Source organism: Pseudomonas sp. MOIL14HWK12:I2 (genome assembly GCF_000510745.1).
Classification (GTDB): domain Bacteria; phylum Pseudomonadota; class Gammaproteobacteria; order Pseudomonadales; family Pseudomonadaceae; genus Chryseomonas; species Chryseomonas oryzihabitans.
Window position 1 is genome coordinate 561914 of record NZ_AZOA01000003.1, and the last position, 56722, is coordinate 618635.

General features: G+C 68.0%; 48 protein-coding genes (2 of these 48 cut by a window edge). 27 read left to right on the forward strand and 21 right to left on the reverse strand.

Going from position 1 to position 56722, the window contains the following annotated elements; genetic code table 11:
• Positions 1-355, reverse strand: the 5' end (the start) of a protein-coding gene (locus PSK12I2_RS0102595; RefSeq protein WP_027597181.1) for an ABC transporter ATP-binding protein. It extends 1391 nt beyond the left edge of the window; the window shows 355 of its 1746 coding nt (coding positions 1-355); the start codon lies at positions 353-355; its stop codon lies off the left edge, out of view.
• Positions 352-2085 carry an ABC transporter ATP-binding protein gene (locus PSK12I2_RS0102600; protein ID WP_027597182.1) on the reverse strand — a complete coding sequence of 578 codons (1734 nt, stop codon included), beginning with the start codon at positions 2083-2085 and terminating at the stop codon, positions 352-354. The genes PSK12I2_RS0102595 and PSK12I2_RS0102600 overlap by 4 nt, the downstream gene beginning before the upstream one ends.
• 179 nt (positions 2086-2264) lie before the next feature.
• Between PSK12I2_RS0102600 and PSK12I2_RS0102605 the strand changes: the two genes are divergently transcribed.
• From PSK12I2_RS0102605 to PSK12I2_RS0102620, 4 genes are all read left to right on the forward strand, one after another.
• Entirely contained in the window at positions 2265-3062 is a 798-nt protein-coding gene (locus tag PSK12I2_RS0102605) for a hydroxymethylpyrimidine/phosphomethylpyrimidine kinase (protein ID WP_007159640.1), read from the forward strand.
• Positions 3059-3688, forward strand: coding sequence for a thiamine phosphate synthase (gene thiE / locus PSK12I2_RS0102610; protein ID WP_027597183.1), 630 nt, complete (start codon positions 3059-3061; stop codon positions 3686-3688). Before PSK12I2_RS0102605 ends, thiE begins: the two co-directional genes overlap by 4 nt.
• A 20-nt stretch (positions 3689-3708) precedes the next feature.
• Entirely contained in the window at positions 3709-4995 is a 1287-nt protein-coding gene (gene hemL, locus PSK12I2_RS0102615) for a glutamate-1-semialdehyde 2,1-aminomutase (protein ID WP_027597184.1), read from the forward strand.
• 197 nt (positions 4996-5192) lie between these two features.
• The gene (locus PSK12I2_RS0102620) at positions 5193-5738 is read left to right on the forward strand and encodes a tetratricopeptide repeat protein (protein WP_027597185.1); all 546 of its coding nucleotides are present in this window, start codon (positions 5193-5195) and stop codon (positions 5736-5738) included.
• A 12-nt stretch (positions 5739-5750) separates the two neighbouring features.
• Here the strand turns inward: PSK12I2_RS0102620 and PSK12I2_RS0102625 are convergent, their stop codons facing one another.
• Together PSK12I2_RS0102625 and PSK12I2_RS0102630 are read right to left on the reverse strand one after the other, a co-directional pair.
• Entirely contained in the window at positions 5751-6086 is a 336-nt protein-coding gene (locus PSK12I2_RS0102625) for a DUF1820 family protein (RefSeq protein WP_007159644.1), read from the reverse strand.
• A gap of 65 nt (positions 6087-6151) precedes the next feature.
• Positions 6152-7075 carry a LysR family transcriptional regulator gene (locus tag PSK12I2_RS0102630; RefSeq protein WP_027597186.1) on the reverse strand — a complete coding sequence of 308 codons (924 nt, stop codon included), beginning with the start codon at positions 7073-7075 and terminating at the stop codon, positions 6152-6154.
• A gap of 119 nt (positions 7076-7194) precedes the next feature.
• On the opposite strand from PSK12I2_RS0102630, the gene PSK12I2_RS0102635 reads away from it, so the two are divergent.
• From PSK12I2_RS0102635 to lnt, 6 genes are all read left to right on the forward strand, one after another.
• Complete coding sequence (locus PSK12I2_RS0102635) at positions 7195-7599, forward strand: RidA family protein (RefSeq protein ID WP_027597187.1); 405 nt, start codon at positions 7195-7197, stop codon at positions 7597-7599.
• A gap of 86 nt (positions 7600-7685) precedes the next feature.
• On the forward strand, positions 7686-9059 hold the full coding sequence (gene miaB / locus PSK12I2_RS23565) for a tRNA (N6-isopentenyl adenosine(37)-C2)-methylthiotransferase MiaB (protein WP_156930117.1): 1374 nt from the start codon (positions 7686-7688) through the stop codon (positions 9057-9059).
• A gap of 100 nt (positions 9060-9159) precedes the next feature.
• Positions 9160-10176 (forward strand): PhoH family protein, encoded by a 1017-nt coding sequence (locus PSK12I2_RS0102645; protein ID WP_027597188.1) that lies wholly within the window; start codon positions 9160-9162, stop codon positions 10174-10176.
• A complete protein-coding gene (gene ybeY / locus PSK12I2_RS0102650) occupies positions 10166-10621 on the forward strand; it encodes an rRNA maturation RNase YbeY (RefSeq protein WP_027597189.1) in 456 nt (151 codons plus the stop codon). Before PSK12I2_RS0102645 ends, ybeY begins: the two co-directional genes overlap by 11 nt.
• 7 nt (positions 10622-10628) lie before the next feature.
• Complete coding sequence (locus PSK12I2_RS0102655; protein ID WP_007159650.1) at positions 10629-11465, forward strand: HlyC/CorC family transporter; 837 nt, start codon at positions 10629-10631, stop codon at positions 11463-11465.
• Between the two features lie 292 nt (positions 11466-11757).
• Positions 11758-13305, forward strand: a complete 1548-nt coding sequence (gene lnt / locus PSK12I2_RS0102660; RefSeq protein WP_027597190.1) for an apolipoprotein N-acyltransferase — start codon at positions 11758-11760, stop codon at positions 13303-13305.
• 7 nt (positions 13306-13312) lie between these two features.
• Here lnt and PSK12I2_RS0102665 read toward each other — a convergent pair whose 3' ends face one another.
• Together PSK12I2_RS0102665 and PSK12I2_RS0102670 are read right to left on the reverse strand one after the other, a co-directional pair.
• A complete protein-coding gene (locus PSK12I2_RS0102665) occupies positions 13313-14074 on the reverse strand; it encodes a YdcF family protein (RefSeq protein WP_027597191.1) in 762 nt (253 codons plus the stop codon).
• Positions 14075-14115: 41 nt separating this feature from the next.
• Positions 14116-14439, reverse strand: coding sequence for a hypothetical protein (locus tag PSK12I2_RS0102670; RefSeq protein ID WP_256203933.1), 324 nt, complete (start codon positions 14437-14439; stop codon positions 14116-14118).
• Between the two features lie 177 nt (positions 14440-14616).
• Between PSK12I2_RS0102670 and leuS the strand changes: the two genes are divergently transcribed.
• From leuS to pgm, 6 genes are all read left to right on the forward strand, one after another.
• Positions 14617-17280, forward strand: coding sequence for a leucine--tRNA ligase (leuS, locus tag PSK12I2_RS0102675; RefSeq protein ID WP_027597193.1), 2664 nt, complete (start codon positions 14617-14619; stop codon positions 17278-17280).
• Positions 17281-17305: 25 nt separating this feature from the next.
• On the forward strand, positions 17306-17920 hold the full coding sequence (gene lptE / locus PSK12I2_RS0102680) for an LPS assembly lipoprotein LptE (protein WP_027597194.1): 615 nt from the start codon (positions 17306-17308) through the stop codon (positions 17918-17920).
• Between the two features lie 48 nt (positions 17921-17968).
• Positions 17969-19006 carry a DNA polymerase III subunit delta gene (gene holA, locus PSK12I2_RS0102685; RefSeq protein ID WP_027597195.1) on the forward strand — a complete coding sequence of 346 codons (1038 nt, stop codon included), beginning with the start codon at positions 17969-17971 and terminating at the stop codon, positions 19004-19006.
• Positions 19007-19094: 88 nt separating this feature from the next.
• Positions 19095-19256: an alternative ribosome rescue factor ArfA gene (gene arfA, locus PSK12I2_RS23570; protein ID WP_007159657.1), complete on the forward strand. Its 162-nt coding sequence runs from the start codon at positions 19095-19097 to the stop codon at positions 19254-19256.
• A 73-nt stretch (positions 19257-19329) separates the two neighbouring features.
• A complete protein-coding gene (locus tag PSK12I2_RS0102695; RefSeq protein ID WP_027597196.1) occupies positions 19330-20652 on the forward strand; it encodes a lytic murein transglycosylase in 1323 nt (440 codons plus the stop codon).
• 159 nt (positions 20653-20811) lie between these two features.
• Positions 20812-22476: a phosphoglucomutase (alpha-D-glucose-1,6-bisphosphate-dependent) gene (gene pgm / locus PSK12I2_RS0102700; RefSeq protein ID WP_027597197.1), complete on the forward strand. Its 1665-nt coding sequence runs from the start codon at positions 20812-20814 to the stop codon at positions 22474-22476.
• A gap of 134 nt (positions 22477-22610) precedes the next feature.
• On the opposite strand, the gene lipA is transcribed toward pgm, so the two are convergent.
• From lipA to PSK12I2_RS0102760, 12 genes are all read right to left on the reverse strand, one after another.
• Complete coding sequence (lipA, locus tag PSK12I2_RS0102705; RefSeq protein ID WP_017642509.1) at positions 22611-23609, reverse strand: lipoyl synthase; 999 nt, start codon at positions 23607-23609, stop codon at positions 22611-22613.
• 1 nt (position 23610) lies between these two features.
• Complete coding sequence (gene lipB / locus PSK12I2_RS0102710) at positions 23611-24267, reverse strand: lipoyl(octanoyl) transferase LipB (protein WP_007159661.1); 657 nt, start codon at positions 24265-24267, stop codon at positions 23611-23613.
• The gene (locus tag PSK12I2_RS0102715) at positions 24267-24542 is read right to left on the reverse strand and encodes a DUF493 domain-containing protein (RefSeq protein WP_007159662.1); all 276 of its coding nucleotides are present in this window, start codon (positions 24540-24542) and stop codon (positions 24267-24269) included. The genes lipB and PSK12I2_RS0102715 overlap by 1 nt, the downstream gene beginning before the upstream one ends.
• Positions 24543-24615: 73 nt before the next feature.
• A complete protein-coding gene (locus PSK12I2_RS0102720) occupies positions 24616-25776 on the reverse strand; it encodes a D-alanyl-D-alanine carboxypeptidase family protein (RefSeq protein WP_007159663.1) in 1161 nt (386 codons plus the stop codon).
• Between the two features lie 126 nt (positions 25777-25902).
• Positions 25903-26892 (reverse strand): septal ring lytic transglycosylase RlpA family protein, encoded by a 990-nt coding sequence (locus tag PSK12I2_RS0102725; RefSeq protein WP_037007194.1) that lies wholly within the window; start codon positions 26890-26892, stop codon positions 25903-25905.
• Complete coding sequence (gene mltB, locus PSK12I2_RS0102730; RefSeq protein WP_027597199.1) at positions 26892-27914, reverse strand: lytic murein transglycosylase B; 1023 nt, start codon at positions 27912-27914, stop codon at positions 26892-26894. The genes PSK12I2_RS0102725 and mltB overlap by 1 nt, the downstream gene beginning before the upstream one ends.
• 21 nt (positions 27915-27935) lie before the next feature.
• The gene (gene rodA / locus PSK12I2_RS0102735) at positions 27936-29039 is read right to left on the reverse strand and encodes a rod shape-determining protein RodA (RefSeq protein WP_085982634.1); all 1104 of its coding nucleotides are present in this window, start codon (positions 29037-29039) and stop codon (positions 27936-27938) included.
• A 44-nt stretch (positions 29040-29083) separates the two neighbouring features.
• Entirely contained in the window at positions 29084-30991 is a 1908-nt protein-coding gene (gene mrdA, locus PSK12I2_RS0102740; protein ID WP_027597201.1) for a penicillin-binding protein 2, read from the reverse strand.
• Positions 30992-31003: 12 nt separating this feature from the next.
• Positions 31004-31471 (reverse strand): 23S rRNA (pseudouridine(1915)-N(3))-methyltransferase RlmH, encoded by a 468-nt coding sequence (gene rlmH, locus PSK12I2_RS0102745; protein ID WP_007159668.1) that lies wholly within the window; start codon positions 31469-31471, stop codon positions 31004-31006.
• 5 nt (positions 31472-31476) lie between these two features.
• Entirely contained in the window at positions 31477-31827 is a 351-nt protein-coding gene (gene rsfS / locus PSK12I2_RS0102750; protein ID WP_007159669.1) for a ribosome silencing factor, read from the reverse strand.
• Between the two features lie 10 nt (positions 31828-31837).
• The gene (gene nadD, locus PSK12I2_RS0102755) at positions 31838-32500 is read right to left on the reverse strand and encodes a nicotinate-nucleotide adenylyltransferase (RefSeq protein ID WP_027597202.1); all 663 of its coding nucleotides are present in this window, start codon (positions 32498-32500) and stop codon (positions 31838-31840) included.
• Positions 32500-33759: a glutamate-5-semialdehyde dehydrogenase gene (locus PSK12I2_RS0102760; RefSeq protein WP_027597203.1), complete on the reverse strand. Its 1260-nt coding sequence runs from the start codon at positions 33757-33759 to the stop codon at positions 32500-32502. Before PSK12I2_RS0102760 ends, nadD begins: the two co-directional genes overlap by 1 nt.
• Before the next feature lie 252 nt (positions 33760-34011).
• Between PSK12I2_RS0102760 and PSK12I2_RS0102765 the strand changes: the two genes are divergently transcribed.
• From PSK12I2_RS0102765 to PSK12I2_RS0102815, 11 genes are all read left to right on the forward strand, one after another.
• Positions 34012-37029: a cellulose biosynthesis protein BcsC gene (locus PSK12I2_RS0102765; protein WP_027597204.1), complete on the forward strand. Its 3018-nt coding sequence runs from the start codon at positions 34012-34014 to the stop codon at positions 37027-37029.
• Between the two features lie 363 nt (positions 37030-37392).
• Complete coding sequence (locus tag PSK12I2_RS24335) at positions 37393-38448, forward strand: cellulose synthase operon protein YhjQ/BcsQ (RefSeq protein WP_051398661.1); 1056 nt, start codon at positions 37393-37395, stop codon at positions 38446-38448.
• Between the two features lie 2 nt (positions 38449-38450).
• Positions 38451-40649: a UDP-forming cellulose synthase catalytic subunit gene (bcsA, locus tag PSK12I2_RS23580; RefSeq protein WP_037007469.1), complete on the forward strand. Its 2199-nt coding sequence runs from the start codon at positions 38451-38453 to the stop codon at positions 40647-40649.
• Positions 40646-42874 (forward strand): cellulose biosynthesis cyclic di-GMP-binding regulatory protein BcsB, encoded by a 2229-nt coding sequence (gene bcsB / locus PSK12I2_RS0102780; RefSeq protein WP_077171793.1) that lies wholly within the window; start codon positions 40646-40648, stop codon positions 42872-42874. The genes bcsA and bcsB overlap by 4 nt, the downstream gene beginning before the upstream one ends.
• 3 nt (positions 42875-42877) lie before the next feature.
• Entirely contained in the window at positions 42878-46660 is a 3783-nt protein-coding gene (locus PSK12I2_RS0102785; RefSeq protein ID WP_051398662.1) for a cellulose biosynthesis protein BcsC, read from the forward strand.
• 14 nt (positions 46661-46674) lie between these two features.
• Positions 46675-47340, forward strand: coding sequence for a cell division protein FtsQ (locus PSK12I2_RS0102790; RefSeq protein WP_027597207.1), 666 nt, complete (start codon positions 46675-46677; stop codon positions 47338-47340).
• A complete protein-coding gene (locus PSK12I2_RS0102795; RefSeq protein ID WP_044342766.1) occupies positions 47337-47987 on the forward strand; it encodes an alginate O-acetyltransferase AlgF in 651 nt (216 codons plus the stop codon). Before PSK12I2_RS0102790 ends, PSK12I2_RS0102795 begins: the two co-directional genes overlap by 4 nt.
• Before the next feature lie 13 nt (positions 47988-48000).
• Positions 48001-49416: an MBOAT family protein gene (locus PSK12I2_RS0102800; RefSeq protein ID WP_027597209.1), complete on the forward strand. Its 1416-nt coding sequence runs from the start codon at positions 48001-48003 to the stop codon at positions 49414-49416.
• Between the two features lie 10 nt (positions 49417-49426).
• Positions 49427-50572 carry a cell division protein FtsQ gene (locus PSK12I2_RS0102805; protein WP_027597210.1) on the forward strand — a complete coding sequence of 382 codons (1146 nt, stop codon included), beginning with the start codon at positions 49427-49429 and terminating at the stop codon, positions 50570-50572.
• Between the two features lie 62 nt (positions 50573-50634).
• Positions 50635-51963 carry a bifunctional DedA family/phosphatase PAP2 family protein gene (locus tag PSK12I2_RS0102810; RefSeq protein WP_027597211.1) on the forward strand — a complete coding sequence of 443 codons (1329 nt, stop codon included), beginning with the start codon at positions 50635-50637 and terminating at the stop codon, positions 51961-51963.
• 97 nt (positions 51964-52060) lie between these two features.
• Complete coding sequence (locus PSK12I2_RS0102815; RefSeq protein ID WP_027597212.1) at positions 52061-54628, forward strand: ATP-binding protein; 2568 nt, start codon at positions 52061-52063, stop codon at positions 54626-54628.
• A gap of 30 nt (positions 54629-54658) precedes the next feature.
• Here PSK12I2_RS0102815 and bfr read toward each other — a convergent pair whose 3' ends face one another.
• The 3 genes from bfr to PSK12I2_RS0102830 all read right to left on the reverse strand — a co-directional run.
• Positions 54659-55156: a bacterioferritin gene (bfr, locus tag PSK12I2_RS0102820; RefSeq protein ID WP_007159675.1), complete on the reverse strand. Its 498-nt coding sequence runs from the start codon at positions 55154-55156 to the stop codon at positions 54659-54661.
• 120 nt (positions 55157-55276) lie between these two features.
• Positions 55277-56167, reverse strand: a complete 891-nt coding sequence (locus PSK12I2_RS0102825; protein WP_027597213.1) for a PA4780 family RIO1-like protein kinase — start codon at positions 56165-56167, stop codon at positions 55277-55279.
• A 150-nt stretch (positions 56168-56317) separates the two neighbouring features.
• On the reverse strand, positions 56318-56722 hold the 3' portion of the coding sequence (locus PSK12I2_RS0102830; RefSeq protein ID WP_027597214.1) for a biotin-dependent carboxyltransferase family protein. The gene runs 528 nt beyond the window's last position; only the last 405 of its 933 coding nucleotides appear in the window; its start codon lies off the right edge, out of view — the gene reads right to left on this strand; it ends in the stop codon at positions 56318-56320.

The following is a 56722-nucleotide window of genomic DNA, read 5'->3' on the forward strand; positions in this document are numbered from 1 at the left end:
CGCCGGTGGCGGTGCGGTCATGGAAGCTCTGCGGCAGGCTCAGCACGTGGCGGAACAGCCGGCGCCGCTGCAGGAGCACCACGTCCATGGCGATCTCGGCGAATCTCAGCGATTGCAGGTAGCGACCGTAGGCGGCCAGGCCCTGGGAGACCACATAGGCCGCCACCAGGCCCACCAGCGGCCAGAGCCGCAGGTCGTGGGGCACCAGGTAGTTGTCCAGGTAGTGCTTGGTCAGCCAGGGCCCCAGCACATCGAACAGGGTCGCCGTGACCAGGATCGCCAGGGTGCCGGCCAGCTTGCGCGGATTGGCCAGTACCGGCTTGAGCAGTAGCGAGAGGACGCGGGTCTTGGTCATTGGCTGGCCTCCTCCGCCTGCTGCAGCGTCCAGAGTCGGGCATAGAGCCCGCCCGCGGCGAGCAACTCGGCGTGCCGGCCCCGCTCCACCAGGCTGCCCTGGTCGAGCACTATGATCTCGTCGGCCTGCTGCACGGCGGAGAGCCGGTGGCTGACGATCAGGGTGGTACGCCCCTGCAGCCCGGCCAGCGTCTTCAAGAGGCGGGCTTCGGTGGCGGTATCCACCGCCGAGAGGGTGTCGTCCAGCAGCAGGATGGGCGCCGGCGAGAGCAGCGCCCGGGCCAGGGCCACCCGCTGGCGCTGGCCACCGGAAAGGGTCAGGCCACGCTCGCCCACCGGGGTGTCCAGCCCTTGCGGCAAGGCCGCCAGGTCGGTGCCGAAGGCGGCGGCGTCCAGGGCTTCGCGGATCTCTCCGGCGGTCGCGTCGGGGCGACTGAGTGCGACGTTCTCGCCCAGGGTGCGGGCGAACAGGAAGGGATCCTGGGGCACATAGGCGAACTGGGCGCGCAGGTCGCCCAGTCGATACTCCTCGAGCGGCACCCCGCCCAGGCGGATGCAGCCCTGCTCCAGCGGAAACTGGCGCAAGAGCAGGCGCAGCAGGGTGCTCTTGCCGCTGCCGGTGGCACCGACGATGCCCAGGGTATCGCCGGCGGGCAGGTCGATGACCACGTCCTGCAAGGCCGGCTGACGCGCCTGGGGATAGGTGAATGCCGGGATGTAGACCGATAGATCGGCCTGGTCCGGTGGCGTCTGGGTGCCCTCGTCGCGGATGCGCTCGGTGACGGCGAACACCTCTTCCAGCCTACGTGCTCCAGCCTCACCGCGCTGCAAGAGGTTGAAGCACCAGCCGATGGCGAACATCGGCCAGATCAGCTGCACCAGATAGAGGCTGAAGCTGGTCAGCTGGCCGAGGGTGATATGGCCGTCGAGATAGCGCCAGCTGCCCATGACCAGGGTCAGCAGGGTGGCGAGGCTCAGGGCGACGAAGATGATCGGCTCGTAGCGCGCCTCGGTGCGCTGCACCTGGTAGTCGGCCTTGGCCACGCTGCGGGCGCGGGCGTCGAAGTCGTCCAGCTCGGCTTCGATCAGGGCGTGCTGGCGCAGCATGCGCAGACCGCTCAAGGCTTCCTGGGTGCGGTCGTTGAGGGCGGAAAAGCCGGCCAGCGCCAGGCCGAAGCGCTGCTGCACCCGCCGCGCCACGCGATAGAAGCCCCAGGCCATGAAGGGAAAGGGCAACAGCGCCAGGGCGGCCAGGGGCGCGTCGATGCCGATGAACATGGCCAGCAGCACCAGCAGCAGGGTCAGCATGCCGTCGAAACTGGCCAGCACCCCTTCGCCGGCGGCCGTCTCCACGGCGTCGATGTCCTGGGTGGCGCGGGCCAGCAGATCACCGGTGCGACTGGACTGGAAGAATCCGGGATCCAGCCGCGCCAGCTTGGCGAAGAAGGCGTCGCGCAATTCCACCCCGACCTGGTAGGAGGTGCCGAACAGCCGCACCCGCCACTGATAGCGGAGCACATAGAGGCCACAGCCGACCGCCACGATCAGGGCGACGCGCCAGAGCAGCCCGGTCTGATCCAGCTCGCCGGCGCGCAAGGCGTCGATGGCCTTGCCGATCCACCAGGGCAGGGTCAGGTTGAGCAGGCCGACGCCCAGCAGGCAGAGGATGGCAGTCCCGTAGGCACGCCGTTGGCGCAGGAAGAAATCACGCAACAACCGCCACAACGCCATAGAATCGCCTTACCTGAGCAAAGGTGCAGTATATCGGCTACCCAACCGGCAGCGGAGTTCCTTCGTCCCGATGCGGGTCCCATGTCAACGGGTGGCGCGGGGCGCGAGGTCGTTGTAGGGTGCCACTCCCTGCGGCGCCCGGCCGCTGCGCCCCTTTTTCCTTTGCTAGGCTGACGTCCATGACCCTCGAACCCCAACGTCCCGTCGTCCTCTGCCTGTCCGGCCACGATCCGAGTGGCGGCGCCGGCCTGCAGGCCGACATCGAAGCCCTGCTCGCCCAGGGTTGCCATGCCGCCCCGGCGGTCACTGCCCTGACCGTGCAGGACACCGTCGACGTGCGCGACTTCCGGGTGCTGGATCGCGAGTGGGTGCTGGCCCAGGCCCGGGCGATCATCGCCGACCTGCCGGTGGCGGCGGTCAAGCTGGGCATGCTCGGTTCGGTGGAGATGGTCGAGACGGTGCTGGAGATCATGGAATCCCTGCCCGGCGTACCCCTGGTCTGCGATCCGGTGCTGCGCGCCGGTGGCGGCGGCGCCCTGGGCAAGGACGAGGTCGGCTATGCCATCCGCGAACGGCTGCTGCCACGCGCCACCATCGCCACCCCCAACCTGCCCGAGGCACGCATCCTCGCCGAGTTGCCCGAGGGCACCCCGGAGCAGTGCGCCGAGCGCCTGCTGCCCTTCTGCGCCCACCTGCTGATCACCGGCGGCCATGGCGAGGAACACGAGGTGCACAACCGCCTTTATGACCGTGCCGGTGGCTGCGAGACCCACGTCTGCCAGCGCCTGCCCGGCAGCTACCACGGCTCCGGCTGCACCCTGGCCAGTACCCTGGCCGGGCGCCTGGCTCTGGGTGAAGCCCTGCCCAGCGCGGTGCGCAGCGCTCTGGACTACACCTGGCGCACCCTGAGGGACGCCGAGCGCCCCGGTCGCGGCCAGTACGTGCCGCGCCGCCTGCCACTGGACTTCTGCTCATGAGCCCGCTGCGCGGCCTCTATGCCATCACCGACAGCGCCCTGCTCGCCGAGGGTCGCCTGCTGCCCTATGTGGAGGCCGCCCTGCAAGGCGGCGCCCGGCTGGTGCAGTACCGCGACAAGTCCGGGGACGCCAGTCGCCGCCAGGACGAAGCCGCCGCCCTGGCCGAGCTCTGCCGCCAGCACGGTGCCCAGCTGATCATCAATGACGACCTCGCCCTGGCCCGCCGGCTGGGCGTGGGCCTGCACCTGGGCCAGGAAGACGGTTCCCTAGCCGCGGCCCGTGCCGACCTGGGGGCGGACGCTATTCTTGGCGGTACCTGCCACGCCAGCCTGGAACTGGCCGAGGCCGCGGCCCAGGCCGGCGTCAGCTACCTGGCCTTTGGCCGCTTCTTCGCCTCCAGTACCAAGCCGGATGCCCCGCCGGCGCCCCTGGAATTGCTCGACCAGGCCCGCAGCCGCTTCGCCTTGCCGGTCTGCGCCATCGGCGGTGTCACCCTGGACAACGCCCCGCTTCTGCTCGACCACGGCGTCGATCTGCTCGCCGTCGTCCACAGCCTGTTTTCCGCCGCCAGCGCGGGCGAAGTGGAGCGCCGCGCGCGCGCCTTCGCCCAGCTGTTCGCGGCCTGATCCCATTCAAGGAGACCCCTATGTCCCGCTCCGCGCAACTCTTCGACCAGGCTCAGCGCCACATCCCCGGCGGCGTCAACTCACCGGTCCGCGCCTTCAAGAGCGTTGGCGGCACGCCGCTGTTCTTCAAGCACGCCCAGGGCGCCTACATCGTCGACGAGGATGACAAGCGCTATGTCGACTACGTCGGTTCCTGGGGTCCGATGATTCTCGGCCACAGCCATCCGGACGTGCTCGACGCGGTGCGCCGCCAGCTGGAACACGGCCTCTCCTATGGCGCCCCGACCGCCCTGGAAACCACCATGGCCGACCTCATCTGCGAGCTCGTGCCGTCCATGGAAATGGTGCGCATGGTCAGCTCCGGCACCGAAGCCACCATGAGCGCCATCCGCCTGGCGCGCGGCTACACCGGGCGCGACACCATCATCAAGTTCGAGGGCTGCTACCACGGCCACTCCGACAGCCTGCTGGTCAAGGCCGGCTCCGGCGCCCTGACCCTGGGCGTGCCCAGCTCCCCCGGCGTGCCGGCGGCCTTCGCCCAGCACACCCTGACCCTGGCCTACAACGACCTGGGCGAGGTGGAAGAAACCCTGGCCAAGGTCGGCGACCAGATCGCCTGCATCATCGTCGAGCCGGTGGCCGGCAACATGAATTGCGTGCCGCCGGCGCCGGGCTTCCTGGAAGGACTGCGTAGCCTCTGCGACCAGTACGGCGTGGTGCTGATCTTCGATGAGGTCATGACCGGCTTCCGCGTCGCCCTGGGCGGCGCCCAGGCGCACTACGGCATCCGCCCCGACCTCACCACCTTCGGCAAGATCGTCGGCGGCGGCATGCCGGTGGGCTGCTTTGGCGGCAAGCGCGAGATCATGGAAAAGATCGCCCCGCTCGGCCCGGTCTACCAGGCCGGTACCCTGTCGGGCAATCCACTGGCCATGGCCGCCGGCCTCACCACCCTGCAGCTGATCCGCCGCCCCGGCTTCCATGCCGAGCTGACCGACTACACCACGCGCATGCTGCAGGGCCTGCAGGATCGCGCCGACGCCGCCGGCGTGCCCTTCGTCACCACTCAGGCGGGCGGCATGTTCGGTCTCTACTTCAGCGGCGCCGAAGACATCGTCACCTTCAGCGATGTCATGGCCAGCGACAGCGAGAGATTCAAGCGCTTCTTCCACCTGATGCTGGACGGTGGCGTCTACCTGGCACCCAGCGCCTTCGAGGCCGGCTTCACCTCCATCGCCCATGGCGACGAGGAATTGCGCATCACCCTGGACGCCGCCGAGCGTGCCTTCGCCACCTTCAAGGACTAGGTGTCATTCGTCTCGCTTGCGGAACCTCTCTGCCCTGCCGGCCTCACACCTAGTTGAGTGGCCGGCGTCACAGGTAAAAAAGTTCCGCCGTTGCGCGTAAAGGTTTTGAAAGCGTGCGTCGGCTTGACCCATAATGAGACGTCGGCGCGTTTCGCCGACCGGGTTCTCCGAACCTGCCTCGCTTGTGGAGGCGCTTCATGCACCGCGCTGGTCGTACCCTGTGCGCAGCCCTAATCCTGATGCCCCTGGTCGCCCTGGCCGGAGGCAATTCGCTGCTCGTCCCCAGCACCAGCCGTTGCAACCTGAATCTGGCCAACGAAGCCCTGGCGCAGGCGATCGCCCGTTGCCAGCAGATCGCCCATGACGGCGATTCCCAGGCGCAGTACGAACTCGGTGACTTCTACTACGAAGGCAAGCAGACGCCCAAGGATCTCAACCAGGCGCGTCAGTGGTTCGAGCAGGCCTCGCTCAAGGGCAATGCCGATGCGCAGAATCGCCTCGGCAACATGTTCTTTCGCGGCGAGGGCGTACCGCCCAACAATATCCAGGCCTACATCGTGCTGAAGATGGCCGCCATCAATGGCAACGACGAAGCCATGGACACCGCCGACCTGGTCAGCGCCCAGATGCGCCGGGACGAGCTGGAGATGGCCACCCAGGTGCTGGGGCAGATCTTCCGCGACTATCTGCAGGACATGCAGACCGCGGGCAACCTCAATCCCTTCCAGCCGCCGCAGAACTGACCGCGAGCCCGGTCAGGGCTTGTCGGGCATGGGCATGGGAAACGGCATGACATTGGTGCCGCCCTTGGCTTCGCTGATCTTGGGCTGGCCCAGGCGCTCCACCTCGTCGATGCGGATGATCGAGTGCATGGGCACGAAGCTGCGCACCACGCCTTCGAATTGCGCCTTGAGCTTTTCCTCGCTCGGATCCACCACCACCTGGGTGCGTTCGCCGAACACCAGTTCCTCGATCTCCAGGAAGCCCCAGAGATCGCTCTGAAAGATCTGCTTGGCGTAGATCTCGAAGACCTGACCCTGGTTGACGAAGATGACCTTGTAGATGGCCGGCTTGCTGGGGGATGAGCTCATGGTGGACGCGGGGTTCGCCGAGGAAAAAGGGGGCGGCGAGCATAGCATGTCGTCCCCGGCTGCCGTCAGGGCTCGCCCGGGGTTTCCAGCCAGGCCCGCTCGGCCACCAGGGCCGTCACCCAGTCGATGAAGACCCGCAACTTGGCGCTGACATGACGGTTGGGCGCGAAGGCCAGATACAGCGGCATGGGGGCCACCCGCCAGTCCTCGAACAGCCTGACCAGTTCGCCGCGGGCGACAGACTCCGCCGCCAGATAATGCGGCAGGCAGACCACACCGAGCCCGGCCTGCCCCGCGGCCAGGCAGGCATTGCCGTCGTCCACCTCCAGACGGTGCCGGCTCTGCAATTCCAGGCGCTCGTCCCCGCGCCGCAGGGCATAGGGAAAGCCCTTGCCCGTCCCCCAGAGGAACCGCACCAACCGGTGCGGCGCCTCGGCCAATTCGGCGGGATGAAGCGGCACACCCTGGACGGCGAGATAGGCCGGCGCGGCATAGCACCCCAGTTGCAGCGCCCCGAGCGGTCGGGCCACCAGATACTGCTCGCGGATGCGCCCGCCGCGGATCACGCAATCGACGTTGTCGCCGATCAGATCCACCTGACGATCGCTGACGCCCAGTTCGAGCTGGATGTCCGGATAGCGCTGGAAGAAGTCCGGCAAGGCCGGGATCAGGATCAGCCGCGCCAGCGGACTGGGCACGTCCACCCGCAGGCGGCCACGGGGCGTGCGGGTGGCCACCGACAGCCCCGTCTCGGCATCGTCCACCGCTGCCAGCACGCCCAGGCAGCGGTCGTAGTAGGCGGCGCCGTCGGCGGTGACCTGCACCTGCCGGGTGGTGCGATTGAGCAGGCGCACCTGCAGGTGCGCTTCCAGCTGCTGCACCTGCTGGGTGACGCGGGTGCGGCTGCTGCCGAGGGTCTCGGCCGCCCGGGTGAAGCTGCCGGCTTCCACCACCCGCACGAAGGTCTGCATCGCGGCGAACAGATCCATGCCGATTCCTCACCAGGAGATTGTTTGGATTGTACAAACAATGCTGACCGCCGGGCCGGGTTTATCCCCTGGCGGGCGACGCCTAAGGTGGCTCCATCGATCCCCACCGGAGCCCCACCATGACCCGCGACGTCGTCTTTCCCGCCCAGCGCCACGCCCTCTACGAACAGCACCGCTATTCGCCGGCCATCCGTTCCAACGGCTTTCTCTTTGTCTCCGGGCAGGTCGGCAGCCGCGCCGATGGCTCGCCCGAGCCGGAGCTGGAAGATCAGGTCCGCCTGGCCTTCGCCAATCTCGACGCCGTCCTCACCGCGGCAGGCGCCTCCTTCGCCGACGTGGTGGACGTCACCCTGTTCATGGTCGATGCCGAAGCCAGCTTCGAACGCATCTGGCCGGTTCTGCTGGAGCACTGGGGCACGGCGCCCTACCCCACGGTGACCGCGGTCGGCGCCACCTGGCTGGCCGGCTTTCGCTTCGAGATCAAGGTCATCGCCCGGTTGCCGGAGGGCGCTGCCCAGGCCTAGACCGACCGCCTTCCGGGCGGCTCTTCCCCGTCCGGAAGGCCATCATTATAATGCGCGGTCCACTCGCCACCGACTCCCTGCCGCGCATGTCCAAGAAGCTCTATATCGAAACCCATGGCTGCCAGATGAACGAATACGATTCGTCGCGCATGGTCGACCTGCTCGGCGAACGGGAGCCGCTGGAAGTCACCCAGAATCCGGCCGAGGCCGATGTCATCCTGCTCAACACCTGCTCGATCCGCGAGAAGGCGCAGGAAAAGGTGTTTTCCCAGCTCGGTCGCTGGCGCGAACTCAAGCTGGAGAATCCCGACCTGGTGATCGGCGTCGGCGGTTGCGTGGCCAGCCAGGAAGGCGCCGCTATCCGTGATCGCGCGCCCTATGTCGACGTGGTCTTCGGCCCCCAGACCCTGCATCGCCTGCCGGAAATGATCGACGCCGCGCGCACCACCCGGACGCCCCAGGTGGACATCTCCTTCCCCGAGATCGAGAAGTTCGACCGCCTGCCCGAGCCGCGCATCGACGGCCCCAGCGCCTTCGTCTCCATCATGGAAGGCTGCAGCAAGTACTGCACCTTCTGCGTGGTCCCCTATACCCGCGGTGAAGAGGTCAGCCGGCCGCTGGACGACGTCCTCGCCGAGATCATCCATCTCGCCGAACACGGCGTGCGCGAGGTGACCCTGCTGGGCCAGAACGTCAACGGCTATCGCGGCGCCACCGGCGACGGCCGCATCGCCGACTTCGCCGAACTGCTCTATGTGGTGGCGGCGGTGGACGGCATCGACCGCATCCGCTACACCACCTCGCACCCGCTGGAATTCTCCGACGCCCTGATCCAGGCCCACGCCGAGATCCCGGAACTGGTGAAATTCGTCCACCTGCCGGTGCAGGCCGGTTCGGATCGCATCCTGGCGGCCATGAAGCGCAACCACACGGCGCTGGAGTACAAGTCGCGCATCCGCAAGCTCAAGGCGGCGGTGCCCGACATCTGCATCAGCTCGGACTTCATCGTCGGCTTCCCCGGCGAGACCGAGAAGGACTTCGAGCAGACCATGAAGCTGATCGAGGACGTCGGTTTCGACTTCTCCTTCTCCTTCATCTACAGCGCTCGCCCCGGCACCCCGGCGGCGGACCTGGTCGACGACACCCCCGACGAACTCAAGAAGCAGCGCCTGCAGATCCTGCAGACGCGCATCCACCAGCAGGGCTTCGAGATTAGCCGGCGCATGGCCGGCAGCGTCCAGACCATCCTGGTGAGCGACTTCTCCAAGCGCGATCCCGGCATGCTGCAGGGCCGCACCGAGAACAACCGCATCGTCAACTTCCGCTGCAGCGACGCCAGCCTGATCGGCCAGTTCGTCCAGGTGCACATCGACGAGGCCCTGCCGCACTCCCTGCGCGGCACCCTGCTGGCCCCCGTCGCCAGCGGTGCGCGCCCGCCCGTCGCCGTCGCGCTGGCCTGATGGATGGTCGCACGCGCCCTTTGCCAAGGGCGCGACGCAGGTTACTCTCAAGCTACGTCAAGTTTTCGTAAAGCCAATCCAAAGGGTTTCCCAGCACACCTTGAATACCCCCCAGACGCTCCAGCATTTCACCCTCGAACCCTTCGATGCCGACCGTTTCGCCAACCTGTGCGGCCAGCTCGATGAAAATCTGCGCCAGATCGAAGGCCGTCTCGGCATCGAGATCCGCAATCGCGGCAACCAGTTCGAGCTGGTCGGCGATCCCGAGCGCACCCGCGCGGCCCAGAACCTCCTGCAGCGCCTCTACCGCGAGACCGCCAGCGGCACCGCGGTGGCCCCGGAACTGGTGCACCTCTATCTGCAGGAATCCGGTCTGGAAGCCCTGCAGCAAGAGCACCGCGGCGGCGGCGACACCAGCGTGGCCCTGCGCACCAAGAAGGGCATGATCCGCCCGCGCGGCGCCAACCAGCAGCGCTACGTCAAGTCGATCCTCGATCACGACATCAACTTCGGCATAGGCCCGGCCGGTACCGGCAAGACCTATCTGGCCGTGGCCTGCGCCGTGGACGCCCTGGAGCGCGAGCAGATCCGCCGCATCCTGCTGGTGCGCCCGGCGGTGGAAGCCGGCGAGAAGCTCGGCTTCCTGCCCGGCGACCTGGCGCAGAAGATCGACCCCTACCTGCGCCCGCTATACGACGCCCTCTACGAGATGCTCGGCTTCGAGCAGGTGGCCAAGCTCATCGAGCGCCAGGTCATCGAGGTCGCGCCGCTGGCCTACATGCGTGGCCGCACCCTCAACAATAGCTTCATCATTCTCGACGAAAGTCAGAACACCACCCTCGAGCAGATGAAGATGTTCCTGACCCGGATCGGTTTCGGCTCCACCGCGGTGATCACCGGTGACGTCACCCAGGTCGACCTGCCGCGCGGCACCAAGTCGGGTCTCAAGCACGTCATCGAGGTCCTGCGCGACGTGCCCGGCATCGGCTTCACCCACTTCGAGTCCAAGGACGTGGTGCGCCACCCGCTGGTGCAGCGCATCGTCGAGGCCTACGATCGCTTCGAGGCGCTGCAGGACAAGCCGCGCGCTCATGGAGAGGATCGCCATGGCGATTGAGCTGGACGTCCAGGTCGCCAGCGAGGCGGCCGACCTCCCCGAGGAGCCGGACTTACGTCGCTGGTGTGAACTGGCCCTGCGCGCCCGCCAGGGCGATTCGGAACTCACCATCCGCCTGGTGGACGAAGACGAAGGCCGCGAGCTCAACCGCACCTGGCGGCACAAGGACTACGCCACCAACGTGCTGTCCTTTCCGGCCGACGTGCCGGACGAATTCCTCGATATCCCCCTGCTCGGCGATCTGGTGATCTGCGCCCCCGTGGTGGCGCGCGAGGCCGCCGAGCAAGGCAAGTCCGCCAAGGCGCACTGGGCGCATCTGGTCATCCATGGCTGCCTGCACCTGCTCGGCTACGATCATCTGGAAGATGACGAAGCCGAGGAGATGGAAGAACTGGAACGCCAATTGCTCGCTGAACTGGGCTACCCCGATCCCTACGGTGAATGACACACACATGAACGAAGATCGATCAGGCACTGGGCATCGTTCCTGGCTGGAACGCATCGTCCAGGCCTTTGCCCATGAACCCAAGAGTCGCCAGGAACTGCTGGAACTGCTGCGCGAGGCGCATGAGAACAAGGTGCTCGACAGCGAAGCCCTGTCCATCGTCGAGGGCGCCATCTCGGTGGCCGACCTGCAGGTACGCGACATCATGGTGCCGCGCTCGCAGATCATCAGCATCCGCGCCCACCAGACCCCGGCGGAATTCCTGCCGGCGGTGATCGAGGCCGCCCACTCCCGCTACCCGGTGATCGGCGATGGCCCCGACGACGTCCTCGGCCTGCTGCTGGCCAAGGACCTGCTGCCGCTGCTGCTCGACCACGAGCGCACCTTCGACCTCAAGGCGGTGCTGCGTCCGGCCACCTTCGTGCCCGAGTCCAAGCGGCTCAACGTGCTGCTGCGGGAATTCCGTTCGACCCACAGCCACATGGCCATCGTGGTGGACGAATACGGCGGCGTCGCCGGCCTGGTCACCATCGAGGACGTGCTCGAGCAGATCGTCGGCGAGATCGAGGACGAGCACGACGTGGAGGAAGAGAGCTTCATCAAGTCGCTGCCCAATGGCGACTTCGTGGTCAAGGCGCTCACCCCCATCGAGACCCTCAACGAAACCCTGGAAACCCGTTTCGCCGATGCCGAGGCCGACACCGCCGGTGGCCTGGTGATGAATCGCCTGGGTCACCTGCCCAAGCGCAACGAGGAAACGGTGATCGACGACTTCCGCTTCCGCGTGCTCAACGCCGACGGCCGCCGCATCCACCTGCTGCGCGTGACCCCGGTCAATCGGTAGCGCCCTTACCCCCTCTCCCTCTGGGAGAGGGCTGGGGTGAGGGCCAAGCGCTCTATCCATTCAATCGCGGCCATGGCGGTCCGCCGATGCGGACGCTCCTACCATCCCGTAGGAGCGGCCCATGGCCGCGATAGCCCAAGTCAGGGCGGCCGTAGCAACGGACCGCCATGGCCGCGATAGCTTCTCCCCTCTCCCGACTGCGACCTGCCTCGCTCTCCCCCGCACACGCCTTTGGCACTCCCCCGCGGCGGCGAGTAAGCTTGCGCAGCCTCGATCGGACCAAGGATTTTCGATGCGCTGGATCTCTCAACCCGGCTGGAAGGGCAACCTTCTGGCGCTCTTCGCTGGTGCCCTCACGCCCCTGGCGCTGGCCCCCTTCAACATCTGGCCGCTGGCGCTGCTGTCCGCCGCCCTCTTCTACCTGGGCCTCAAGGGTCTCGGTGTCTGGCGCGCCCTGCTGCGTGGCTGGTGCTACGGCTTCGGCGCCTTTCTCGCCGGCACCAGCTGGATCTACGTCAGCATCCACACCTACGGCGCCGCGCCGGTACCCCTGGCGCTGTTTCTCACCGTGGGCTTCTGCGCCGGTATCGCGCTGTTCTTCGCCCTACCGGCCGCGCTCTGGGCGCTGTGCCTGAGACGCAACCAGGCGCCCCTGGGCGACGCTCTGACCTTCGCCGGCCTCTGGTTCGCCCTGGAACTGTTCCGCAGCTGGGCGCTGACCGGCTTTCCCTGGCTGCTGCTCGGCTACAGCCAGCTCAACGGACCCCTGCAGGGCCTGGCGCCGCTGGGTGGCGTCTGGCTGATCTCCGCCGCGCTGGCCTTTACCGCGGCGCTGCTGGTCAACGCCCCGCGCCTGATCATGCGGCCGCTCGCCCTGGTCGCGGGCCTGGTGCTGGTGGCCCTGCCCTGGGTGGCCGGCGACGTCTTCAAGGGCCAGGTCTGGACGCAACCCGCCGGCGCGCCGCTCAAGGTCGCCGGGGTCCAGGGCAACATCGCCCAGGAACTCAAGTGGAATCCCGACCATGCCCGCGCCACCCTGGCGCTCTATCGCGACCGCACCGCCGAGCAGACCGATGCCGACCTCGTGGTCTGGCCGGAAAACGCCATTCCCGTGCTGCGCGAATACGTCAGTGACTTCCTCGCCGCCGAAGGCGCCCAGGTGGCGGCCCATGGCGGCGCCCTGGTGACCGGCCTGCCGGCGCGGGAACGCGACGCCGACGGCGATTCGCGCTATTTCAACAGCATCACCGCGGTCGGCAACGGTTCGGGCACCTACTACAAGCAGAAGCTGGTGCCCTTCGGCGAATACGTGCCGCTGCAGGACTACCTGCGCGGCCTGATCGGCTTCTTCGACCTGCCCATGTCCGACTTCGTCCGTGGTCCCGAGCAGCAGGAACCGCTGCTGGTGAAGGGCTATCGCGTGGCGCCCTACATCTGCTACGAGGTGGTCTATCCGGAATTCGTCGCCAGCATGGCGGCCCGGAGTCAGCTGCTGCTCACCATCAGCAACGACACCTGGTTCGGCAAGTCCATCGGACCGCAACAGCACCTGCAGATGGCGCAGATGCGCGCCCTGGAAAGCGGGCGCTGGCTGGTACGGGTCACCAACGACGGCATCACCGCCCTGGTCGATCCCTTCGGTCGCATCAGCCGGCAGATCCCGGCCTTCGAGGTCGGCGTGCTGCAGGGCACCGTGGTGCCCATGGACGGCCTGACGCCCTATCTGCACTACCGCCTCTGGCCGCTGGGGATCTTTTCCGCCCTGGTGCTGCTGTGGGGTCTGCTAATGCGTCGGCAGGATCGCCCGGAAGAGGCGCCGCTGGTGGTCACCCAGAGCTAGGCACGCGTCAGCGATAGGCAAGCGGATAGAGCAAGAGCCCGGCGGCCTCGTTGAACAACTGGGCGGTCTGCTCGACCGCCTTGGCTTCCGGCAGCCAGCCACCGAAGGGCCGGGCATTGGCGACGCCGATGAAGCCCATTGGCGCGGCCACAACGACGAAGCCCTGCCGTTCGAAACACCAGCGCGAACGGGCCATGTGGTAGGCCTGGGTCACCAGCACCACCCGCTTGACCCCGGCCTCGCGCAGCAGCGGCGCACTCAAGGTGGCGTTTTCCCAGGTGGTGCGACTGCCCCCTTCCTGCCAGCGCACCGGCACCCCCAGGTCGCGTTCCATCACCTCGGTCATCAGCGCCGCCTCGCTCAGTGGACGGTCATGGGGCGAGCCCCCGGTGATCAGCACCGGCAGGCCGCTGGCCTTGGCCAGCCGCGCCGCATAGCGCAGCCGCTCCACCGCCAGGTGGCTGGCGGCATCGCCCGCCCAGCCCGGATCGTCCACTTCGCGACCGGCGCCCAGCACCACGATGGCGTCGGCCTGCTGCGCAAGGTCCGCCCAGCGCGCCTCGGGCAGCGCGGCATCACGCTCCAGCAGGCGCCCACCCGTTTCCACCACGACCGGCAGGGTACTGGCCCAGAGCCCCAGCAGACCGCCCAGGAAGCAGACCAGCCCCAGGCGCGGATAGCGACGACGCAACCACCAACCCAGCAACAGGAGCAGCAGCAGGCCGCCCGGTGGCAGCAGCAGTTGCTTGAAGAAATAGCGCAGACCCATGGTCCCTCCGGTCGGGGGCGACCTCCGGGTCGCGGCGGCGCCTAGTGTAGGGGAGCGCCGACCGGGGCAGAAGGACTCTCGACCAGCAGCCGTCGACCCTGACACCGCGGGCAGAAGGCACCCGCCGGCTGGACCCGGCCACAGCCCAGGCAGCAGGCCATGGCGGCGTCGGCCGCCTGATGGCGCGCCAGCCAGCGCTTGATCAGGGCGTATTCGGCCGGACTCAGGCCCTGCACCTCGACTTCCTCATCGGCTTTGTCATAGAGGCGCTCCTGGGTAGCCGCCTCATCCAGCGCCAGCGCCAGGCGCCGTTGCAGGCGCACGTCGACGGGCAGCTTTTCGGACTCGCGTCGAAACTTTCCCATGATGGCGATCATCCTCCCGAATAATTGAACGGACGTTTGAACAGCCTAGTACGGCCCTTCCAACCCTGCCTCCCCCGGAGTGCGAAACAAGCAGCGGACCGGGACATTTCCCCGCGCTCGGGGGGTCATGTATGCTTGGCGGCTCGATCAAACGCCTCTGCAGCCCTCGACACGCCCATGCACGAACACTATCAGCCCCGCGAAATAGAAGCCGCCGCCCAGTCCTTCTGGGACCAGAATCTGTCTTTCAAGGCCACCATGCGCCCGGGCCAGGAGAAGTTCTACTGCCTGTCGATGTTCCCCTACCCCAGCGGCAAGCTGCACATGGGGCACGTGCGCAACTACACCATCGGCGACGTCATCGCCCGCTACCAGCGGATGCTGGGCAAGAACGTCCTGCAGCCCATGGGCTGGGACGCCTTCGGCATGCCCGCGGAAAACGCCGCCATGAAGAACGGCGTGGCCCCCGCCAAGTGGACCTACGAGAACATCGCCTACATGAAGTCCCAGCTGCAGAGCCTGGGTCTGGCGATCGACTGGTCCCGCGAGGTCACCACCTGCAAGCCCGACTACTATCGCTGGGAGCAGTGGCTGTTCACCCAGTTGTTCGAGAAGGGCATCATCTACCGCAAGAACGGCACGGTGAACTGGGACCCGGTGGACCAGACCGTCCTGGCCAACGAGCAGGTCATCGACGGCCGCGGCTGGCGCAGCGGTGCGCTGATCGAGAAGCGCGAGATCCCCATGTACTACTTCCGCATCACCGACTATGCGGAAGAGCTGCTGACCTCCCTCGACGGCCTGCCCGGCTGGCCAGAGCAGGTCAAGACCATGCAGCGCAACTGGATCGGCAAGTCCCGCGGCATGGAGGTGCAATTCCCCTATGACCAGGACAGCATCGGCGCCGAAGGCACCCTGAAGGTCTTCACCACCCGCCCCGACACCCTGCTCGGCGCCACCTATGTCGCCGTGGCCGCGGAACACCCGCTGGCCACCCAGGCCGCCCAGGGCAATGCCGAGCTGCAGGCCTTCATCGACGAGTGCAAGCGCGGCGGCGTCGCCGAAGCCGACATCGCCACTCAGGAGAAGAAGGGCCTGGACACCGGCCTGTTCGTCCGCCATCCGCTGACCGACGCCCGCCTGCCGGTATGGGTCGCCAACTATGTGCTGATGCACTACGGCGACGGCGCGGTCATGGCCGTGCCCGGTCACGACGAGCGTGACTTCGAATTCGCCAACAAGTACCAGTTGCCCATCGTCCAGGTGGTGGATACCGCAGAGGCCACCCAGGTGCTGGCCAATCCGGACGACTACAGCCCCGAGGAATACGAGCGCTACCAGTTCGACCCGGTGCAGTGGAAGGACTGGTACGGCAGCAAGGAAGGCTTCCTGATCAATTCCGGTGCCTACGACGACCTCGCCTACGACGCCGCCTTCGACGCCATCGGCGCCGATCTGCAGGCCAAGGGCCTGGGCCAGCCGCGCACCCAGTTCCGCCTGCGCGACTGGGGCATCAGCCGCCAGCGCTACTGGGGCTGCCCGATCCCCATCATCCACGGTGAAGACGGCGTCGACATCCCCGTGCCGGCCGATCTGCTGCCGGTGGTGCTGCCCGAGGACGTGGTGCCGGACGGCGCCGGCTCGCCCCTGGCGCGCATGCCGGAATTCTACGAGACCGTCGATCCGCGCAACGGCCAGCCGGCCCGTCGCGAAACCGACACCATGGACACCTTCGTCGAGAGCTCCTGGTACTTCGCCCGCTATGCCTCGCCGAATTTCACCGGCGGCATGCTGGACAAGGAAGAAGCCAACTACTGGCTGCCCGTCGACCAGTACATCGGCGGCATCGAGCACGCCATCCTGCACCTGCTCTACTCGCGCTTCTTCCACAAGCTGATGCGCGACCAGGGCCTGATCGATTCCGACGAGCCCTTCGAGAATCTGCTGACCCAGGGCATGGTGGTGGCCGAGACCTACTACCGCACCAATCCCAACGGCAGCAAGGACTGGTTCAACCCGGCCGATGTCGAGGTGGAACGCGACGCCAAGGCCAAGGTGATCGGGGCGCGCCTGAAGAGCGACGGCCAGCCGGTGGAAATCGGTGGCGTCGAGAAGATGTCCAAGTCGAAGAACAACGGCGTCGATCCCCAGGCGATGATCGACCAGTACGGCGCCGACACCTGCCGCCTGTTCATGATGTTCGCCTCGCCGCCGGACATGAGCCTGGAGTGGTCCGATTCCGGCGTCGAGGGTGCGAGCCGCTTCCTGCGCCGCGTCTGGCGTCTGGCCCAGGCCCACGTGAGCCAGGGCCTGCCGACTGCCGGCGCCCTCGGCGAGCTGTCGCCCGCCCAGAAGGACGTCCGCCGTGCCATCCACCTGGCCATCCGCCAGGCCAGCCAGGATATCGGTCAGCATCACAAGTTCAACACCGCCATCGCCGCGGTCATGACCCTGATGAACGTGCTGGAAAAGGCCGCCCAGGACAGCGACACCGATCGCCGTCTGCTGCAGGAAGGCCTGGAGGCCGTCACCCTGCTGCTGGCGCCCATCACCCCGCACATCGCCCACGGTCTCTGGCAGCAACTGGGCCACAGCGACGCGGTCATCGACGCCCGCTGGCCGCAGGTGGACGAGAGCGCCCTGGTGCAGGACAGCCTGCAGATCGTCATCCAGGTGAACGGCAAGCTGCGCGGCCAGATCGAAGTACCGGCCGATGCCAGCCGCGAGGCCATCGAGGCCGCCGCCCGCGCCAACGAGAACGTGGCACGCTTCACCGAGGGTCTGACCATCCGCAAGGTCGTCGTGGTCCCGGGTAAACTGGTCAACATCGTCGCTAACTAAGACACGCGAACGGAGCAGACAACAGATGAAGAAACGGATTCTCCCCGGCCTTGCGGTAGTCGGCCTGGCGACCCTGCTGACCGCCTGCGGCTTCCAGCTGCGTGGCACCGGCGAAACCCGCCTGAGCCTCACCGAGCTGAACCTGACGGCGCGCGACGCCTATGGTCAGACCGTCAAGGACGTCCGCGACATGCTGGACGACGCCCATGTGCGGGTCACCTCGGGCGCGCCCTACACCCTGGATCTGGGCGGCGAAGCCCAGAGCGAGCGCACCGCCAGCTATACCAGCGGCGCCCGCAGTGCCGAGGTGGAGCTGACCACCCGTCAGCCCTACAGCATCATTGGCAAGAACCAGGCGGTGCTGGTCAGCGACTACCTGGAAACCCAGCGCTACTACGTGACCGACCAGAACAACATCGTCGGCTCCGAACAGCAGAAGGACCAGTTGCGCCGCGAGATGCGTCGCGAACTGGTGCAACAGCTGGCCGCCCGCCTGCAGGCCGTGACGCCGGAGCGCCTGGAGAAGCTGCAGCGCGACGCCGATGCCCGTGCCGCCGCCAAGGCCGAAGCCGACCGCCGCGCCCGCGAGTCCGCCCCGCCGCAGCAGTCGCCGATCGACATCCCCACCCCCGCGCGCTAAGCGCCGCATCCGGAGCCGCAAGGCTCCGGTTTGCCCTTCCGGTTCAGCATGAAACTCAACGCCAACCAGCTCGGCAAGCAGCTCCAGGGCTCGCTGGCCGCCGTCTATGCCGTCAGCGGCGACGAGCCCCTGCTCTGTCAGGAAGCCAGCAATGCCATTCGCGGCGCGGCCCGCGCCCAGGGCTTCGACGAGCGCGAGGTCTTCGACGTCGATGCCGGTTTCGACTGGGGTCGTCTCTATGAGGCCGGCGCCAGCCTCTCGCTGTTCGCCCAGAAGCGCATCCTCGAATTGCGCCTGCCCACCGGCAAGCCGGGCGACAAGGGCTCCGCCGCCCTGCTCGACTACCTGGCCCGCCCCGCCGAAGACACCCTGCTGCTGATCAGCCTGCCGCGTCTGGATGCCGCCGCCCAGAAGACCAAGTGGGCCAAGGCCCTGCTGGAGCACCCGCAGGCGCAATTCGTGCAGATCTGGCCGGTGGAGCTGGCGCAACTGCCGCAGTGGATCAACCAGCGCCTGTCGCGCCTCGGGCTGGCCGCCACCCCCGAGGCGGTCGACCTGATCGCCGAACGGGTGGAAGGCAATCTGCTGGCCGCGGCCCAGGAGATCGAAAAGCTCCGCCTGCTCATCGAAGGCTCCCAGGTGGATGCCGAGACCGTGCGCGCCTCGGTGGCCGACAGTGCCCGCTATGACGTCTTCGGCCTGCTGGACGCCGCCCTGGCCGGCGATGCGGAACATGCCCTGCGCATCCTCGAAGGCCTGCGCGGCGAAGGCGTGGAAGCCGCCGTGGTGCTCTGGGCCCTGGCCCGGGAACTGCGCCTGCTGGCCAACCTCGCCCATCTGCAGGAAAGCGGCACGCCGCTGGAGCGCGCCTTCACCCAGGTCAAACCGCCGGTGTGGGACAAGCGGCGTCCGCTGGTCAGTCGGGCCCTGCAGCGCCAGGGTGCGCGCCGCCTGGAAGCCCTGCTGCGCGAAGCCCAGGTCGCCGACGAACAGATCAAGGGCCAGGCACCCGGCGAGGTCTGGCTGACCCTGGCCAGCCTGGCGCTGACGCTCGCCGGCAAGCGGCTGGCCCTGCCCAGGTCCTGACGCTGGCCGCGCCTTGCAATCCACGGCCCTTGCAATAGACTGGCGCGCCCCCATCAAGGGGGAGTCCCCAACCCTCGGAGCACGCACCATGGCCAAGAAATACAGCCGCGGCCCCAACAAGGCCAAGGTCCTCGTCAGCGATCCCCGATATCGCGCCCGCCAGGAAAAGCCCGCCAAGGGCAAAGGCAGCTACCGCCGCGAAGCCTTCTCGTTGCAAGACGAGAAGGCTTCGGTCTTTCTGGCCGCCTGAAAGCCGCGTCCAGACGTCAGCACCCGGGCCGTGCTAAGGTGAGTCTTCCTGCCTAGACGTCCGGTGGAGACAGATGCAATTCGGGAAAACCCGCGGATTCAAGACCGGCGGCCTCCTCGCCGGAACCCTGGTCACCCTGCTGACCGCCGCCCTGGCCGCCTGCGCCCAGACTCAGACGACGCCCTCCGCGGCGCCCTCTTCACCCTCCTCGTCCAAACCCGCGCCCGCGGCCAATGCCCCCGCCTCGGCGGCCGAGGCCATGCCACAGCCGGACGAAAGCTTCGAGCAATGGCGCAGTCGCTTTCGCACCCTGGCCCTGGGCCGGGGCATCTCGGCCGCCACCTTCGACCAGGCCTTCGCCGGCGTGCAACCCGATCCGGCGGTGATCGCCGCCGATCGCAGCCAGCCGGAATTCACCAAGCCGGTCTGGGAATACCTGGAATCCGCCGTGTCGCCGCTGCGGGTGCGCAACGGCAAGAGCCTGCTGATCCAGCAGGCCGGGCTGCTGGCCTCCCTAGAAGCCCGCTATGGCATCGAGCCCGCGCGCCTGGTGGCCTTCTGGGGCATGGAAAGCAACTACGGCAACAACATGGGCAACAAGGGCGTCATCCGCTCCCTGGCCACCCTCGCCTACGAAGGTCGCCGCCCGGACTTCGCCCAGGACCAGCTCATCGCCGCCCTCGGCATCCTGCAGCACGGCGACGTCACCGCCGACCGCATGATCGGCTCCTGGGCCGGCGCCATGGGCCAGACCCAGTTCATCCCCACCACCTACGACCAGTACGCGGTGGACTTCGACGGCGACGGTCGCCGCGACATCTGGGGCTCCACCGCCGATGCCCTGGCCTCCACCGCCAACTACCTCAAGGCCTCCGGCTGGCAGGACGGCAAGCCCTGGGGCTACGAGGTCCGGGTACCGGCCAATTTCGACTACAGCCTGGCCGACATGGGCGTGCGCAAGAGCCTGGCCGAGTGGAACGCCCTGGGCATCCAGGGCCTCGGCCTGCCGCAACCGGCCGCCCAGCCGAGCGACAGCGCCTCGCTGCTGCTGCCCGCCGGCCATCGCGGTCCGGCCTTCCTGGTGTTCAACAACTTCCGCACCATCCTCAAGTACAACAACTCCAGCTCCTATGCCCTGGGCGTGGCGCTGCTCTCGGAGCGCTATCGCGACGCCGGCCAGATCGCCGCCAGCTGGCCCACCGACGACCTGCCGCTGAGCCGCAGCGAGCGTGTGGAGCTGCAACAGCGCCTGGCCGCCCTGGGGCTCGACCCGGGCAGCGCCGACGGCATCATCGGCGCCAACACCCGCAAGGCCATCCGCGCCTACCAGCAGTCCCAGGGCTGGCCCGCCGACGGCTATCCCAACCATCAGCTGCTGGACAAGCTGCGCGGTTGATATCCCGTTCCGATCGGCGGTCTCAGCGTGCACGGATCGGCATTCTGAGGATCGCCCCTCGGGCGAACTGAGCAAACTGCGATCGCCAAGGTCGAACGCGAGTCGCGTCGCCCGGGGTACTCGAAACGCCCGGGCTCCATTCAAGCCAAGGAACCCGAGATGAGTATTGCCGCCAATGCAGGACGCCTTCCCGACGAGAACACCCTGACCCACCTGCCGCGCCTGGTGGCGCGCTACTACAGCGATCGCCCCGACCCCAGCGATCCGGGTCAGCAGGTCGCCTTCGGCACCTCCGGGCACCGCGGTTCCTCGCTCAAGGGCAGCTTCAACGAGTGGCACATTCTCGCCATCACCCAGGCCATCTGCGAATACCGCAAGGCCCAGGGCGTCGATGGCCCGCTGTTCATGGGCATGGACACCCACGCGCTGTCCGAACCGGCCTTCATCTCCGCCTTGGAAGTGCTCGCCGCCAACGGCGTGGAGGTCCGTATCGACGCCGGCTGCGCCGAGACCCACGGCGAACCGGGCTATACCCCTACCCCGGCACTGTCCAACGCCATCCTCGAATACAACGCCGGCCGCAGCTCGGGCCTGGCCGACGGCATCGTCATCACCCCGTCGCACAATCCGCCGGCCGATGGCGGCTTCAAGTACAACCCCACCAATGGCGGCCCGGCCGACACCAACGTCACCAAGAGTATCCAGGACCGCGCCAATGCCCTATTGGTGGCCGGTCTCGACGGCGTCAAGCGGATGGACTACCGCCAGGCGCTCAAGGCCGCCACCACCCACAAATTCGATTTCCTCGACAGCTACGTGAGCGGCCTGGGCCAGGTCATCGACCTGGACGCCATCCGCGGCTCCGGCCTGACCTTTGGCGTCGATCCCCTGGGCGGCGCCGGGGTGCACTACTGGCCGCGCATCGCCGAGCGCTATGGCCTGCCGCTGGAGGTGCTGTCGACCCGCGTCGACCAGACCTTCCGCTTCATGCGTCTGGACTGGGACGGCAAGATCCGCATGGACTGCAGCTCGCCCCACGCCATGGCCGGCCTGATCGAGAACAAGGACAGGTTCGACGTGTCCTTCGCCTGCGATACCGACCATGACCGCCACGGCATCGTCGCCCGCTCGGTGGGCCTGCTCAATCCCAACCACTACCTGGCGGTGGCCATCGAATACCTCTTCACCCACCGCCCGCAGTGGAGCCAGCAGGCCGGCATCGGCAAGACCCTGGTGTCCTCCTCGATGATCGACCGCGTGGCCCAGGGCATCGGCCGCCAGGTGGTGGAAGTGCCGGTAGGCTTCAAGTGGTTCGTCGACGGCCTGCTGGATGGCAGCCTGGGCTTTGGTGGCGAGGAATCCGCCGGGGCTTCCTTCCTGCGCAAGGCCGGTGGCGCCTGGTCAACCGACAAGGACGGCATCATCCTCGGCCTGCTGGCCGCGGAAATCACCGCCGTGACCGGCAAGGATCCGGGCGAGCGCTACCAGGCCCTGACCGAGCGCTTCGGCGCTCCGGTCTACCAGCGCATCGACGCCGCCGCCGACCGAGAGCAGAAGGCCCGGCTGAGCAAGCTCTCCGCCGCCCAGGTCACCGCCAAGGAGCTGGCCGGCCAGCCGATCACCGCCATCCTCACCGAGGCCCCCGGCAACGGCGCCGCCATCGGTGGCCTCAAGGTGGTCACCGAGAACGGCTGGTTCGCCGCTCGCCCCTCCGGTACCGAGGACGTCTACAAGATCTACGCCGAGAGCTTCGAGGGCGAAGCCCACCTGGGGCGTATCCAGGAAGAAGCCAAGGCGCTGGTGGACGGCGTGCTGCGCGGGTAACGGCGCTCCCCTCACCCCAACCCTCTCCCGAAGGGAGAGGGAGCTGGAAGCGGATCGGAGTGGGGCTAGAGATTCCGCCTCCAACATGAAAAAGGGCAGCCACGGGGCTGCCCTTTTTCATGACGACGCCAGGATCAGTTGATCTTGGTGCCGTGCGCCTGCTGGTCGGCGTGGTAGGACGAACGTACCAGGGGACCGGAGGCGACGTTCTTGAAGCCCATCTTGGCGCCTTCCTCGGCGTACCAAGCGAAGGTATCCGGGTGGACGAAGCGCTGCACCGGCAGGTGGTTGCGCGAGGGCTGCAGGTACTGGCCGAGGGTCAGCATGTCGATCTCGTGCTCGCGCATGCGCTGCATGACCTCGATGACTTCCTCGTCGGTCTCGCCCAGGCCCAGCATCAGACCGGACTTGGTCGGCACATGGGGCACGCGCTTCTTGAAGTTCTGCAGCAGGTCCAGCGACCACTCGAAGTCCGAACCCGGGCGCGCGGCCTTGTACAGGCGCGGGACGGTCTCCAGGTTGTGGTTGAAGACATCCGGCGGCTCCTGCTCGGTGATGGCCAGAGCGACATCCATGCGACCGCGATAGTCCGGCACCAGGGTCTCCAGCTGGATGCCGGGGGTCAGCTTGCGGATCTCGCGCAGGCAGTCGACGAAGTGCTGGGCACCGCCGTCACGCAGGTCGTCGCGGTCCACCGAGGTGATCACCACGTACTTCAGACCCAGGTCGGCGATGGCCACCGCCAGGTTCTTCGGCTCGTCCACGTCCAGCGGCTTCGGCCGACCGTGGCCGACGTCGCAGAAGGGGCAGCGACGGGTGCAGATGTCACCCATGATCATGAAGGTGGCGGTGCCACCGGAGAAGCACTCGCCCAAGTTGGGGCAGGACGCCTCTTCGCAGACACTGTGCAGCTTGTGCTTGCGCAGCAGCTGCTTGATGCGCTCGACCTCGGGGGTGACCGGGATGCGCACGCGGATCCAGTCCGGCTTGCGCGGCAGCTCTTCGGTGGGAATGATCTTTACCGGGATGCGCGCGACCTTTTCGGCGCCGCGCAACTTGACGCCGGCTTCCACCTTGTTGGGGCGGGCGGGCGGGGTAAGGGTCTGGACGCTGTCTTGTACTGTAGTGGTCATGTCAATCCGATTCCAGGGTGATCGGTTCGGGGTAGCCCAGGCGCAGACTCAGGTGACGCACCAGAGACTCGCGGACCTCGTCGAAAGCTAGTGGCCCGGTCACCAGATCGCGGAGCTGGGTCATGGCCAGGCCGGCATAACCGCAGGGGTTGATCCGGCGGAAGGGTGCCAGATCCATGTCAACGTTGAGCGCCAGGCCGTGGAAGGACCGGCCATTGCGGATGCGCAGCCCGAGGGAGGCGATCTTGGCGCCGTCCACGTAGACACCCGGCGCATCGGCTCGGGCCGCGGCCTGCACGCCCCAGTCGGCGAGCAGCGCGATCAGGCTGTCTTCCATGGCGCTGACCAATTCTCGCACGCCCAGGCCCTTGCGGCGAACATCCAGCAGCACATAGGCGATGAGCTGACCGGGACCATGGTACGTGACCTGGCCGCCGCGATCGACCTGCACCACCGGAATGTCGCCCACGGCGAGCAGGTGCTCGGGCTTGCCGGCCTGGCCCTGGGTGAAGACCGCGGGGTGCTGCAGCAGCCAGAGTTCGTCGGGAGTGGCCGGGCCGCGTTCATCGGTGAAGCGGCGCATGGCCTCCAGGGTCGCCTCGTAGGGCCTCAGGCCCCAGCGGCGCACGCCCAGGCTGGCCGGGGCGGGAGTGGTCATCAGATCACCATGTGCACGCGGCCGGTGGCGCGCAGGTCCTGGTGGATGGCCTGCAGCTGGTCCACGCCGGTGGCGGTGATGAGCACCTGCACGGAGAGGAAGCGGCCGTTGCGACTGTCGCGGGTCACCAGGGTGCCGCGATCCAGATCCGGGGCATGGCGCTGGACGGTGTCGAGCACCAGCTCGGCGAAATCGGCACCGGCGTCGCCGATCACCTTGATCGGATAGCGCGGGCAGGGAAATTCGATCTTGGGGGGTTTAACGTCTTCGGTCATGCGGACTTCCAGGCCGAGCTCTGTCGGCAGGGGGTGAAAGGCCCGCAGATGCGGGCCTTTCCAGGGTGACGGATCAGTTGAACAATCCGTAGAAGAACAGGCGAATGCTATCCCACAGGCGACGGAAGAGGCCACCCTCCTCGACCGGCTGCAGCGCGACCAGGTCGGCGGTGTGCACCACCTTGTCATCCAGCTTCACCTCGACCTTGCCGATCACCTGGCCCTGGGCGATGGGCGCGATCAGCTGCGGGTTGAGCACCATCTCGGCGTGCAGCTTCTTGGCCTGACCGCGCGGCAGGGTCATGGTCAGGTCGTTGGCCAGACCGGCCTGGACTTCGCGGCTGTCACCCTTCCATACCGGCGCCTTGGCCAGCTCGGTGCCCTTCTTGTAGAAGGACTGGGTCTCGAAGAAGCGGAAACCGTAGGTCAGCAGCTTCTGGGTCTCGGCGGCGCGGGCCTGTTCGCTGTTGGTGCCGAAGACCACGGCGACCAGACGCATGCCGTCGCGCACGGCCGAGGCCACCAGGCAGTAGCCGGCTTCGTCGGTGTGGCCGGTCTTCAGGCCGTCGACGGTCTTGTCGCGCCACAGCAAGAGGTTGCGGTTGGGCTGCTTGATGTTGTTCCAGAAGAATTCCTTCTGGGAGTAGATAGCGTAGTGCTGGGCATCGGCATTGATGATGGCGCGCGCCAGGATGGCCATGTCGTGGGCCGAGGAATAGTGATTCGGATCCGGCAGGCCGGTGGCGTCCATGAAGTGGGTGTTCTGCATGCCCAGCTTCTGCGCGGTGGTGTTCATCATGTCGGCGAAGGCGTCTTCGCTGCCGGCGATGTGCTCGGCCAAGGCGACGCTGGCGTCGTTGCCGGACTGGATGATGATGCCGTGCAGCAGGTCACCGACCGACACCTGGGTGCCGACCTTGATGAACATCCGCGAACCGCCGGTACGCCAGGCGTGCTCGCTGACGGTGACCATGTCCGATTCCTTGATGCGACCCCGGTTGATTTCCAGGGTGGCGATGTAGGCGGTCATCAGCTTGGTCAGGCTGGCCGGCGGCAGGCGCTGGTCGGAGTTGGATTCGGTGAGCACGGCGCCGCTGTTGGCATCCATGAGAATCCAGGCCTTGGCGGCCAGCTGGGGCGCCGCCGGAACCATTGTCTCGGCCGCCCAGACGGCCGGGACACAGGCGATCGTTACTAGGAGGAGCAGGCGTCGAGCGAGTTTTGCGATTGTCATCCGAATCTCTGAAAGGTTGGGGTATGGCAGGAGCAGCGGACCCAGACCGCACGGTCCACGGCGATCCGCGCGAGGCGGATCACGACGGCTGGGGCCGGCGACTGGGCGTCATGAAGCATCCCTGCTTCAATCCGGTTGCACGAGAGACGCCTGACCCAGGCGGGCCACGCGTACGCTGTTCTGGAGCTGGGAGACCTCAGCCGGCTGGACCGGTCCGAGGCGGACCCGATGCAAGGTCTGCTGGTTGCGCACCGTCGAACTGATGAACACCGGGGCACCGGTCAGGTCGCTGAGCTTGTCCTTGAGCAATTCCGCAGCGTCCGGATTGGCGAAGGCCGCCACCTGCAGATAGAGCCCAGCGGCTGGGACAGAAACGTTTTTTTTTGCGTCGACGGCCGCGGGCGTCACCGGCTCGGCGTGCTGGTTGACCGGTGGCGTATAGGTCTCGATGGCGCCGAAGGTCTGGGTCTCGGTGGTCTTCTGGGCCACCGGCGCCTGGCGCGGCTGGGCCAGCACCATGGGCACCGCCTGGCCGCGCTGGGCCCAGTACTGCTGCGGATCTATGCCTTCGACGCTGACCCGGGCGGTGCCGATCTCGGCGTAGCCGAGCTTCTTGGCCGCGGCAAAGGACAGGTCGATGACCCGGTCGGAATAGAAGGGGCCACGGTCGTTGACGCGCAGGATCACGCTGCGGCCGTTGTCCAGGTTGGTGACCCGCACGTAGCTGGGCAGCGGCAGGGTCTTGTGCGCCGCGGTCATGCCATAGAGGTCGTAGGTCTCGCCGTTGGCGGTGGCCTGACCATGGAACTTGGTGCCGTACCAGGACGCGGTGCCGGTCACGCGGTAGTTGCGCGAATCGGTCAGCGGAAAATAGGTCTTGCCCAGCACGGTGTAGGGATTGTTCTTCAGCGGCCCGTTGTAGGGCATGGGCACGGCGTCGGGAATGCGGCTGACGTCCACGTCCCACCAGGGCGCGCCGTCACGGTGCGGACGCAGGTAGCCGCCTGGTCCGGCCACGCCCTTGCTGGTCGGCTTGGGCGCCTGGCTGGAACAGCTCACCAGCAGCAGGCCGAGGCCCAGGCAACCGGCCAGGCGCGCCAGGGCAGTCAGGCGCATCACGGCTTGGCACCCTCGGCGGCATGGCGCTCGGCGATGGCATTGGCCAGATCGGTCACCGCCATGGCGTACATGACGCTGCGGTTGTATCGGGTAATGGCGTAGAAATTGGGCAGGCCCATCCAGTACTCCGGTCCCTTGTCTCCGTCGAGGCGGAACGAGGTTACACGCAAATCGTCACGCAGGGCAGGGTCTTGGGCGTTCCAGCCCAGGGCGCGCAACTCGGCGACGCTCTTGACCGGCTCGATGCCGGCCACCACGCCCTCCTCCACCCGCTCGCCGCTGACCTGGGCGCGAATGGCGGTGGGACCGCGCCCGGACCAGCCGTGGCGCTTGAAGTAGTTGGCCACGCTGCCGATGGCGTCGGTGGGATCGGACCAGATGTTGATGTGGCCGTCGCCGTCGAAGTCCACCGCATAGGCGCGGAAGCTGCCCGGCATGAATTGCGGCAGGCCCATGGCGCCGGCATAGGAACCGGTCAGGCTGAGCGGATCGACCTGCTGTTCGCGGGCGAGCAGCAGGAATTCGCGCAGCTGGCTACGGAAGAAGGGCGCGCGCGGCGGATAGTCGAAGGCCAGGGTCGAGAGCGCATCCAGAACCCGGTAGTTGCCGGTGTTGCGGCCGTAGAAGGTTTCCACGCCGATGATGGCGACGATGAACTGGGCCGGCACGTCGTATTCGCGCTCGGCGCGGGCCAGGGCCTCTTCGTGGGCCTTCCAGAAATCGACGCCCTGGGCGATGCGCCGATCGGTGATGAAGATGGGGCGATATTCGCTCCAGGGCTTGACCCGCTCGGCCGGTCGCGAGATGGCGTCGAGGATGGCCTGCTTGCGCTCGACCTCGCCGAACAGCGCCTGCAGCTGTTCCGGGGCGAAGCCATAGCTCTGACTCATCTCGGCGATGAAGTCGCGCGTCAGCGGTGCCGCGTCGTAGTCACCCGCGACGACGGCGGTCGTCACGCCCATCGCACCCGCGAGCCCGAGGCTCAGCAGGCAGCGACGCATCCATCCCATTGTCGGCATCTAACCCTTCTTTGTTGCGTGTTAAACCTGGGCGATCCACTTGCGGTGCGTGTGGATCGACATCAAAACTCCGAACCCGGTGAACAAGGTGACCACCGAGGTGCCGCCATAGCTGATGAATGGCAGCGGTACGCCCACCACGGGGAGCAGGCCGCTGACCATGCCGATGTTGACGAAGACATAGACGAAGAAGGTCATGGTCACGCCGCCGGCGAGCAACTTGCCGAACAACGTCTGGGCCTGCACCGTGATGGTCAGGCCGCGACCGATGAGCAGCAGATAGAGCACCAGCAGCAGGCAGACGCCGACCATGCCGAACTCTTCGCCGAGGACGGCAATGATAAAGTCCGTGTGACTTTCCGGCAAAAAATCCAGATGAGACTGGGTACCCAGCAGCCAGCCCTTGCCGAACACCCCGCCCGAGCCGATGGCGGCCTTGGACTGGATGATGTTCCAGCCGGCGCCCAGGGGGTCCATCTCCGGGTCGAGGAAGGTCAGGATCCGGCGCTTCTGGTAGTCGTGCAGGACAAAGAACCACATGGCCACCGCCAGGGGCACCGCGGCGCTCACCGCGCCGATCAGCCAGCGCCACTGCAGGCCGCCGACGAACAGCACGAAGCCGCCCGAGGCCAGTACCAGCATGGCAGTGCCGAGGTCGGGCTGGTCGAGGATCAGCACGAAGGGCACCACCACCAGCGACAGGCTGATGACGCTGTGCTTGAAGTTGGGCGGCAGGCTGCGCTTGGACAGGTACCAGGCCATCATCATGGGCATCAGGAGCTTCATGAATTCCGACGGCTGGAAGCGGATGACCCCGGGAATGTTGATCCAGCGGGTGGCGCCCATGGCGTTGTGGCCCATGACGTCGACCACCACAAGCAGGGCCACGCCGATCACGTAGCCCAGGGGCACCCAGCGCGCCATGAAGCGCGGTTCGAGCTGGGCGACGACGGCCATGGCCACCAAGCCGAGGCCGAAGGAACTGGCCTGCTTGAACAGCAGGTCGAGATTGCGACCACCCGCGGAGTAGAGAACGAACAGGCCGGTCGCCCCCAGCATCAGCAGCAGGATCAGCAAGGGGCCGTCGATGTGCAGGCGCTGCAGCAGGGTGGCGCGCCGCTTCATCACGTCCCCTTCGGGGATGGTGCGATCGAAGTTGGGAGCAAGACTCATGGCTGCACCTTGGTCGCTGCGGCGGTCGCCCCGGCGGTAGTCGGCTTGGCGTACTCGGCCTTGAGATGGCCCTGGTCATCGAGCAGCCAGGCGTCGAGCACCTGACGCGCGACCGGGCCGGCCACGGCGCCACCCGACTCACCGTTCTCGACCATCACCGCCACGGCGATCTGCGGATTGTCCACCGGGGCGAAGGCGACGAACAGGGCGTGGTCGCGGTGGCGTTCCTTGAGCGCCGCCGAGTTGTACTTCTCGTTCTGGCGAATGGCGACCACCTGGGCGGTACCGCTCTTGCCGGCGATGCGGTACTGGGCACCGACGTTGAGCTTGTGGGCGGTGCCGCGCGGATTCTGCACCACCATTTCCATGCCGTGGATGGCCCTGTCCCAGTAGCTCGGATCCTTGAGGTCGATGTCGGGCATGGGGTTGGGGTCCGCCGGCGGCTGGCCGTCGAGGGTCTTGGCCAGGTGCGGCCGGATCCACTGGCCATGGCTGGCGATCAGCGAGGTGACCTGAGCCAGCTGCAGCGGAGTCACCTGCATGTAGCCCTGGCCGATCCCGAGGATCAGCGTCTCGCCGGGGAACCAGGCCTGGCGGCGGGTGGCGCGCTTCCACTGGCGCGACGGCATCAGCCCCGGCGCTTCCTCGAACATGTCCAGGGCGACCTTCTGGCCAAGGCCGAACTTGCCCATGTATTCGGAGAGGCGATCGATGCCGATCTTGTGGGCGAGGTCGTAGAAGTAGGTGTCGTTGGACCTCATCAGCGCCGTATCCATGTCCACGTAGCCGTCGCCGCCGTGGTTCCAGTTGCGGTACTTGTGATCGTAGTTGGGCAACTCGTAGTAGCCCGGGTCGAAGACCCTGGCCTGGGGCGTGGTGGCGCCGGTGTCGAGACCGGCGATGGCCACCGCCGGCTTGATGGTCGAACCGGGCGGATAGAGGCCGCGCAGCACCCGGTTGTAGAGCGGGCGATCGATGGAGTCGCGCAGCTCGGAATATTCCTTGAAGCTGATCCCGGTGACGAAGGGATTCGGGTCGTAGCTCGGCTGGCTGACCATGGCCAGCACCTCGCCGGTCTTGGGCTGGATGGCGACGATGGCCCCGCGACGTCCGCCCAGGGCGGCTTCGGCGGCGGCCTGCAGCCGCGAGTCGATGGTCAGGACGATGTCCTTGCCCGGCTTGGGGTCGGTGCGATTGAGCACCCGCAGGACCCGACCACGGGCGTTGGTCTCCACCTCTTCGTAGCCCACCTCGCCGTGCAGTTCGGGCTCGTAGAAGCGCTCCACGCCGGTCTTGCCGATGTGGTGGGTGCCGCTGTAGTTGACCGGATCCAGGCGCTTGAGCTCCTGTTCGTTGATCCGCCCGACATAGCCCACCGAATGGGCGAAGTGCTCGCCCATGGGATAGTGCCGCACCAGCTGCGCCGTCACCTCGACCCCGGGCAGGCGGAACTGGTTGACGGCGATCTTGGCGATCTGCTCTTCGGTCAGCTCGAACAGCACAGGCACCGGCTCGAACGGCCGCCGCCCCTGCTTCATGCGCTTTTCGAACAGCTCGCGGTCTTCCTCGGTCAGCCCCAGCACCTGCACCAGGGTATCGAGGGTCTGCCGCCAGTTGTCGGCCCGCTCCCGGGTGATGGTCAGGCTGAAGCTGGGGCGGTTGTCGGCGACGATGATGCCGTTGCGGTCGTAGATCAGGCCGCGGGCGGGCGGGATCGGCTGGACATGGACCCGGTTGTTTTCCGACAGGGTCGAGTGGTAGTCGTGTTGGATGACCTGCAGGTAGTACATGCGCGCCACCAGTACGCAGGCGAGCACGAGAAAGAGCACCGCCCCGACGGTCACGCGGGCGCGGACGAGCTGGGCGTCTTTCTCGTGGTCCTTGAGGCGTATGGGTTGCGACATCGCAGGTACGGACTACTTGTGATACGGATGGCCGGCCAGTACGGTCCAGGCGCGATAGAGCTGCTCACCGACGAGGATGCGCACCAGCGGATGCGGCAGGGTCAGCGGCGAGAGCGACCAGCGCTGTTCGCTGCGCGCCTGCACCTCGGGAGCGAGACCCTCGGGACCGCCGACCATGAGGTTGACGGTCCGGGCTTCCAGGCGCCACTGCTGGAGTGTTTCAGCCAGTTGCTCGGTGCTCCAGGGCTTGCCGGTGACCTCCAGGGTCACCACGCGCTCGCCCGGCTGCACCTTGGCCAGCATGGCCTCACCCTCCTGGCGGATCAGCCGGGCGACGTCGGCGTTCTTGCCCCGGGTCTGCAGCGGGATCTCGACGAGTTCCAGCGGCAGTTCCGGCGGCAGACGCTTGACGTACTCGTGCCAGCCCTCTTCGACCCAGCGCGGCATGCGCGAGCCGACGGCGATGAGACGCAGGCGCACCGGGCTTATTCGCCGTGGGCGGCGCGGCTCTGCTCGGCACCGCGCCAGAGGCGCTCGAGGTCATAGAACTCGCGGGTGGTCGGCAGCATCACGTGGACGACCACGTCGCCCAGGTCCAGCAGCGCCCATTCGCCGCCTTCCAGGCCTTCGCTGCCCAGCGGGCGCACGCCCTGCTGCTTGACCTTTTCCAGCACGTTGTCGGCCAGCGACTTGACGTGGCGGCTGGAAGTGCCGCTGGCGATGACCATGATGTCGGTCACGCTGGTCTTTTCCCGCACGTCCAGGGAGATGATGTCCTGGGCTTTCATGTCTTCCAGGGCGGCGATGGCCACCTGGACGAGTTGTTCGCTTTGCATGGTGTAGCTCTTACCTCGGTTCGGAGGACGCCGGATAGAGGCCGTGCGTCCGGATGTAGTCAAGCACGGCATCGGGCACCAGGAAGCGGATGGACTTCCCGGTGGCCAAGAGGCCGCGGATCTGGGTGGCGGACACCGCAAGCGGGTTCTGCCAGATAAAGGTGATCTGCCCGCCCGGCCCCTTGAGGGCCTGGGGATCGGGCTGACTGCGCGCCGCCAGGAAATCGCGCAATTCCTGGCAGGGCTCGCTGTCGGCGTCGGGTCGTTGCAGGACCAGGATGTGGCACAGCTCCAGCAACTCGCGCCAGCGGTGCCAACTCGGCAGGCCGCAGAAGGCGTCCCAGCCCAGCATGAGCAACAGCTGCACCTCATCGCCGAGTTCGGCGCGCAGGCTTTCCAGGGTCTCTATGGTATAGGAGTGGCGCGTCCGGCGCAGTTCCCGGTCATCGACCACCAGGGTCGCGACGTCGGCCACCGCCAGGCGCACCATCGCCAGGCGATCCTCGGCGGAGACGCTGGGCGCCTCGCGATGGGGCGGCCGGGCGCTGGGGATCAGCCGCAGTTCGTCCAGCGCCAGGGCCTCGGCCACCTCGAGCGCCGCGCGCAGGTGACCGATGTGCACGGGATCGAAGGTACCGCCGAACAAGCCGATGCGGGTGGGCAGGCTGCTCATCAGCTGCGGACGTGACCGTCGCCGAAGACCACGTATTTCTCGCTGGTCAGTCCTTCCAGGCCCACCGGCCCGCGGGCGTGCAGCTTGTCGGTGGAGATGCCGATTTCGGCGCCCAGGCCGTATTCGAAGCCGTCGGCGAAGCAGGTCGGGGCGTTGACCATGACCGAACTGGAATCCACTTCGGCCAGGAAGCGGCGCGAGCGACCGAGGCTCTCCGTCACGATCGCATCGGTGTGATGGGAACCGTAGTGGTTGATGTGCTCGATGGCCTGGTCCAGACCCTCGACGATGCGAATCGACAGAATGGGCGCGAGATACTCGGTAGACCAGTCGGCCTCGGTGGCGGGCACGGCCTGGATCAGATCGCGCGTACGCTCGCAGCCCCTAAGTTCCACGCCCTTTTCCTCGAAGCGGCGCGCCATAGCCGGCAGGAAGGCCTCGGCCACCTGGGCATCGACCAGCAGCGTTTCCATGGCACCACAGATGCCATAGCGGTAGCACTTGGCGTTGAAGGCGATGGACTCAGCCTTGGCGAGATCCGCAGCCGCGTCGACATAGACATGGCAGATACCGTCGAGGTGCTTGATCACCGGGACGCGGGCATCGCTGCTGATACGTTCGATCAGATTCTTGCCACCGCGCGGCACGATGACGTCGACGAACTCGGGCATGGTGATCAGGGCGCCGACGGCAGCCCGGTCGGTGGTTTCCACCACCTGGACCGCAGCGGCGGGCAAGCCGACCTTGGCCAAGCCTTGCTGAATGCAGGCGGCGATGGCGCGATTGGAGCGAATGGCTTCTGAACCACCGCGCAGAATGGTGGCATTGCCCGACTTCAGGCAGAGACTGGCCGCGTCGATCGTCACGTTGGGCCGGGATTCATAGATGATGCCGATGACCCCGAGCGGCACGCGCATCTTGCCGATCTGGATCCCGGACGGCCGGGCACTCAGGTCTCGAACGGCACCCACCGGATCGGGCAAGGCGGCGACCTGCTTGAGGCCGTTGATCATCGCGTCGATACGCGCCGGCGTCAGCGTCAGTCGATCCAGCAACGCCGATTCGAGCCCCGCAGCCGTGGCGGCCGCGACATCCTCGGCGTTGGCCGCGATCAACCCTTCACGATCGGCGCCCAAGGCGTCGGCAATGGCGGTCAGCGCCAGGTTCTTCTGGCCAGTGGACGTACGCGCGAGGACCCGCGACGCGGCACGGGCAGCCTGGCCAAGACGGGTCATGTAGGCGGAGACGGACTCGGTCATGGTCGGCGGCCTGCGAAAGACGGTGGGAAAGCCGCAGAGTATAGCGTCGCCGGGCCCTGCGCGGCCAGCGCCGAGGGGCCTGGCGATGGCATTCGCCTGCTCGATTTGGTTGACTCGCCACGGCCTGTCGGGAATCATCCGCGGCTGTATTTGCCGTTCAGCTTGCGTTCAGCTATTCACTTATAGCCGAAATCGTCCCCAGCTCTGCGCCAGGTGCTGCAGCGACGCCTACCAGTCTTCACGGAAAGAACCATGCCCAAGCACCTCACCTTGTCCCTTGGTCTGCTCGCCCTGCTGATTCATGCCGACGCGACCTGGGCCGCCGCTGCCGACGCCGCGCCGAGCGCGGCCGCCGTCCAGGCCCTGGAAGCCCAGCTGAAGAAGACGCCCCAGGATCCGGACGCCCTGGGCAAGCTGGGCAGTGCCCGCCTGGCGCAGCAGCGCTGGACCGATGCCGAGCAGTTGCTGACCCAGGCCGTGCAGAAAGGCGGCAAGACCTGGCAGCCGGCGCTGGACGAGGCGCGCTACCACCACCTGCTGGAACGCGCCCATGCCGCCGAGAACAAGCGCGAGCTGGACCAGGCGCGGGATCTCAGCGTGGAAGCCATCCGCCTGAAGCCCGAAGCGGTCGAGGCGCAGCTGTTCCTGGCCGGTATCCAGAGCCAGAAGCGCCAATGGGAACTGGCCGAGGCCACCTACCGCCAGGTGCTGATGCGCGAGCCGGCCAACGTCGACGCCTACTACGGACGCATCGCCGCGCTCAACGAGCTGGGCCGCACCGAGGAAGCCCTGCAACTCACCAAGAATCTACAGCCGAGCGCCAAGAATCAGGTCAAGGGCCTGGATCGCCTGCGCGCCGGCCAGGCCATGCAGGAAGCCGAAGCCGCCGAGGCGCGGGGCGATCTGCAGGGTGCCTCGCGCCTGCTGGAACAGGCGCGCCAGGAGTCCCCGGAGGATCCCTGGCTGCGCCTGGCCCAGGCTCGCCTGGAGGTCCGCCAGGGCCGGCCGCGCGCCGCCCGCGACCTGGTGGACAGTCTGGTCAAGGATGGCGCCCAGCGTCCCGAGGTGCTCTATGCCAGCGCCCTGCTGTCCAACGAGCTGGGCGAATACCCGCGCGCCATGCAGACCCTGATGCGTATTCCCCAGGCGCAGCGTTCGCCGGACATGAACGCCCTGGCCGCGCGCATCACCTTCAACGAACAACTGGCCGAGACCGTGGCCCTGGCCAAGCAGGGTCGCCGCGAGGAAGCGCGCAGCCTGATGCAGCGCCTGGAAGCCCGCGCCGGTCGCAATCCGGATCTGATCGGCGACCTGGCCGAGGCCTTCGCCATCGCCGGCGATCCCGAGCACGGCCTGGCCCTGCTCAAGCCGATGATCACCGGCGATACCCGCCCGGCGCCCGCCATGCAGCTGCACTACGCCAGCATCCAGCTTCAGCTGAACCAGGACCAGACCGTGGGCAACGTCCTGCGCGACCTGCAGGGCGTGGTGCTCGACAGCGGCGAGAAGCAGCAGTACGACGACCTCCTCGCCCGCTATCGCATCCGTCAGGCCGACCGCCTCACCGACCAGGGCAAGCTGGCCGCCGCCTACGACACCCTGGCCCCGGCGCTCAAGGCCCGTCCCGACGACAAGGCCGCCCAGGCCGCCCTGGCGCGCATGTACCTGGCCAGCGGCGACACCCAGAAGGCCCGCCAGCTCTATCGCGACGTGCTCAGCGACCAGCCGAAGGACGCCGAGCTCTATCTGGGCGCCGCCGAGATCGCCGCCAAGTCCCAGGACAGCGTCACCGCCCGCCAGTACCTGGACCAGGCGGTCAAGCTGGGCCAGAGCGATCCCCTGGTGCTGCGCCGCGCCGCCCTGCTCTACCGCGACATCGGCATGGCCGGTACCGCCACCGGCCTGCTGGAGCAGGTGGTCCAGGTGGAGCGCAAGGATCGCGAATCCGCGGCCCGCGCCGCCGGTGCCAGCGACAACCCCTTCGCCACCCTGCCCGGCCAGACCCGCAGCGCTGACGCCCTGGCCGCCGTTCCGGCCGCCGCGGGTGGCAACGCCGGCAGCGCCGACTACGCCTGGAGCGATCCGCTGCAGGCGCAGAAGGCCGCCAACAACCCCTTCAGCGACCTGTCCGTGGTGCCCACCAGCAGCCTGTCGAGCAGCCTGGCCACCGAGCAGATCCTCGGCCAGCTGCAGCGCGAGCGCAGCATCCGCATCACCCAGGGCCTCAGCGTACGCAGCTACGACCCCAGTGGCAGTTCGCGCCAGACCACCGTCAGCGCGCCGCTGGAGATCTCCTTCCCCGCCGGCGACCAGCGCCTGGCTGTGCGCGTCACCCCGACGCGCATCAACGACAGCAGCAGCGACGGCAGCCAGAAGGAAAACGGCGTAGCGGCGTCCATCGCCGTGGAAGACGCGGGCCGCGGGCTCAAGGGCGACATCGGCGTCTCGCCGGTGGGCCTGAGATACAGCACCGTGGTTGGCGGCGCGACCCTGGAGCGCCCGCTGAGCAGCCTCAGCGAGAACCTGCTCTATGCCCTGAGCGTATCGCGCCGTTCGGTGACCGATTCCCTGGCGTCCTACGGCGGCATCCGCGATCCACGCACCGGCCAGGAGTGGGGCGGCGTCACCGCCAACGGCGGCCTGGCGCGACTGAGATACGACGACGGTCGCTACGGCTCCTACATCTATGGCGCGGCCCATCGCCTGACCGGCCACGACGTCAAGGACAACGACCGGTTCGAGATCGGCACCGGCGTCTACTACTACCTGCGCAATGGCCCGGACAGTCTGTTCACCGTGGGCCTCTCGGCCACCGCGATCGGCTACGACAACAACCAGAACCACCTGACCTACGGCCATGGTGGCTACTTCAGCCCGCAGCGCTACTTCGCCATCGGCGTACCCCTGGTGTGGGCGCAGCGCGGCGATCTCTGGGCCTACCAGGTGCAGGGCATGCTGGGCGTGCAGACCATTCGCCAGGACGCCGCGGATCGCTATCCGGACAACGCCGCCCTGCAGGCGGCCGCGGAAGCCGCGGGCCAAGGCCAGTACGGCAGCAAGAGCAAGACCGGCGTGGCCTACAGCCTCTCCGTCAATGGCGAATACCGCCTCAGCGGGCAATTCGCCCTGGGCGGTCGCCTGGGCCTGGACAACGCCCAGGATGAGCGCGACGTCAACGGCAACCTCTATCTGCGCTACTTCTTCGAAGAGCAGGAAGGCCGACCGCAACTCTCGCGGCCGCAGCCCTACCGCTCGCGCAACGAGGAATAAGCAAAAGGCCCGCACGCGCGGGCTTTTTTCTAGCCGCCGCACCCTGCCCAGCGCCGCCGAAACGACCGCTCGTCCCCGCGTTCGTCGCCACCGCGACCGCCCCGTCCCCGCGTCATGCCTTTCGTCCGCACGGCGCCAGGCGTGACGTTGACGGGTGCCCGAGGTGATCTAAACATTGAAGCGAGCCGGCGCTGAAAAGCGAGACGATCCGTTCGCTCCGCTTCGATGCCCGCATACGCATTTTCAATTGGTGCGTCACGAACTCCGCGTGACAGTATCCACAAAAAATGACACCTGATGGCTTTTAGCCATAATTTTGACGTCAAGCATTCACGCAGACCCTTCACCTTTTCGGAAGTCGCCATGGTCCGTTCGCTGGATATTGCCAATCTGTTCCGCTCCTTCGGCGGTGACCCCCAGCGCTACCATGAGTTCGAAGCCCCCGAGCCGGTGCCCCACGAAACCCTCTTGCCAGCCGCAGCTCAGCCGCAGCCTGCGCCGAGCGCCCAGGTCGAAGCGGTCGTCACGGTGGCCGAGGCGGCCGCTCAGGCTGAACCGGACGCCCTGCCCCCGCTGTCGCGGCAGCTGGCGCAGCTGCACAGCAGCCGCCAGGCCAACCAGGCGGTCGCCGCCCTGGACCAGGCGCTGAGTCGCACGCTGCCGCGGTTGACCGGTCCGGTGCTGGCACTGATGTCGGCCCGGGGCGGCACCGGCAAGACAGTCATCGCCGCGGGCCTGGCCCAGGCGTTGAGCCGCAGCGGCCAGCCGGTGCTGCTGGTGGAGCTGGACAGTCAGAACGTGCTGTCTTCGCTGCTGCTGCAGGAAGCGTCGTCCACCACCGGCTCGGTCAGGGCGCCGCTTTCCGTCTGCCTGGCGGTGGACGAGCGCCTGCGCCTGGTGCCCTTTGGCGCCCCCGACGAGCTGGATCTGCAGGCTCTGGAGCAGGCCCTGGCCACCGACACCCAGTGGCTGACCCGCCGCCTGCAGGCGCTGGACGTCCCGGCCGATACCCTGGTGATCCTCGACTGCCCCACGGGCTCGACGCCCCTGAGTCGTCAGGCCCTGGCCCTGGCCACCCGGATTCTGGGGGTGACAACCGCGGATGCGACCGGTTACGCCAGTCTGCCGCGCCTCGAACGCCAGTGGCAGCGCTGCAGCGGCCAGGTCACTCCGCTGCACCTGCTCAACCGGGTCGATCCCGCCCGCCCCCTGAGCCAGGACATCGCCGCCATCGTGGCGCAATCCTGGGGCGAACGCCTGCTGGGCGTACTGCCGGAAAGCCCCGATCTGGAGCAGGCCCTAGCCCTGGGCCAGGGTCTGGCCAGCGTCCAGGACGCCTGGGCGCGTGGCCTGGCCGAGCTGGGCGAGGCCTTGCTCGGCGATCTTCGCTCGCCCGTGCAGCACGCCGCGCGCGCCTAGCCATGAGCTTTCTCGACCGCCTGGAACAGGTTCGCCAGCGCCGCGCGGCGCGCGCTGCCGACGCCCCGCCGGTGCCGCCCGCGGCGCCGCTGTGGCTGCAGCTGTTCGCCTGGACGGCCGCCGCGTTGCTGGGCGCCCTGCTGGTGAGCGTGCCCCTGGCGCTGGAAGAACAGGCGGCGTTCGCCGTCGGCTGCTTCGGCGCGGCCCTGATGCTGCGTCGGCTGCCCGGACGGCTGCCGGTGATCGCGCTGATCCTGCTGTCGCTGCTGGCGTCGCTGCGCTATCTCTACTGGCGCCTGACCAGCACCCTGGGCTTCGAGACGCCGCTGGAAATGGTGCTCGGCTACGGGCTGGTGGCCGCCGAACTCTATGCCCTGGCGGTGCTGGTGTTCGGCTACCTGCAGACCATCTGGCCGCTACGCCGCACGCCGGTCCCGCTGCCCGCCGACCCGGCCGCCTGGCCCACCGTGGACGTCTTCATCCCCACCTACAACGAAGCCCTGAGCATCGTGAAGCTGTCGATCCTGGCGGCCCAGGCCATCGACTGGCCACGCGACAAGCTGCGGGTGCACGTACTCGATGACGGTCGTCGCGAGGACTTCCGCCACTTCTGCGCGACCGCCGGCGTCTCCTACCTGGTGCGCGAGAACAACGAGCACGCCAAGGCCGGCAATCTCAATGCGGCGCTCAAGGTGACCGACGGCGAGTACATCGCCATCTTCGATGCCGACCACGTGCCGACCCGCTCCTTCCTGCAGGTCTGCCTGGGCTGGTTCCTCAAGGACCCGCAGCTGGCCATGCTGCAGACCCCGCACTTCTTCTTTTCCCCCGATCCCTTCGAGAAGAATCTCAAGACCTTTCGCACCGTGCCCAACGAGGGCGAGCTGTTCTACGGCCTGGTGCAGGATGGCAACGACCTGTGGAACGCCACCTTCTTCTGCGGCTCCTGCGCGGTGATCCGACGCACCATGCTGGAAGAGGTCGGCGGCGTGGCCACCGAGACGGTGACCGAGGACGCCCACACCGCGCTCAAGCTCAACCGGCTCGGCTACAACACCGCCTACCTGGGCATTCCCCAGGCCGCCGGCCTGGCCACCGAGAGCCTGTCGCGCCATATCGCCCAGCGCATCCGCTGGGCCCGCGGCATGGCGCAGATCTTTCGCATGGACAATCCGCTGCTGGGCAAGGGCCTCGCCCTCGGCCAGCGGCTCTGCTACCTCAACGCCATGCTGCACTTCTTCTATGGCCTGCCGCGGCTGGTGTTCCTCACCGCGCCGCTGGCCTATCTGCTGTTCAGCGCGCAGATCTTCCATGCCTCGGCGCTGCTGATCACCTGCTATGTGCTGCCCCATGTGCTGCACTCGAACCTGACCAACTCGCGCATCCAGGGCGAATTCCGCCACTCCTTCTGGAACGAGGTCTACGAGACGGTACTGGCCTGGTACATCCTCAGGCCCACGCTGCTGGCGCTGATCAACCCGCGGCTGGGCAAGTTCAACGTCACCGACAAGGGCGGCATCATCGCCAGCGACTACTTCGACTGGGAGCTGGCGCGTCCCTACATCGTGCTGCTGGCGCTCAATCTGCTCGGCCTGGGCGTGGGTATCGGTCGGCTGTTCCTAGGCGATCCCGAGGCGGTGACCACGGTCGCCATCAACCTGGTCTGGACCCTCTACAACCTGGTGATCGCCAGTGCCGCGGTGGCCGTGGCCAGCGAGACGCGCCAGGTGCGCGCCGAACCCCGGGTGGCCGCCACGCTGCCGGCCGGACTCGTGCTCGCCGATGGCAGCCGCCTGGAATGCAGCACCCTGGACTTTTCCCAGAGCGGCATCGGCCTGAAGTTGCCCGCGGGCCTGCATCTGCCCGAGGGCAGCGCGGTAGAGGTCGAACTCAGCCGCAACGGTCGCAGCCGTCGCTTCCCGGCCACCGTGGCCTTCAGCCGCGCCGGCGCCGTGGGCACCCGCTTCGCCGAACTCAGCGTGACCGAACAGCGCGAGCTGGTGCGCATGACCTTTTCCCGCGCCGATCTCTGGGCCGAGGCCTGGGGCAATCACCGTCCGGATTCCCTGCTGGGCTCGCTGCGCGAGGTCAGTCAGATCGGCCTGCGCGGCATCGCCGATCTCAATCGCAACGTCTGGCGCCTGAGCCGACCTTCCCGGCGCACGGCGCCCTCCTCCTCCGCCTCCCTGGACCGCCCATGACCGTGTCGCTACGTCTCGCCCCCCTGCTGCTCGCCACCCTGGGTGCCGCGCCCGCCTTCGCCCTGGCCCAGAATGCGCCGCCGGTGGCGGTGGCCGGCAGCGGCTACGACAACAGCTTCAAGCAGCTCGGCGCGGTCTATCCCTTCAATCTGCGCGGCATCGACAGCCGGGACGGAGTCGGCTTCGACATTCGCGCCGACGAGATCGTCAGCGCCGCCAAGGTAACGCTGAACTACACCTATTCCCCGGCGCTGCTGCCGGAGTTGTCCCAGCTCAATGTGCTGGTCAACGACGAGGTCGCCGCCAGCATTCCGCTGCCCAAGGAAGGCGCCGGCACGCCCCAGACCCGGGTGGTGGACATCCCGCCGCGGCTGATCACCGAATTCAACCGGCTGAGTATCCAGCTGATCGGCCACTACACCATGCAGTGCGAAGACCCGCTGCACTCCAGCCTCTGGGCCAAGGTGAGCAATGGCAGCCGCCTGGACGTCCAGGTCAGTCGCCTGGACCTGGCACCGGACCTGGCGCGCCTGCCGCAGCCGTTCTTCGATCGCCGCGATGCCCGGCAGCTGGAGCTGCCCTTCGTCATCGCCGGTGCGGCCGACAACGGCACCCTGGAGGCCGCCGGCACCCTGTCGTCCTGGTTCAGCGCCCTGGCCAGCTATCGCGGCGCCCGCTTTCCCAGCAGCCAGAACGCCCTGCCGGCCAAGGGCAATGCGGTGGTGCTGGTCACCAGCGAAGAGCGCGCCAAGACCCTTGGCCTGAGTCTGCCGGCACCGGCGACGGCGCGGGTCGACATCCTGGCCAACCCCTTCGATCCCCAGGGTCAGCTGCTGGTGATCTCCGGCCGCGATGCCAACGAACTCAAGCGCGCCGCGAGCGCCGTGGCCCTGGGTCACCAGACCCTCTCCGGCCAGAGCATGACCTTCGACACCCTGCAGGCGCTGCAACCGCGCAAGCCCTACGATGCGCCCAACTGGCTGCCCAGCGACCGACCGGTACGCCTGGGCGAACTGGCCACGCCCAAGCAACTGGCGGTCTCCGGCTATGACTCGGGTACCATGAGCGTGCCGCTGCGGCTGCCGCCGGATCTGTTCCTCTGGCGCAACCAGGGGCTGCCGCTGCACCTCAGGTACCGCTACACCCCACAGCCGGTGGCGACCAATTCCTCGCTGCTGGTGAGTTTCAACGACCGCTTCGTGCAGTCCATCGCCCTGCCGTCCCAGGAACACCTGGACCAGGGCCTGCTGGGGCTGATCAAGGACGAGGAACTGCCGCGCGAAGCCGAGGTGCGGCTGCCGCTGGAGGGCGAGGCGCTGCAGGCCCGCCTGCAATTCCGCTTCATGTACGACTACCTCAAGCAGGGCGAATGCCGCGACGTCATCATCGACAACATGCGCGGCACCCTGGAACCGGATTCGACCCTGGATCTCTCCGGCTATCGGCACTTCATCGCCCTGCCCAACCTGGGCGTGTTCAAGGACAGTGGCTTTCCCTTCACTCGCCTGGCGGACCTGAGCGAAACCGCGGTGATCCTGCCCGATGCGCCCAGCGCGGCGGAGATCGACACCTACCTCAACGTGCTCGGCCGCTTCGGCAGCTCCACCGGCTATCCCGCCACCGCGGTCACCGTGGCCCGTGCCGGCGAGGTCGACGGCCTGGCCGACAAGGATCTACTGCTGATCGCCAGCGGCGCCGACCAGCCGCTGTTGCAACGCTGGGCCGCCCAGTTGCCCGCCGGCTTCACCGGCAACGGCCAGCGCTTCGAGGTATCCGACCTGGCGTTCAAGGTGCGCCAGTGGTTCGGCAGCGACAACGCGGCCAGCCTGGAGCGCAGTCGCGCGGCCCTGAGTGCCAGTGGCGGTGCCGGTACGGCCTTCGTCACCGGCTTCGAATCGCCGCTCAGGAGCGGTCGCAGCGTGGTGGCCCTGGTCGCCGCCCGCCCGGAGGGCCTGGCCGACATCAGCCGCGCCCTGACCACCCGGGAAGACTATGCCCAGGCCTTGCAGGGCAGCCTGGCCACGGTGCGTGGCCAGCAGGTGGAAAGCCTGGTGGCCGACGAGACCTATCACGTCGGCAGCCTCGGGCCGCTGCTCTATGTTCGCTGGCAACTGGCTCGCCATCCGCTGCTGATGCTGGGCCTGAGCGCCCTGGGCGTGGCCCTGCTGGCCGGCCTGCTCCATGCGGCGCTACGCGCCCGCGCCCGTCAGCGGCTGGAGCGCTAGACCATGACCCGTGCACCGCTGCTGGCTACCCTGCTGACCGGTCTGCTGCTGCCGCCGCTGGCCCAGGCGGCCGGTACCCCCGAAGCGCTGCTCCTCGAGCAGGGTCACTTCTGGCAGGCGCGCAAGAATGCGCCCCGCGCCCAGGAGACCTGGAACAAGTTGCTCGAACTGGATGCGCAGCAGCCCGAGGCGCTGTACGGCCTGGGACTGATCGAGGTGCAGGCCAACCGGCTGCCGGCCGCCCAGGCCTATCTGCGCCGCCTGCAGGCGCTCAAGCCCGTGCCCCAGCAGGCCCTGCAGCTGGAGCAGGACATCGCCCTGGCCAGTGGCGACAATCCGCAGCGCCTGGTGGATGCCCGCCAGCTGGTCAGCGAAGAAAAGCCGGTGCAGGCACTGGCGCTCTATCGTCAGCTGTTTGGTGGCCGCCTGCCCCAGGGTGATCTGGCGCGGGAGTACTACGACATCCTCGCCTACACCCCCAATGGCTGGCAGGAAGCCGGTCCGGGCATCGAGCGTCTGCGCAAGCTGCAGCCCAGCGATCCGGCGCTGATGCTGATCCAGGCCAAGCACCTGGCGCGCTTTCCGGCCAGTCGCAGCCGCGGCATCCAGGCCCTGGCGGAGCTGAGCACGCGCAAGGACATCGGTGGCGAAGCCGCCGAATACTGGCGCCAGGCCCTGGTCTGGAGCGGTCCGCCCGGTCCGGCCGAGGCACCGCTGTTCGAGGCCTATCTGCGCCAGCACCCGGATGACGCCGAGTTGCGCGCCCAGCTGGAAAAGGGCCGTACCCTGAGTCGCAGCGGCGGTCTGGATCCGCAATTGGCCCGCGGTATCGAAGCCTTGCGCCGCAATGAGCTGGGCGCTGCCGAAAGCGCCTTCCAGGCGCGCCTCAAGGTGGCGCCGGAGGATGCCAACGCCCTGGGCGGCCTGGGCATCGTCCGTCAGCGCCAGGAACGCTTCGACGAAGCCGAAGCGCTGCTGAACCGCGCCACCCGTCAGCCGGGCGGGGCGCGCTGGCAGGCGCCGCTGGCCGAGGTACGCTACTGGGCGCTGCTCGCCCAGGCCCGCAAGGCCCAGCAGGCCAACGACTTCAGCACCGCCCGTGCCCGCGTGGAACAGGCGTTGCGGCTGGACGCCAAGCGCCCGGAAGCACCGCTGGCCCTGGCCGGACTGCAGGCCCAGACCGGTCAGCTGGACGCCGCCGAGGCTGCTTATCGACGGATCCTGCAGCAGGATCCGCGCAATCTCGAAGCCCGTCGGGGCCTGATCGATCTGCTCGCCGAGAGCGAGCGTCCGGCCGAGGCCCTGCGCCTGCTCGACACCCTGACCCCGGCCGAACGTGCCAGGCTCGGCAACCTGGATCGGCTCAAGGCCACCCAGGCCTTGCAGGAAGCCAAGCTGGCCGAGGGCCGTGGCGATCTCCAGGGGGCCCGTCGCGCCCTGGAAGACGCCCGACGCGCCGATCCGGACGATGTCTGGACACTGCTGGCCCTGGCCCGCCTGCAGCTGCGCCAGGGTCAGGAGGCGGCCGCCCGCCAGACCCTGGACAGCGGTCTGGCCAAGGACCCCCAGCGCCCGGAAGCGCTCTATGTCCGCGCCCTGTTCGCCCTGGAGCAGCGGGATCCCGCCGCGGCGCGCGCGCTGCTCGGGCGCATCCCGCCGGCCCAGCGCACCCCGGCCATGACGGGGCTGGCCGCTGATCTCGACTTCGATGCCCGGGTAAGCGCCGCCCGTGACCTGGCCCGCCGCGGCCAGCAGCAGGCCGCGCGGCGCCAGCTGGCGGCCCTGGAGCCGCAAGCCGGCGAGCGCCCCGCCGCCCTGGGTGGCCTGGCGGCGGCCTATGCCGAGGCCGGTGACCCGGAACGCGGGCTGCGCCTGCTGCGCGATGTCCTGGCCCGCGAACGCACGCCCGATCCCGCCCTGCGCCTGCAATACGGCGAGGTGCTGCTGCGCAGTGGCGCCGACGACGAAGTCAATGCCCTGCTGCACGATCTGCAGGGACAGCGCCTGACCGCCGCGCAGCGCCAGGGTTATGACGACCTGCTCTATCGCTACCGGGTGCGTCAGGCCGACCAGTTGCGCGAGCGCGGCGATCTGGTCACCGCCTACGACACCCTGGCACCGGCCCTGGCCCAGCGTCCGGACGATGACCTGGCCAACGCCGCCCTGGCGCGGCTGTACCTGGCCAATGGCGAGGCCGACAAGGCGCTGCGCCTCTATGAACCCCTGCTGCGCCGCGCCCCCGACAACCCCCGGCTGCAACTGGGTGCGGCCGATGCCGCCGTGCGTGCCCGGGACAACGCCTATGCCGAGCGCGCCCTCGAACGCGCCGTAACCCTGGGCGCCGACGACGTCGGGGTGTTGACCGAGGCCGCGCGCCTCTATCGCGCCCTGGGTCGCGACGGTCGGGCTACCGAGCTGCTGCGCCAGGTGGTGGCGGTGGAGCGCCGCGACGCCGAGACCGCGCGGCCCCTGGCCAGCGCCCCGGCCAATCCCTTCGGCCCGCGCCGCGGCAGCGCCACCCTGGCCAGCCAGGCCATTCCGCCGACCGCCGACCAGTTGCTGGCGGCGGCCAAGGCCGCCCCGCTGGCGGATGCGCCAGTCGCTCCGCAGGACAGCGCCGCCGAGCGCGCCCTCGACGACCTGCTGCAGACCCGTAGCGCGCGGATCACCCAGGGCCTGACGGTGCGCAGCAACGACAACGAACGCGGCCTCGGCAAGCTCACCGACGTGGAAGCGCCGCTGGAGATCGACTTCCCGCTGGGCGATGTGCGCCTGGCCGTGCGGGTCACCCCGGTCAGCCTGACTGCCGGCAGTGTCGGCAGCGACGCCCGCAGTCGCTTCGGTGGCGGCCCGGCCGCTACCCAGGCCGCGCCGGACGCCGCGCCGGGCAGCCAGAGCGACAGCGGCGTGGGCCTGGCGGTGGCCTACAGCGATCCCCAGCTCGGCCTCAAGGCCGACGCCGGCACCACGCCCTTGGGCTTTCTCTATGCCACCGCGGTGGGCGGGGTGAGCCTGGAGCGACCGCTGACCGACCACAGCCGCTACAGCCTCTCGGCCTCGCGCCGGGCGGTGATCGACAGCCTGACCTCCTTTGCCGGCAGCGAAGACGCCCGCACCGGCCAGCAATGGGGTGGCGTGACCGCCAATGGCGTGCGCGGCCAGCTCGGCTACGACGACAGCCAGTTCGGTGCCTATGCCTATGCCTCCTGGTACCGACTGCTGGGCAACCATGTCGCCGACAACAGCCGTACCGAGCTGGGCACCGGGCTATACCGCTACCTGATCAACAGCGAAGACAGTCGCCTGACCCTGGGCCTGTCGTTCACCGGCATCGCCTACGACAACAACCAGGCCTTCTTCACCTATGGCCATGGCGGCTACTTCAGTCCGCAGCGCTTCTATGCCCTGGGCGTCCCCCTGACCTGGTCGCAGCGCACCGATCGCTGGACCTGGCAGCTGCGCGGCGCGGTGGGCCTGCAACGCATCGAGCAGGACGGCGCCGACTTCTACCCGACCGACGCCCGCCTGCAGGCCGCGGCGAGCCAGGCGCTCGGCGCCCCGGCGGTCTATGGCGGCCAGAGCAAGACCAGTCTCGGCTACAGCCTCTACGGCGCCACCGAATACCAGCTCGGTCGCCAGCTGTTCGTCGGCGGCAACCTCGGCGTCGACAACGGTCGCGATTTCCAACAGCTCAATGGCGGCGTCTATCTGCGCTATGCGCTGGAACCCCAGGACCGTGCACTCGCCCTGCCGGTCAGTCCCTATCGTTCCCCCTACGACAACTGATTCACGGAGCTCCCATGGCAGCCAGCCTCCTCACCGGCCTCACCATTCTCATGATCGGCGACAGCCATCTGGCCACCCCCGACTACCTGATCGGCACCCTGCAGGACAGCCTGGTGCAACAGGGCGCCAAGGTGCACACCCTGGGTATCTGCGGGACCAACGCCGGCGACTGGCTCAAGGTCACCCCCGGCACCTGCGGTGGCGCCGAGCGGCGCAACGGCGACAAGGCCGTGGTGCTCGGCGGCAAGGCGGCGACCCAGCCGATCAACGAGCTCATCGCCGCCGACAAGCCCGATCTGGTGCTGATCGTCATGGGCGACACCATGGCCAGCTACACCAACCCCAGCTTTCCCAAGACCTGGGTCTGGCAGCAGACCACCAGCCTGACCAAGGCCATCGCCGCCACCAAGACCCACTGCGCCTGGGTCGGTCCGACCTGGGGCACCGAGGGCGGCAAGTACGGCAAGACCTTCGAGCGGGTCAAGCTGATGTCCGGCTTCCTCGCCAGCAACGTCGCGCCCTGCAGCTACATCGACTCCCTGAGCTTCGCCAAGCCCGGCCAGTGGGCCACCATCGACGGCCAGCACCTGACCGGTCCGGGCTACAAGTCCTGGAGTTCGGCCATCGTCGACGCCCTGAACAAGCTGCCTGCCGACAAGCTCAAGGGAGCCGCCCAGTGAAGGCCCTGCTGCTGCTCGGCCTGCTGGTGGGCGGGGTCGCCCAGGCCGAGGTGTCCCTCTACCCCACCGGCCCCAGCGAAGACTCGGCCTTCCTCCGCTTCGTCAACGCCGGCAGCCAGCCCCTGGCGCTGCAGGCCTCCGGCTCCGCCGCGCGGCTGCAGCTGGAGGCCGCCAAGCCGGTCTCCGACTACCTGACCGTGCCGGCGACCAAGGCGATCAAGGGCGAACTGGTCCAGGGCGCGGCCAAGGCCCCGCTGGAGCTGACCGTGGCCGCCGGTGAATTCGCCACCCTGGTGGTCCTGCCCGGCACCCCGCTGGTCCAGCGCCTGGTACGCGAGCAACCCGACGACTTCAATGCGCTCAAGGCCTCGCTGGCCTTCTACAGCCTGGATCCGCAGTGCGCGACCCCGGGCCTGCAGGCGGCCGGGCGCAATGCCGAGATCTTCAAGGACGTGGCCGACGGCACCCTGCAGCGCCGCAGTCTCAACGCCGTGGCGCTCAAGGTGCAGCTGACCTGCGCCGGCCAGGCCACGGGCGCAGCGCTGGACCTGGGCGAACTCAGGGCCGGCGAGCGCTACAGCGTGCTGCTGCTGCCTGGCGCCAGCGGTCCGCGGCTGCTCGCCACCCAGGACGCTATCGCCCACTAAGGACAGCCGCTCGATGGTCTTCGCCTCGCTGGAATTCCTCACCCTCTTCCTGCCGCTGTTCCTGCTGGTCTACGCCCTGGCGCGGCCCGGCGGGCGCAACGGGGTGCTGCTGGTGGGCAGCTGGCTGTTCTATGGCTGGCTGAGTCCGCTGTTCCTGCTGCTGCACATGGCCCTGGCGCTGCTGGCCTGGGTCGGAGGGTTGCTGGTGGATCGCGCGCGCGAAGGCTCGAGGACCCGACTGCAGCTGCTCGCCGGGCTGATCGTGATCAACCTGGCGGTGCTCTGCTGGTACAAGTACGCCAACATCGTCGCCGCCACCTGGAGCCAGGTGCTGGTGACCGCCGGCGCCCTGCCGCTGGACTGGCAGAAGGTGGCCTTGCCGGCCGGGCTGTCCTTTATCGTGCTGCAGGCCATCTCCTACCTGGTGGACGTCCATCGCCACGTGGTGCCGGTGGAGCGCAGCTTCGTCAACTACGCCACCTACATCTCCATGTTCGGCCATTCCATCGCCGGCCCGATCATCCGCTACGACTGGGTACGCCGCGAACTCAACCAGCGCTGGTTCAATCGCGAGAACTTCGCCCTCGGCGCGCGCCGCTTCATGATCGGCCTGTGCATGAAGGTGCTGGTAGCCGACACCCTGTCGCCGCTGGTGGACGTGGCCTTCCACCTCGACCAGCCCTCCTTCGTCGACGCCTGGATCGGTTGCCTGGCCTATTCGCTGCAACTGTTCTTCGACTTCGCCGGTTACAGCGCCATGGCCATCGGCCTGGGCCTGATGCTGGGCTTCCACTTTCCGGAAAACTTCAACCGGCCCTATCTCGCCCGCAGCATCCAGGATTTCTGGCGGCGCTGGCACCTGTCGCTGTCCAGCTGGCTGCGCGACTACCTCTACATCTCCCTGGGCGGCAATCGCGGCGGTCGCTGGCGCACCTATCGCAACCTCTTCCTGACCATGGCCATCGCCGGTCTCTGGCACGGTGGCGACAGCTGGAACTACCTGCTCTGGGGCATGCTGCACGGCCTGGCGCTGTGCCTGGACCGGCTCTGGGACGAACTCGGCGGCCGGCCGCTGCCGCGGCCCCTGGCCCATGGCCTGACGCTGCTGTTCGTGGCCCTGGCCTGGACGCTGTTCCGCGCGCCGGACTTCGCCACGGCGCTGTCGCTGTACGCCGGCCAGTTCGGTCTGCACGGCTTCGCCCTGGGCGATGCCCTGGCCGTGACCCTGAGACCCGTGCACGGCCTGGCCGCCGCCCTGGGCGTGGCCTGCATCCTGGCCCCGTTGTGGCAGGCGCGCATCGAGGCGCGCCTGCCCGACAGCGCCCTGCTGCGCGTCCTCGGCGCCGCCTGGCCGGTGGCCGGCTTCCTGCTCTGCTTCGCGCTGATCGCCAGTCGCGAAGCCGTACCCTTCCTCTACTTCCAGTTCTGAGGCCGCCGTCATGAGCGCTCCCGCCCTGCCGCCCTCACCCGCACCGCAACCGCCCAGCGCCAGCAGCGCGCGGCTGGCCCCGCTCGCCGGAGTGGTCTTCGCCCTGTTCCTGGCGATCGGCCTGCTGTCCTGCGCCTGGGCGCTGCTCACCGATCGCCTTTCGCTCTGGCCGGAAAGGGTGGATCGCCATGCCCTGCTCGAAGGCGAGATCACCCACCACATCGCCAAGGAACTGGCCAAGGCGCCGTTGCCGGAAGCGGCCGCCCGCCTGGAACGCGGCGCCAGCTGGCTGCTGCTGGGCGACAGCGGACCCCGGGTGCGCCAGGGCTGCCCCGGCTGGCTGTTTCTCGCCGAAGAACTCGAGGTCTCGCGCCAGGCCGCCGCCAATGCCCGGGCCCGTGCCCAGACGGTGATCGAACTGCGCCAGCAACTGGCCGCCCGGCACATCCAGTTGCTGGTCGCCGTGGTGCCGGACAAGAGTCGCATCGCCGCCGACCAGCTGTGCGGACTGCGACGCCCGGTCGCCTTCGCCAATCGGGTCGCCGACTGGACGCGGATGCTGAGTGCCGCGCGGGTACCGGTGCTCGACCTGACCACGGCGCTCACGCCCCTGGGCAGCGCCGCCTTCCTGCGCACCGATACCCACTGGAACGAGGCCGGTGCCGAGGCCGCGGCCCGCGCCCTGGCGCTGCGCATCCAGGCGCTGCCCTTCCAGGCCAGCCCGGCACGGGCCTTCACGCGTACGCTGCTGGCGCCGGCACCGCGACCCGGTGACCTGGTGCGCCTGGCCGGCCTGGACTGGCTGCCGCCGCGCCTGCAGCCGACCCCCGAGGTGCTGCGCCTGACCCAGGTCGACAGCCACGCCGCGGCCGGCGCCAGCGATGACCTGTTCGGCGATGGGGACCTGCCCAACGTCGCGCTCATCGGCACCTCCTTCTCGCGCAATTCCAATTTCCTGCCCTTCCTGGAACAGGCCCTGGGCGCCAGCGTCGGGCGTTTCGCCAAGGACGGCGGGCATTTCGCCGGTGCGGCACGGGACTATTTCGCCAGTCCCGCCTTCCGACAAACCCCGCCACAGTTATTGGTCTGGGAAATTCCCGAGCGCGATTTACAATCCCCCGGCCCCGAGGCGTTGCGTCTCGATCCGCGTCCTTGAGGCAACCAAGGCTTTCCCCATGGGTCTGAGGACGCAACCCCCAGCCCCCAGGAAGCCTTTCGATGACGGAACTGCTAGACGGCCTGACCCAGTGGATCAACCAGCACCACCAGTGGCTGGGCGTGGCCATCTTCATCATCTCCTTTCTCGAGTGCCTGGCCCTGGCCGGGCTGGTGGTACCCGGCACGGTGATCCTGTTCGCCGTGGCCGTCGCCGCCGGCAATGGCGCGCTCAATCTCTTCGATACCCTGCTGCTGGGCTTCCTCGGCGGCATCCTTGGCGATGCGGTGTCCTATTTCATCGGTCGGCGCTTCCATGAAGGCATCCGCCGCCTGCCCGGCTTGCGCACCCATCCGGAATGGATCGGCTCGGCCGAGGGCTTCATCCACAGATACGGCGTGGCCAGTCTGCTGGTGGGTCGCTTCATCGGTCCGCTGCGCCCGCTGCTGCCGCTGATCGCCGGCATGCTGGACATGCCCCTGGTCAAATTCGTCAGCGTCAGCCTGGTGGCCGCCGCCGGCTGGTCCATCGCCTACCTCGGCCCGGGCTGGGTGACTGGCGCGGCCTTCCGCCTACCCTTGCCGGAAGGCTTCTGGCAGCAGGCCGGCATCATCCTCGGCGGCATCGCGGTGCTGGTGGCGGTCATCGCCCATGGTGCCTGGCGCGAGCGCGCCGGCACCACGCTGATCAGCGGCGCCCTCTGCCTGGCCGGGCTGCTGGCCCTGCTGTTCGGCTGGCACCACCTGCGCGCCTTCGACGAAGGCCTGATGGCGCTGGTGCAGGAGCATCGCGAGGGCTGGCTCAACCTGGTTGCCGTGGTCATCACCCGCATGGGCGATTTCCGTACCCAGCTGATCCTGGCCGCCGTGCTGATCCTGGTGCTGGCCGCCTTCCGCCAGTGGCGCCCGCTGCTGTTCGCCCTGGGCACCACCCTGGGGACCGCCCTGGCCAACGGCCAGTTGAAGAATCTGCTGGCCCGCGCGCGCCCCGATGTGCTCGCCGAACCCCTGACCACCTACAGCCTGCCCAGCGGCCACAGCTCGGCCTCCTTCGCCTTCTTCCTGACCCTGGGCATCCTCGTCGGCCGCCGCTATGGTCCGCGCGGGCGCCTCGCCTGGCTGGTGATCGCTGCCCTGCCGGCGGTGCTCATCGCCCTCAGCCGCGTCTACCTGGGCGTGCACTGGCCCACCGACATCCTGGCCGGCGCCCTACTCGCCGGCGGTTTCTGCGGCCTGAGCCTGGCGCTGTTGCAGAAGACCGGCGGCAATCGCCTGGAGCCGATCCCGCCGCGGACCTGGTGGGTGCTGCTGCCCCTGGTCGTACTGGTGCTGGCCTTCGCCGCCGGCTGGGCCCTGCCCGAAGCCATCGAGCGCTATGCGCCCCGGCTGTAAGGCCGCGGCCGAAAAAATCCGCGCCCGGTCCTGCAGTTCCGGTTCGATTGTGGTCTGAACGGCTGGAACTACGGCGGTGGGTGGGGAGACACGATAGATGGCAGCGCAGCTTGCCGACTGGAACGAACTGGACTTTCTCGCCGGCGGTGGCGAGATGGGCGCCCGGCTGCGCAGTCACGACTGGTCGGAATCCCCACTGGGCCCGCCCTCTCAGTGGCCGCAATCTCTCAGGTCCGCACTGAGCATCTGCCTGAATTCCAGCTTTCCCACCGCCATCTACTGGGGCCCCGACCTGCTGCTGCTCTATAACGATGCCTGGGCGCCGATTCCCGCCGAGCGGCATCCCTGGGCCCTGGGTCGCCCGGCGCAGGAGGTCTGGCAGGACATCTGGCCGGTGGTGGGGCCGCAGTTCGGGCAGGTCCTGAGCAGCGGCCAGGGCTTTTCGGTATTCGACCAGCTGCTGCCGATGCTGCGCCAGGGGGTGGTCACCGAGACCTACTGGAACTACAGCTTCACCCCGATCCGTGGCGAAGGCGGCGAGATCGCCGGGATCTTCAACCAGGGCCACGAGACCACCCAGCGCATCCTCGACGAGCGCCGTCGGGCCGCGGATGCCGCCCGCCAGCGGCGGATGTTCGAGCAGGCGCCCGGCTTCGTCGCCATCGTGCGCGGCCCGGATCACGTCTTCGACTTCGTCAACGTCGCCTACAGCCGCCTGTTCGATGGCCGGCCCCGCGAAGGCCTGACGGTGCGCGAGGTCTTTCCCGAATTGCACAATCAGGGCTACTTCGAGTGGCTCGAACAGGTCTATCGCAGCGGTCGCCGCTTCGTCGCCGAGCACCAGCCCCTGCGCCTGGAAACCGCGGGCGAACCGGTCCGCACCCTGTACCTGGATTTCATCTACGAACCCCTGACCGACGAAACCGGCCAGGTGATCGGCATCTTCTGCCAGGGGCAGGACGTCACCGAAGCCCATCTGGCGCGCGCCGCGCTGGAGGCCAGCGAACGACGCTTCCGCACCGCCCTGGAAATCGAGACGGTGGGCGCCCTCTGCTTCGATGCCGAGGGGCGGCTGATCGATGCCAATGACGCCTTCCTGCGCATGAGCGGCCATGACCGCGAGGACCTGGCCGCCGGGCGCATCGCCTGGCCCGCACCGCTACTGCCCCATGCCGACGCTCAGGTGCCGCCCGAGGAGCGCAGCTATCGGTGCCGCGACGGCTCGACCGGCTGGGCGCTGGTGGCCGCCAAGCGCCTGCCCGATGGCAGCGCCTTCGAATTCCTGGTCGACATCAGCGACCGCAAGCAGGCCGAGGCCGAGTTGCGCGAGGAAACCCGCACCCTCGAAGCCCTCAAGCGCATCGACACGGAGTTGGCCAGCCAGCTGGATCTCGCGCACCTGGTGCAGACCGTGACCGATGCCGGGGTGGAGTTGACGGGCGCGGAATTCGGCGCCTACTTTCATCAACGCCATGAAGAAGGTGGCGGACGCCTGCAGCGCTTCACCCTGTCCGGCGTCGAGCGGGACCTTTTCGAGCAGATCGGAGAATCCGCCGCCACTGCCCTGTTCGTCACCACCCTGGGCAGCGCGGGCGTGGTCCGCAGCGATGACTTGGCGAACGATCTCCAGTTCGACCACGCCCTGGCGCCGCAAGGCTGCCACGCGGGCCGGCTGCCGGTGCGCAGCTATCTGGCCGTCGCGGTGGTGGCCCGCAGCGGCACGGTGCTGGGCGGGCTGGGCTTCGGCCATCCCGAGCCGGGGCGCTTCAACGCCCGCCACGAACGTCTGATGGTTGCCCTGGCCGCTCGCGCGGCCATCGCCATCGAGCAGGCCCAGCTGTTCCAGGCGGTGCGGACCGCCAATGAGACCCTCGAACAGCGGGTCATCGAGCGCACCGCCGAGCTGACCCAGGCGCAGCAGGCGCTGCACCAGGCGCAGAAGATGGAAGCCATCGGCCAGTTGACCGGCGGCATCGCCCACGACTTCAACAACCTGCTGGCCGGCATCATCGGCAGCCTGGAGCTGATCGAGCGCCGCCTGCAGCAGCACCGGACCGACCAGCTCGACCGGCTGCTCGGTGGCGCCCAGGCCTATGCTGCGCGCGCGGCCTCCCTGACCCAGCGGCTGCTGGCCTTTTCCCGGCGGCAGACGCTGGAACCCAAACCCACTGATGTGAACGAGCTGATGCTGGCCATGGAAGAGCTGATCCGCCGCAGCGTCGGCCCGGCGATCGAGGTGCAGGCCGAGCCTACTGAGCCGCTCTGGTCGACGGTGATCGATGCCGTGCAACTGGAAAGCGCCCTGCTCAACCTGGCGATCAACGCCCGGGACGCCATGCCCCAGGGCGGCCAGCTGCGGCTGTCCACGGCCAATCTGCCGGAGGATGCGCCGGAGCGACCGGAGGACCTGCCAGCAGGCGATTACGTGAGAGTCAAGGTGAGCGACACCGGGACCGGCATCGCGCCGGAGATCCTGGAGCGGATCTTCGATCCCTTCTTTACCACCAAGCCGCCGGGTCAGGGCACCGGACTGGGCCTGTCGATGGTGCACGGCTTCGTGCACCAGTCGGGTGGCCAGATCCAGGTCGACACCACGCCGGGCGTGGGCACCTGCATCTCGCTCTATCTGCCACGGGCACCGGAGGACGACGCCCGCACGTCCTGAGCGGCGCCCGGCGGCGCCGCTCGGTCGACCTCAGAGGCCGGCGCCATGGGGCGTGGTACCGCCCTTCATCTGCGATTGCAGGTAGTTCTGCAGACCGATCTTGTCGATCAGGCCCAGCTGCTGCTCCAGCCAGTAGGCGTGGTCTTCCTCGGTGTCTTCCAGCTGCACCACCAGGATCTCGCGGGTCACGAAGTCCTTGTGCTGGTTGCACAGGGCCACGCCCTGGGCCAGGGCTTCGCGTACCTCGTACTCCAGCGCCAGGTCCGCGCGCAGCATCTCCGGTACGGTCTGGCCGACGGTGATGGCGTTGGGACGCATGTCCGGCGTGCCCTCGAGGAAGAGGATGCGGCGCAGCAGGGCATCGGCGTGCTGGGTTTCCTCTTCCATCTCGTGGCCGATCCGCTCGTACAGGCGCATCAGGCCCCAGTCCTCGTACATCCGAGAGTGGATGAAGTACTGGTCGCGCGCCGCCAGCTCGCCGCGCAGCAGCTGGTTGAGGTAGTTGATGACGTCCGGATGGCCTTGCATGAAAAGAGTCCTGTGCTGTTCAGTGCCCAGTTTAGCGCGCTGGCGCCCGGAGGACGCCGTTCATCGCCCGACCACTGGGGCCGTTCGTCTCATCGCAGCGCTAATCGTTCTACTTAACGATCAGCTTAGCCAGGGCGGCGGCGGTTCTTCGCGCACGCTGGGCTCGTCCTGCTCGCGCCGTGCGGCCTGGCGACGCTCCTCGTCGCGCCGGGCGGCCTCGATCTCGCGCATCACCGCATGGACGTCGGCCTGGCCTTCGCGTTCGACGAATTCGCCGGTCAGGCGGGTATTGGCGAACAGCTCGCCCTTCTCGAACAGCGCCCACATCTCCGGCGCATAGCGGGTCTTGCGCAATTCCGGGGCGAAGCGACCGAAATACAGCGCCATGTTCTCCACGTCCCGCGCCAGCAGGCGGAAGGCGTGGTTGTTGCCGGCGGCGTCCACCGCCTGGGGCAGGTCGATGATCACCGGGCCGTCCTCGGCCAGCAGCACGTTGAATTCGGAGAGGTCGCCGTGGACCAGGCCAGCGCAGAGCATGCGCACGATCTGGCCGATCATCAGCTCGTGGTAGCGCAGCGCTTCCTCGGCGGTGAGGGTCACGTCGTTGAGCCGCGGCGCGGCCTCGCCATTGCCGTCGGTGACCAGGTCCATCAGCAGCACGCCGTCGAGGAAGTCGTGGGGCTTGGGCACCCGCACCCCGGCATCGGCCAGGCGATAGAGCGCCGTCACCTCGGCGTTCTGCCAGTTGTCCTCGCGCTCGCGGCGACCGAACTTGGAGCCCTTGGCCATGGCGCGGTTTTCCCGACTGCCACGCACCTTGCGCCCTTCCTGATACTCGGCGGCCTGGCGGAAGCTGCGCTTGTCGGCCTCCTTGTAGACCTTGGCGCAACGTACCTGGCTGCCGCAGCGCACCACGTAGACCGCCGCTTCCTTGCCACTCATCAGGGGCCGTATCACCTCATCGACCAAGCCGTCCTCGATCAGCGGCTCGATGCGTTTGGGAGTTTTCATCGCCGGTTCCAGCTCCTTCTTGTCGGTCGTCTCAGGGGGACGTGTGAGGCAAGTTTCAAGCCAGACGCCGAGAAAGGGAAGTCGGCGTCGCCCCTGAGCGTGCGACTCATCGAAGCGGACAAGATTCCTCAGCCGTGACCGGTTGCATCGTCAGCCGCCGAAGAAGGCCAGGAACCGCCGCCACTCGGCCTGGGCCTCGGCCAGCTCCACCGGGGCGAAGCGCACCTCGTGATGGGCCGGGCACTGGGCCAGGCGCGCCAGGTCCAGCGGGTGGATGAAGCCCAGCAGCGGATAGCCGCCCATGGTCTGGCGATCGGCCATGAGCACGATGGGCTGGCCATCGGGCGGCACCTGGATGGCACCGGTCACCACGCCCAGCGACCACTGGCGACGCGGGGGCGCCAGGGGCACCTCGCCGGCCAGGCGGATGCCCATGCGATCGGACTGCGGGCTGATGCGCCAGGACTGCATGCAGAGCGCCTGCTGCTGCGCCGGGCCGAAGGCCTCGGCGTCGCCACCGAGGATCACCCGCAGGGTCGGCACCTCGCGATAGTC

What these genes read in the sequence shown, in the direction of transcription:
- PSK12I2_RS0102600 (WP_027597182.1), bottom strand. Translation starts at nt 2,085, where the DNA reads ATGGCGTTGTGGCGGTTGTTGCGTGATTTCTTCCTGCGCCAACGGCGT.
- PSK12I2_RS0102605 (WP_007159640.1), top strand. Translation starts at nt 2,265, where the DNA reads ATGACCCTCGAACCCCAACGTCCCGTCGTCCTCTGCCTGTCCGGCCAC.
- thiE (WP_027597183.1), top strand. Translation starts at nt 3,059, where the DNA reads ATGAGCCCGCTGCGCGGCCTCTATGCCATCACCGACAGCGCCCTGCTC.
- hemL (WP_027597184.1), top strand. Translation starts at nt 3,709, where the DNA reads ATGTCCCGCTCCGCGCAACTCTTCGACCAGGCTCAGCGCCACATCCCC.
- PSK12I2_RS0102620 (WP_027597185.1), top strand. Translation starts at nt 5,193, where the DNA reads ATGCACCGCGCTGGTCGTACCCTGTGCGCAGCCCTAATCCTGATGCCC.
- PSK12I2_RS0102625 (WP_007159644.1), bottom strand. Translation starts at nt 6,086, where the DNA reads ATGAGCTCATCCCCCAGCAAGCCGGCCATCTACAAGGTCATCTTCGTC.
- PSK12I2_RS0102630 (WP_027597186.1), bottom strand. Translation starts at nt 7,075, where the DNA reads ATGGATCTGTTCGCCGCGATGCAGACCTTCGTGCGGGTGGTGGAAGCC.
- PSK12I2_RS0102635 (WP_027597187.1), top strand. Translation starts at nt 7,195, where the DNA reads ATGACCCGCGACGTCGTCTTTCCCGCCCAGCGCCACGCCCTCTACGAA.
- miaB (WP_156930117.1), top strand. Translation starts at nt 7,686, where the DNA reads ATGTCCAAGAAGCTCTATATCGAAACCCATGGCTGCCAGATGAACGAA.
- ybeY (WP_027597189.1), top strand. Translation starts at nt 10,166, where the DNA reads ATGGCGATTGAGCTGGACGTCCAGGTCGCCAGCGAGGCGGCCGACCTC.
- PSK12I2_RS0102655 (WP_007159650.1), top strand. Translation starts at nt 10,629, where the DNA reads ATGAACGAAGATCGATCAGGCACTGGGCATCGTTCCTGGCTGGAACGC.
- lnt (WP_027597190.1), top strand. Translation starts at nt 11,758, where the DNA reads ATGCGCTGGATCTCTCAACCCGGCTGGAAGGGCAACCTTCTGGCGCTC.
- PSK12I2_RS0102665 (WP_027597191.1), bottom strand. Translation starts at nt 14,074, where the DNA reads ATGGGTCTGCGCTATTTCTTCAAGCAACTGCTGCTGCCACCGGGCGGC.
- PSK12I2_RS0102670 (WP_256203933.1), bottom strand. Translation starts at nt 14,439, where the DNA reads ATGGGAAAGTTTCGACGCGAGTCCGAAAAGCTGCCCGTCGACGTGCGC.
- leuS (WP_027597193.1), top strand. Translation starts at nt 14,617, where the DNA reads ATGCACGAACACTATCAGCCCCGCGAAATAGAAGCCGCCGCCCAGTCC.
- lptE (WP_027597194.1), top strand. Translation starts at nt 17,306, where the DNA reads ATGAAGAAACGGATTCTCCCCGGCCTTGCGGTAGTCGGCCTGGCGACC.
- holA (WP_027597195.1), top strand. Translation starts at nt 17,969, where the DNA reads ATGAAACTCAACGCCAACCAGCTCGGCAAGCAGCTCCAGGGCTCGCTG.
- arfA (WP_007159657.1), top strand. Translation starts at nt 19,095, where the DNA reads ATGGCCAAGAAATACAGCCGCGGCCCCAACAAGGCCAAGGTCCTCGTC.
- PSK12I2_RS0102695 (WP_027597196.1), top strand. Translation starts at nt 19,330, where the DNA reads ATGCAATTCGGGAAAACCCGCGGATTCAAGACCGGCGGCCTCCTCGCC.
- pgm (WP_027597197.1), top strand. Translation starts at nt 20,812, where the DNA reads ATGAGTATTGCCGCCAATGCAGGACGCCTTCCCGACGAGAACACCCTG.
- lipA (WP_017642509.1), bottom strand. Translation starts at nt 23,609, where the DNA reads ATGACCACTACAGTACAAGACAGCGTCCAGACCCTTACCCCGCCCGCC.
- lipB (WP_007159661.1), bottom strand. Translation starts at nt 24,267, where the DNA reads ATGACCACTCCCGCCCCGGCCAGCCTGGGCGTGCGCCGCTGGGGCCTG.
- PSK12I2_RS0102715 (WP_007159662.1), bottom strand. Translation starts at nt 24,542, where the DNA reads ATGACCGAAGACGTTAAACCCCCCAAGATCGAATTTCCCTGCCCGCGC.
- PSK12I2_RS0102720 (WP_007159663.1), bottom strand. Translation starts at nt 25,776, where the DNA reads ATGACAATCGCAAAACTCGCTCGACGCCTGCTCCTCCTAGTAACGATC.
- PSK12I2_RS0102725 (WP_037007194.1), bottom strand. Translation starts at nt 26,892, where the DNA reads ATGCGCCTGACTGCCCTGGCGCGCCTGGCCGGTTGCCTGGGCCTCGGC.
- mltB (WP_027597199.1), bottom strand. Translation starts at nt 27,914, where the DNA reads ATGCCGACAATGGGATGGATGCGTCGCTGCCTGCTGAGCCTCGGGCTC.
- rodA (WP_085982634.1), bottom strand. Translation starts at nt 29,039, where the DNA reads ATGAAGCGGCGCGCCACCCTGCTGCAGCGCCTGCACATCGACGGCCCC.
- mrdA (WP_027597201.1), bottom strand. Translation starts at nt 30,991, where the DNA reads ATGTCGCAACCCATACGCCTCAAGGACCACGAGAAAGACGCCCAGCTC.
- rsfS (WP_007159669.1), bottom strand. Translation starts at nt 31,827, where the DNA reads ATGCAAAGCGAACAACTCGTCCAGGTGGCCATCGCCGCCCTGGAAGAC.
- nadD (WP_027597202.1), bottom strand. Translation starts at nt 32,500, where the DNA reads ATGAGCAGCCTGCCCACCCGCATCGGCTTGTTCGGCGGTACCTTCGAT.
- PSK12I2_RS0102760 (WP_027597203.1), bottom strand. Translation starts at nt 33,759, where the DNA reads ATGACCGAGTCCGTCTCCGCCTACATGACCCGTCTTGGCCAGGCTGCC.
- PSK12I2_RS0102765 (WP_027597204.1), top strand. Translation starts at nt 34,012, where the DNA reads ATGCCCAAGCACCTCACCTTGTCCCTTGGTCTGCTCGCCCTGCTGATT.
- PSK12I2_RS24335 (WP_051398661.1), top strand. Translation starts at nt 37,393, where the DNA reads ATGGTCCGTTCGCTGGATATTGCCAATCTGTTCCGCTCCTTCGGCGGT.
- bcsA (WP_037007469.1), top strand. Translation starts at nt 38,451, where the DNA reads ATGAGCTTTCTCGACCGCCTGGAACAGGTTCGCCAGCGCCGCGCGGCG.
- bcsB (WP_077171793.1), top strand. Translation starts at nt 40,646, where the DNA reads ATGACCGTGTCGCTACGTCTCGCCCCCCTGCTGCTCGCCACCCTGGGT.
- PSK12I2_RS0102785 (WP_051398662.1), top strand. Translation starts at nt 42,878, where the DNA reads ATGACCCGTGCACCGCTGCTGGCTACCCTGCTGACCGGTCTGCTGCTG.
- PSK12I2_RS0102790 (WP_027597207.1), top strand. Translation starts at nt 46,675, where the DNA reads ATGGCAGCCAGCCTCCTCACCGGCCTCACCATTCTCATGATCGGCGAC.
- PSK12I2_RS0102800 (WP_027597209.1), top strand. Translation starts at nt 48,001, where the DNA reads ATGGTCTTCGCCTCGCTGGAATTCCTCACCCTCTTCCTGCCGCTGTTC.
- PSK12I2_RS0102805 (WP_027597210.1), top strand. Translation starts at nt 49,427, where the DNA reads ATGAGCGCTCCCGCCCTGCCGCCCTCACCCGCACCGCAACCGCCCAGC.
- PSK12I2_RS0102810 (WP_027597211.1), top strand. Translation starts at nt 50,635, where the DNA reads ATGACGGAACTGCTAGACGGCCTGACCCAGTGGATCAACCAGCACCAC.
- PSK12I2_RS0102815 (WP_027597212.1), top strand. Translation starts at nt 52,061, where the DNA reads ATGGCAGCGCAGCTTGCCGACTGGAACGAACTGGACTTTCTCGCCGGC.
- bfr (WP_007159675.1), bottom strand. Translation starts at nt 55,156, where the DNA reads ATGCAAGGCCATCCGGACGTCATCAACTACCTCAACCAGCTGCTGCGC.
- PSK12I2_RS0102825 (WP_027597213.1), bottom strand. Translation starts at nt 56,167, where the DNA reads ATGAAAACTCCCAAACGCATCGAGCCGCTGATCGAGGACGGCTTGGTC.